Genomic DNA, 53895 nt, shown 5'->3' with positions numbered 1-53895 from the left:
GAGGTGTTGTGCGGGCAGCCGGAGCAGTAGAACGCGGGGCGGAACGGCGTGTTCACGGCCTTTTTCAGGACCGCATCCTTGGCGTCGAGGAAACTCAGGCGTGCCTTGATCAGGTCGCAGGTGACAGGGTCGGAAATCAGGCGCGCAATGCGGCTGGCGATGACACGTGCCACTTGCGAGACGGAAAAATCCGCCTTGGAAGTCAGCAGCCATTCGCCGCGCGGCGCCACCCATTCGCCTTTTTCGTCGAACTTGCCGATGACACGCGGACGCACGTCGTCGCGCCAGTTGTACAGCTGTTCCTTGAGCTGGTATTCGACGATTTGCCGCTTCTCTTCGACCACGAGGATTTCATCGAGACCTTGCGCAAACTCACGCACGCTGTCCGGTTCCAGCGGCCACGGCATGGCCACCTTGAACAGGCGCATGCCGACGTCGGCCGCCATCTGCTCGTCGATGCCCAGCTCTTCCAGCGCCTCCAATACATCCAGGTAGGACTTGCCGGAAGCGATGATGCCCAGCTTGGCGTTCGGGCTGTCGATGGTGGTGTGGTTGAGCTTGTTTTCGCGCGCGTAGGCCAGGGCCGCATAGATCTTGTAGTCCTGCATCAGCGCTTCCTGGTTGCGCGCCTGCTGGCCCAGCGGAATGCTCGACAGGCGCGCGTTCAGGCCGCCTTCGGGCATGACGAAATCCTGCGGAATCTTGACTTCCACGCGGAATGGGTCGGCATCGATGGAGGCCGACGATTCGACCGTGTCGGCCAGGGCCTTGAAGGCCACCGTGCAGCCGGAAAAGCGCGACATGGCCCAGCCGTGGATGCCCAGATCCAGGTATTCCTGCACATTGCATGGATACAAGACGGGGATCATCGAGGCCGAGAACAGATGGTCGGACTGGTGCGGCAGGGTTGAGGAATACGCGCCATGGTCGTCGCCGGCCACCAGCAGCACGCCGCCCAGTTTCGCCGTGCCAGCATGGTTCATGTGCTTGAAGACATCGCCGCAGCGGTCCACGCCCGGCCCCTTGCCGTACCACATGGCGAACACGCCGTCGTACTTGGCCGGGCCGATCAGGTCCACCTGCTGCGAACCCCAGACGGCCGTGGCGGCCAAGTCTTCGTTGACGCCGGGCACGAATTGCACGTGGTGCGCTTCCAGCTGCTTCTTGGCTTTCCACAGGTTTTCGTCCAGGCCGCCCAGGGGCGAACCGCGGTAGCCGGAAATGAAGCCGGCCGTATTCAATCCGGCAGCCTGGTCGCGCAGGCGCTGCATCATGGGCAGGCGCACGAGGGCCTGGATGCCGGACAGGAAGATGGCGCCGGAAGTGGCCGTGTATTTGTCGTCGAGGCTGACGGTGGTCAAACGGGAAGTGTCGGGGGGTGTAGATGGCGCGGCACCGGCGTTTCTAGCGAACGCTGCGGGGCCGTTTTCCGTGGTCACGGACATGGCTGTCTCCAAAAGGGTGTTTCAGATAGCGGCTGTACAAGGGGCGTGCCCGGTAAGGCGCGCACTGTGCAGACGGGATGGCCGCGTGTGGGCGGCACCTAACTATTTTAAATTTAAAATAGTTAATGTGGTCAGTGTAGAACGAGTCAGTAGCGTGGGCAAATACGCTTTGACGATGGGGGTATAAGAAATACTTATGCCATGGGCGAGAGCACGTGCGCCCCCACCCAGCGTCCGCTGCCGCACAGCTCGGCGGCCACTTGCAGCACGAGGTTTTTGACGGCGTTGCCTGCATTTGTCAGGGGAATGTTCTTCGACGCGCACAGGGCCACCGTGCGCGACAGCACGGGGCTGTGGATGGCGTAGCTGCGCATGGCGCCGCTGTCCAGTTCGGCCAGCAGGGGCGCGGCCGGCAGAATGGTGGCGCCCATGCCGGCCAGGATGGCCGATTTCAGGATGGCGATCGAGTTGATCTCGATCACGTTTGCCGTCTCAAGGCCCAGTTCGCGGGCGCGGCTGTCGATGCGCGGACGCACGCCATGCTGCAGGCCCGGCAGGATCAGGGTGGCGCTCAATGCCTGCGGGAACGACAGCGCCAGGCCTGGCGGGGCGAATGGCGAATCGCTGCGGCAGATAAAACGCATCTCTTCTTCCACCAGCGGGCTGCAGGCAAACGGCGTGAGCTGGCCATCGTCGAACAGCACGGCCAGGTTGATGCGGCCCGATTTCAATTGTTCGTTCAGGTTCCCCGTGATTTCTTCCGTCAGCTGCAGGGTGATTTCGGGGTAGCGTTCGCGCGCGGCCAGCAGCAAGGGCAGGGCTAGCGCGCCGGAGATGCTGTGCGGCAAGCCGAGGGTGACATTGCCGGATGGCCGCGCGGCGCTTTGCGTGACGGCCGAGCGGGCGTCGGCCACCTGTTTCAGGATCGCCTGCGCGTGTTCGTAAAATACCTTGCCAGCGTCCGTGCTGAGCACGCCCTGGGCCGAGCGGTGTAGCAGCTGCACCCCCAATTCCTCTTCCAGCTGGCGCAGCTGCTGCGTCAGGGCCGGCTGCGCCACATGCAGGATCAGGGCTGCGCGCGACAGGGAACCGTGGTCGACGATGGCAACAAAGTAGCGTAATTGGCGCAGTTCCATGGGTCCCAGACGCGGTGCGGTGATCGGAAAATACAGGGTGTTGCGCCGCAGCGCCGAACGCGGCCAGCAGAATAACAATTTTGTTATACTCATTCTAGCGCCTTCGGTGCTCCAGACGTGTATTTGTGGGATGACAGCATGCTCAAGAAAGTTGATTCGTCTCAATTAAAAGTGGGCATGTACATCCACGACCTCAGCTGCGACTGGATGACGCATCCATTCGTGCGCAACCGTTTCCTGTTGCGCAGCGACGATGAAATCCGCAAGATCGTGCAAGCCGGCATCCACGACGTGGTGATCGACAGCGGCAAGGGCCTCGACGTGCAGGATGCGCCCACCGTGGCCCAGGCGCGGGCCGAGACGGAACGCGAACTGGTGCAGATAGCCACCCCGCCGCAGGTCGTCACGCGCGTGTCGCTGGGCATGGAACTGGCGCGCGCCACGCAAGTGCGGCGGCAGGCGGCTAGCCTGGTGCGCACGGTGATGGCCGATGTGCGCCTGGGCAAGGCCGTCGAGATCGACCGCGTGCAGCACACGGTGCAAGATATTACCGAATCGATCCTGCGCAATCCCGGCGCCCTCGTCGGCTTGTTGCGCATCAAGAGCAAGGACGATTACACCTTCTTGCATTCCGTCAGCGTGTGTGCGCTGCTGGTGGCGTTCTGCCGCTCGCGGGGCATTGATGGGGCCACCACGCACCAGGCCGGCCTGGGCGGCTTGCTGCATGACACGGGCAAGGCGATGGTGCCCGACAGCGTGCTGAACAAACCCGGCCCCCTGACGCCGGAAGAATTTGCCCTGATCAAGCGCCATCCTCGCGATGGCTACGACATCCTGTGCCGTTCGCCCGAGCTGGGCGCCATTCCCCTCGACATCGCCTTGCATCACCATGAGCGGCGCGACGGCAGCGGCTATCCGGACCAGCTGGCCGGTGACGCCATCAGCGAGCTGGCGCAGATGGCTGCCATCGTCGACGTGTATGACGCGCTGACGTCCGACCGCAGCTATCACAAGGGCATCGCCGCCGCCGAAGCCTTGCGCAAGATCTATGAATGGAGCAAATTCCACTTCAACCCCGTGTTTGCGCAGGATTTCATGCGCTGCGTGGGCATCTATCCGGTTGGCACCATGGTGATGCTGGAATCGGGCCGCCTGGCCGTCGTCATCGAGGCGCACGAGAGCAACCTGCTGGCGCCGAAGGTGAATGTGTTTTTCAGTACGAAGAGCAATGCCTACATCAAGCCCGAGACAGTCGACCTGTCGCGCGGTTTAGGCTTCGGCGGCGGCGACAAGATCGTCGGCCATGAGTCGGCTGCCAAGTGGCAAGTCGATCCCATGCGCTTTCTTTCCCTGGCGGATGCCTAGAAAAACTCCGCCGTATCGTTCGAGGCAATGGTAGTGAGCAAACCCTTGGCGACCAGCTCGTCATAGTGGCAAGCCAGGTTGCGGCCATGGCTTTTCGCGTAGTACAGGGCCTGGTCGGCGCGGCCGAGGATGATGACGGGCGCCTCGTAGGCGTTGATGCTGACGAAACCCACGCTGACGGTGACTCTGCCCACTTGCGGGAAGTCGTGTGCTTCGACATTGGTGCGGAAGCGGTCGATGATTCTCTGCGCATTCTCCAGGGTGATCGAGCGCAGCAGCACGACGAATTCCTCGCCGCCGAAGCGGAAGATGCGGTCTTGCGAGCGGAACGACGATTGCAGCTGGTTGGCGATCAGGATCAGCACTTCATCGCCATACAGGTGGCCGAACTTATCGTTGACCAGTTTGAAATGATCGACGTCGATCACGGCCAGCCATTGCCGTTCCGTGTCCGTATGGTGGCGCCGTTCTTCATCGACGGGACGCGGCTTCTCCGCTTCCGGTTCGCCGCGGCTTTGCAGGATTTTCGCCAGCTGGTCGTCGAAGGTCTTGCGATTTAACAAGCCGGTGAGCGAATCGCGTTCGCTGTAGTCGAGCAGGTTCTGGAAATTGCGGTACACGCTGACGATGCCGCCAATCACCTGGATGGTGGCGCCCGTATAGGGCGTGGGGTTGGTGATTTCCAGGCAGGTGGTGACCTGGTCGCCGATCCAGATGGGCAGCCACAGCAGGTGCCGGCCATCGGCGCACAGGGTATCTGCGCTCGCTTCATGGCGCGCGATGCAGGCGGCCAGCGCCGGATAGTCCGACAGCGGTTCGCCCGGCAGCGACGGGTCGGGATTGTCTTCCATGCGGGCCACGCTGCCGGCCACGATGATGGCCCGCGACCGCACGAACACCTGGCCACGCACGGTGGTCAGTGCCAGCACACGGGTCTGCGACGCGGAAGCGAGTTCCTGAACCGCCGAGATCACGGAGATGTCGAGCATCGTGTGGTCGCGGTGCCCGGTCATGTCCACCATGTGTTTCAGTAGGGAATCCATTGTCGTTCTCTGGAAAGTAGTCACACAAGTGTCGTCATACCAGCATTGCATCAAGCAAGAGCATGTTCGCGTCCGTCTACAAGAAGCCAAGAATTATTTGGTGGCATGACGCTCTTTACCGCAGGGCGAGAGGCCTTTCCAAAGAAGAACTAAGCAGGATAAAGTCTTTTTGCCTAATAGGCAATTAACGTATGCAATATTTCATGTAAATACATGAGATTCACGCACTACGTTGCAAAAAATTTGCCTTGATGAAGGCTTTCAATCCTGATCGCAACATTTGTTTGCGCCAGCCATCATTTCAACAAGGTTTGATAATTTCCATATGGAAACTTGTGGCGCGTCAATTTGCCAAATCGTGGACGCTTTATAGTCAATGCAATGGCGCAGAAATTTACGGCAGGAAACATATTAGCAGGAATGGGCAATGTTTCACACCCGCTTGCGCCAGGGACTTGTGATTCACTTTTGGGAGCTAGTCATGCATACCTTCCTGTCGGCAGTACAGCAGTTTATCAAGGATGAGGATGGCATTACGGCAATCGAATACGGCTTGATTGCGGCCGTGATGGCTACCGCCATCACGGCCGGTTTCTTGCTGATCAAGACCAACCTGCTGGCCGTCCTCACCGACATTTCGTCGAACCTGGTGTTGACGCCCTAAGCGGGTGCCCGCCGCTGGCCGGCCGGTGGCGGGTTTTTTTTCAGGAGGTGTGCCATGCCTGCAGCCGCCTTGTGCGACCTGCTGTTGTTGTGTTTTGTGACGGGGGCCGCCGTCAGTGATCTGATCCGCCGCAAGATACCCAATGGTTTGGTGCTATCGGGCATCCTCGCCGCGCTGGCCTTGCACCTGTGGCTGTGGCCGCAAAACGTGCCGTCGTTGTGGCTGGGCGGCATGGCGACGGGCTTCTTCCTGTTCCTGCCTTTATACGTGCATCGCGGCATGGCCGCCGGTGACGTCAAGCTGATCGCCATGGTGGGTGCTTTTGCCGGTCCGTGGCCCGTGCTGCTGATCTGTTTCGCCACCTTTGTGCTGGGCGGCCTGATGGCCGTGCTGATGATTACCTACCAGGGCAAGTGGCGCGTTTGCCTGGGCAATCTGCGCCAACTGCTGTGGCCGGTAATCGCGCGCATGGCCGGCATTCCCCTGGCGCCTGCAGCGCTGGATAGCGGCGCCAGCGTGGGCAACATGCCTTACGGACTGGCCATTGCCCTGGGCTGTCTGGTGGTGCAGGGGCGCCATTATTTCTGATTGTCATTCATTGCTCTGAATCAATGGGCGACGGTCCCCGCTGGCTAGAATGAATTCTGTTCAATGCAGTCTTAACCGGCTTGGAGGCACAGGATGACCGAGGTCGACTATTCCATGAGCGGCGAGCGTGCGCCGCGCCCCACCGACGCGAACCTGATGCCGCCCTTGCCGCCGCAGCCGAAGAGTTTGCGCGAAACGGGCCTGGAGCGGCCGCTGGTGGTTGAACTGATCGCCAAGCTGATGTTTGTGAGCGGCAAGACGCACCTGTCCGCAATGACGACGCGCTTGCGCCTGTCGATCAATGTCTTGCGGGAAGTGCTCGATTTCATGGTGGCCGAGCAGATGGCCGAAGTGGCCTGGCGCGGCGAATCCGAGATCGACGTGCAATACCAGTTGACGGGTGCCGGCAAGCAGCGCGCCAGCGCCTTCCTCGAGCGCTGCGCATATATCGGCGCCGCCCCCGTCACCCTGGAAGCGTACCGCGCCATGGTGGCGCGCCAGTCGTGGCTGGCGCAGGAACAGCGCGTCGGCAGCGATGACCTGGCGGCCGTGCTGGGCAGCGCCCATGCGGGGCCGGGCATGCTCGACGTGGTGGGTGCGGCCCTGCATTCGGGGCGCTCGCTGCTGCTGTACGGTCCGCCCGGCAGCGGCAAGTCGACCCTGGCGCTGCAGCTGGGACAATTGCTGCACGGGCTGGTGACCGTGCCGTACGCCATTGTTGTCGGCCAGGACATCATCGAGCTGTACGATCCGGCGCAGCACCTGCCGCCCGCGCCACAGCAGGCCAGCCATGCGCGCCAGGCGCTGGAGCGGCGCAGCACCGACATCCGCTGGGTGCTGTGCCAGCGTCCCGTGATCCACATGGGCGCCGAGCTCGACGCCTGCATGCTGGCGCTGCGCCATGACGCCAGCGGCGGCTGCTACCAGGCGCCGCCCCATGTGCGGGCCAACAACGGCATGCTGATCATCGACGACCTGGGCCGCCAGCGCCTGGGCGCGCAAGAGCTGCTGAGGTGGCTGATGCAGCCACTGGCACGGGGCAGCGATCAGCTGGGCCTGCCCGGCGGCGTGCAGATCAGCATGCCCTTCGACAACGCCCTGGTGCTGGCCACGAATGTGCCGCCGGGCGAGCTGTTTGACGCCGCCTTGCTGCGCCGCATCGGCTACAAGGTGCAGGTGGGGCCGCTGGCCGAGAGCGCCTATCGCGCCCTGTTCCGCCAGCGATGCCGCCTGGCCGGCATGGCCATCGACGAGCGGGCCCTGAACCACCTGCTGCAGCTGCATGGCGCGCAGGGACGGCCCTTGCTGGCCAGCTATCCTGGTGAATTGCTGGCGCGCATAGGCGACTTTGCCGGCTTTGCCGGCTGCGAAGCGCGCCTGACGGTGGCCGCCCTGGAACAGGCCTGGAGCAGCCTGTTTGCCAGCTGCGACATGCCGGCCGCCAGCCTGTGCGAGCGTATCGCATGAAAAACCGGCGCGCCCTCTTGATGATGGGTCTGGCTGTGGTGCTGGGCCTGCTGGCCGTGCTGCTGGCCTCGCACTGGCTGCTGCGCCAGACGCCGGCCGGCAAGGGCAAGATCGTCGTGGCCGCCAGCGATGTCAACCTGGGCCAGCGTCTGACGCCCGAGATGCTGCGCCTGGCCGAGTGGCCTGCGGAAAGTTTGCCGCAGGGCGCGTTGCAAGACCCGGCAAAACTGGCGGGACGGGTGCTGAAAACCAGCGTGTTGCGCGGCGAACCGCTGAGCGAAGTCAAGCTGGCACCCGTGGGCACCCTGGGCGGCCTGTCGGCGCTGATCACGGAAGGGCGGCGCGCCATCACCGTGCGCGTCAACGACGTGATCGGCGTGGCCGGCTTCGCCTTGCCGGGCAACTATGTCGACATCATCGTGAGCACACAGCAGGATGCCGGCGACCGGGCCTTTCCGCAAAGCCACAATATTTCCAAGATCGTCCTCGAACGCATCCTGGTGCTGGCCGTGGCGCAGGAAGTGGGGCGCGACGAGACCAAGCCGCGTGTGGTCAATGCGGTGACCCTGGAAGTGACGCCGGAACAGGCGGAAAACCTGGACCTGGCGCGCAGCGTGGGCAGCCTGTCGCTGGTGTTGCGCAATCAGGTCGACCCGCAGCCGGGCGTGACGGCGGGCGCCACCAAGCTGACTCTGCTGGGAGGAGCGTACGAAGCCGAGCCCGCGCCTGTCGCCGCCCCCTCGCTTGCCTTGGCGCCGCGCCCTGTGCGCGTGGCGAAGGCTCTGTTGCCGCCACCGCGCCAGTGCAGCGGCGTCATCGACGGGACGCGCCAGTCGCGCGAATGTTTTTAGCCAACCATGGACACGCTCATGAACCGCGCCCTGCTGACACTGTGCTGCCTGCTGTCGCCGCTTGCCGGTGCGGCGGCCGATCCTGGCCCGCGCTGCGGCGGGGAAGCGGCTACACCCGGCAACTTGCAGCTACAGGTGGGCAAGTCGAGCATGCTGCGCCTGCCCGAGGCAGTGCTGGCCCGCAGCGTCGGCAATCCGGCCGTGCTGCAAGCCATGCTGGTGGCGCCCGACACGTTGTATGTGGTGGGTGTCGACGTTGGCAGCACGAATATGATCATCCAGGGACGCAGCGGCGTGTGCAGCGTGGTGAACGTCAGCGTCAGCATGGACCCGTCCGGCTTGCAATCGACGCTGGCGGCACTCATGCCGGAAGAAAAAGCCATCCGCGTGACGGCCGTGGCCGACACCCTGGTGCTGTCGGGTACGGTGCAGGATGCGGGCGCCGTGCTGCGCGCCGTCGAGCTGGCGCACGCCTATGTGCGCCGCGCCACTGCTCCCTTGACGCTGCCCAAGCCCGCCGATGGCGCTGCCGTGCCTGTGGCGGCCACGGCGCCCGCTGGCGGCGCGAACAGCCGCGTCATCAATATGCTCGACGTCAGCGCTCCGCAGCAAGTGATGCTGGCCGTGCAGATCGCCGAAGTGTCGAAGTCGCTGCTGGAGCGCCTGGAAGTGGGCGCCACCTTGCGCTTCGCTTCCGGCAGCTGGGCCACCACTTTGCTGTCGAATTTCTTGAGCGGCACGGCCAACGGCTTGCTCGACGTGCGCAAATCGAATGGCCAGCAGCTGACCATCGAGGCGCAGAAACAGAATGGCCTGGTGCGCATCCTGGCCGAGCCGACGGTGATGGCGATCAGCGGGCAAGAGGGCAGTTTTCTGGCCGGCGGCAAGATTTTCATTCCCGTCGGCCAGGACAACAACAAGATTACCCTGGAAGAGCGCGAGTATGGCGTCGGCCTGCGTTTTACTCCCACCGTGCTGTCGGGCGGGCGCATCAATCTGAAGGTGGCGCCGGAAGTGTCGGAACTGTCGCGCGAAGGAGTGGGCATTTCCGCCGCCGGCGTCAGCGGGCGCTCGATCCTGCCCGTCATCACCACGCGGCGCGCCTCGACCACGGTGCAGCTGTACGACGGCCAGAGCTACGCCATCGGCGGCTTGATCAAGAACAACCAGGTGAGCAACATCACGGGCGTGCCCTGGCTCAGCGAAGTGCCTATCCTCGGTGCGCTGTTTCGCAGCACGGATTTCCAGCATGACCGCACGGAATTGCTGTTCGTCATTACCGCGCACCTGGTGAAACCCTTGCCGGCCGGTGCCGTGCTGCCGACGGCGCAACTGGCGCCCCCTTCGCGCACGGACTTGATGTTGGGCGGCAAGATGGAAGGGACGCTGGCGCCGCCGTCCTTGCCGCCGCCTTTGCCGGCACTGCGCGCAGCCAACGGTTTCGAGTTGAAATGAGATGGGGAGACATGCCATGCCGAACTCGCTTTTGATGTCGCTGCGGCGCCTGGCGTCGCTGCTGCTGGCACTGCAGCTGGTCGCCTGCGCGCACGGCAGCACGCCGCAGCTGGACCGGCGCTTCGGCGACGCCGTGCGCCTGGCCATGGCGCAGCAGGTGCGCGATCCCGCCAGCGCCGGCAATCGCACGCCGGCCGATGGCCTTGATGGCTCCAGCGCGCACGCCGTCATGCAGCGCTACCGCGCCTCGTTTGCCGAAGCGAACGGCCAGGCGCCGCAGCCGGTGCAATTCATGCTGGGAGGCGGCAATGGCAAATAGACGCCAGCGCCAGCGCGGGGCGATGCTGATCGCCTTTTCCATCCTGCTCATTGTGGTGCTGGGCTTTATCGGCCTGGCGCTCGATGTGGGGCAGGTCATCGGCCGCAAGACGGAACTGCAGAACCTGGCCGACAACGCGGCGATGGCGGCGGCGGCGGAACTGGTGGGCACGCCAGAGGGTCTGGCTGCGGCCGTGACGAAAGCCAAGCACAGTGCGGCTGACAGGAGCGTATGGCGGCGCCGCATGGAGGGCGCGATCCTGTCGGATGCCAGCATTCGTTTCGCCAGCGCGCCCGACGCGCCCGCCAGCGAGTGGCATGCGGCGGGCGCCTTGCCCGATCCTGCCACGGCGCTGTTCGTGCGCGTCGATACGCAGGCCAATGACCCGTCGCTGGGGCGGGTAGCGACGGCGTTCCTGGGCGCCTGGTCGCCGGCGCTGCGCACCTTGGAAACGGGCGCGCGCGCCGTGGCGGGGCGGACCAGCCTGCACCTGACGCCGCTGGCCATCTGCGCCCTGTCGGGCAGTGCCGCCAGCGCGCGCACGAATGCGGCCCTGCTGCCGGCCGTCGAGCTGCTGGAATATGGCTTTCGGCGTGGCGTGGCGTATAACCTGTTGAAGCTTAATCCGCATGGCCCGACGGCCGAACATTTCGTGCTCAATCCGCTGGGCCGGCCGGGCGTGGTGGGACCATCGTTGCAGGTCAGCGAATTGAGCGTGTTGCCGTTTGTCTGCGGCGGCAGCGTGCTGTATCCGCGCATCGGGAACGCCCGGGTACATGTGCACCGGCCCTTTCCCGCCGCGCTGTGGCCGGCCTTCAATGCGCGCTTCAACCAGCATGCGGGCAGCGGCTGCCATCCTGTCACGGCGCCGCCCGACACGAACATCCGCGCGTATCCGAATACGGCGGCGAACTGGTGGATGACGAATACGCCCGATGCGCCCAGCGCGCTGAGCATCGGCAACCCGCTGCTGTCGGTGGCCGATCCGGAATCGAACGCGACGCCGCCCGCCATCGGCAGTTACGGGCCGCTGTGGTCGTTTTCCAGGGCGGCCAGGTACAGCAACCCGAAGCCAGCCGGCGGCTATGTGCCGTTTGCCACCAGCGACTGGCCCAAGCTGTATCCCGCTGCCCCGGCCGCCCCGGCTGCCAAGTCCGGCTACCCCATCGACAGGTCACCCTACCTGACACTGGCTTACCAGACGGCGCCGGCCGGCAACACGGGTGTGGCGCAGCGGCGTTTGCTGCACATTGCGCTGCTGGCTTGCCCCTTGCCGGCCGGCAGTGACGTGCTGGCCCAGGTGCGCGGTATCGGCCGCTTCTTCATGACGGCGCCGGCCAGCAATGGCGTGCTGAGCGCCGAATTTGCCGGCCTGGCGAACGAGGGATCGCTGATCGGCCCGGCGGAGCTGCTGCAATGACGCCGCGCCGCCGCGCGCCACGTCGCCAAGGCGGTGTCGCCGCCATCGAGCTGGCGCTGATCCTGCTGTTTTTCATGGGACTGCTGCCCTTCGTGCTGCTGTTCGGCCGCGCGCTGCTGGTGTACACGGCCTTGCAAAAAAGCGTGCATGACGCGGCGCGCTACATGGCGACCATGCCGCTGCCGCAGATGGGCAGCATCGGCACGGCAACCCAGGGAGTCGCGTTTTCCCGTCAGATGGTGGTCGATGCGATGGCGGAAAGCTGGCCGCACATGGAGGCCGCCCGGGTCAGCGTGGACTGCGTGTATGTCGACGAGTCCTTTAGCTGCGGTAGCTACCCGACGGCGCCGCTGCAGGTACGCATCAAGGTGACCGTGGACATGCCGGTCGATTTCCTGCCTGAGCTGACGCGCAAGTGGCTGCCGCAGCTGGCGCCGATACCGTTGCGTGCCAATGCGACATTGCGTTATGTCAATTAAGCTGCGCTCCTGCCGACAGCGCCAGGGCGGCGTCTTCGCCGTCGAATTCGCCATGCTGGCGCTGCTCTTCTTCCTCTTCCTGTTTGCGATGCTGGAAGTGGCGCGCGCCGTGTACGTGTGGAACATGGTGCACGAGATCACCCGGCGCGCGGCGCGCGCTGCCGCCGTCACCGATTTCAGCAATGCCGGCGCGCTGCAGGCCGTGCGCACGCAAGCCGTGCTGCGCACCACGCCGGGCGCGCTGCCGCTGGGTGGCGGCATCAGCGATGCGTATGTGCACATCGATTATTTGTCGGAGAGCAGTGGCGGCGCCGCGCTGGCGGCAGTGCCGGTGACGGTGATGCCAGGCTGTCCGCAACGTAACCGCATCAATTGCCTGGACGATCCGCATGGCCCCAGCTGCATCCGCTTCGTGCGCGCGCGCCTGTGCGTGCCGGGCGATGGCGCGCGCTGCGAGAGGGTGCCGTACCGGCCCGTCCTGCCCCTGCTGGGGATGATGTTGCCCTCCGGCGCTGGGGCCGTGCGTTTGCCCAGCGGGACCACCATGGCGGTGGCCGGGGCCCTGGGCTATCCGGACAACCCGAATTTCTGTCCCTGAGCGCCGCCAGACGTTGGCAGCCGACTGTATTGATCTGAAAGAAGCGAGGAAGTGCGATGAAAGCCTTGATGATTAGCCGTGACGCCAGCTTGCACGATGAAATCGCCGCGCAAGGCGCGGCCCGCATGCCGGTGCTGCGTCTGCTGGAGCGGCGCAGCGGCCTGCGCGACGCCGTCGAGCGCATGCTGCCCGAAGCGCCCGAGCTGGTGATCGTCGACGCCAGCGGCATCGACGCCGAGGAAGCCGATCTGCTCGAGCGCCTGGCGCGCCAGTATCCGCTGGCCGTGCTGATGCTGCTCACGCGTGGCCAGCAGCAGGATGTGCTGATCCGCGCCATGCGCGCCGGCATGCGCGAGGTGCTGCAGCTGCCACTGGTGCACAAGGCCTTTCACGAGGCGATGGACAGGGTCGACATCCAGGCCGGCGTGACGCAGATGCGCGACGGCAAGGTGCTGGCCTTCATCTCGTGCAAGGGTGGCAGCGGCGCCACCTTTTTGTCGACGAATTTTTCCTACGCGCTGGCCAGCCTGGCCGGCTGCAAGGTGCTGCTGATCGATCTGCACGGCCAGTTCGGCGACGCCACTTTGTACGTGTCGGACCAGAAACCGGCCATGACGCTGTCCGATATCTGCGCCCAGATCGCGCGCATGGATGGCGCCTTTCTTGCCTCGTGCCTGGTGCACGTGACGCCGAACTTCGGCGTGCTGGCGGCGGCCGACGATCCCGCGCACAAAGTCGACATGCAGCCCGAGCACATGGACCGCATCCTGGCCGTGGCGCGCCAGCATTACGATTACATCGTGCTCGACGTGGGGCGCCAGATCGATGCGCTGTCGCTGCGCGCGCTCGACAACGCCGACGCCATTTATCCGGTGCTGCAACTGGCCTTGCCCGACATCCGCGACGGACGCCGACTGCTCGATATCTTCCGCTCGCTCGGCTATCCGGGCGAGCGCTTGCGCCTGATCGTCAACCGCTATGAAAAGGGCGGGCGCCTGCGCCTGGTGGACCTGGAGCAGGCGCTGGGCGCGGAAGTGGTGCATACGGTGCCCAACGATTACATCGCCGCCACGGATTCCGTCAACCAGGGCATCCCGCTGCTGCAACTGTCGCGCGCCAGCGCCGTCGCGCGCAGCCTGGCCGAGCTGGTAGAGCTGGTGACGGCGCGCCGCGTGACGGAAAGCCGCGGCCTGTTCGACCGTTTGTTCAGCCGCAGCGAGGCCTAGGACACGGAGATATGTCAAGGCTCCCGCCGGGGGCCATCATGGGAGCCGAGATGACTTTACGCGAACGCCTGGCGGCGAATGAAACGGTGCGCCCCGCCAGCAACGGGCAAGGGGCGCTGGCGTTGCACGCCTACCAGGAACTGAAGAAGAGCATGCACCAGACGATACTCGACCGTATCGACCTGGAACGGTTAAAGCGCCTGACGGCGGAGCAGTTCAAGCACGAGCTGGCGCTGCTGGTGCAGCGCGTGATCGAGGAAGAGCGCATCGTGCTGAATCAGCATGAGCGGCATAGCCTGGTGCTCGACATACAGCACGAGATGCTGGGCTTTGGCCCGCTCGAACCCTTGCTGGCCGACGCCAGCGTGTCCGACATACTGGTCAATACCTGCGACAAGGTGTATGTCGAGCGGGGCGGGCGACTGCAACTGACGGACGTGACCTTCCACGACAATGCGCACCTGATGAAGATCATCGAAAAGATCGTTTCGCGCGTGGGACGGCGCGTCGATGAATCGAGTCCGATGGTCGATGCGCGCCTGCCGGACGGCTCCCGGGTCAACGCCATCATTCCGCCGCTGGCCGTCGATGGCCCGATATTGTCGATCCGGCGCTTTGCCGTGCAGCCTTTGAGCATCGCCAACCTGCTCGACTACAAGAGCCTGACGCCGCCCATGGTGCAGGTGCTGCAGGCGCTGGGCCAGGCCAAGGTCAATATCCTGATCTCGGGCGGTACGGGCAGCGGCAAGACGACCCTGCTCAACGTGCTGTCCGGCTTCATTCCCGGCAGCGAGCGCATCGTCACCATCGAAGATGCGGCCGAACTGGCGCTGCGCCAGCCGCACGTGGTGCGCCTGGAAACGCGCCCGCCGAACATCGAGGGCAAGGGCGAAGTGAGCCAGCGCGCGCTGGTACGCAACGCGCTGCGCATGCGCCCCGACCGCATCATCCTGGGCGAGGTGCGCGGCGCGGAGGCGCTCGACATGCTGCAGGCGATGAACACGGGCCATGAGGGTTCGCTGGCGACCATCCACTCAAACACGGCGCGCGATGCGCTGGCGCGGCTGGAAAACATGGTCGGCATGGCCAACGTGAATCTGACGCCGCGCGCCACGCGCCAGCAGATCTGCTCGGCCGTGACGGTGGTGATGCAAGTGTCGCGCCTGACGGATGGCGCGCGCAAGCTGGTCAGCCTGCAGGAAGTGACGGGCATGGAAGGCGACATCATCGCCATGCATGAAATCTTCCGCTTCGAGCAGACGGGCGTGGACGTCGGTGGCAAGGTGCAGGGCCACTTCTGCGCCACCGGCGTGCGACCCCATTTCACGGAACGCCTGCGCATGTTTGGCGCACCGGTGCCCGATAGTGTCTTCGACCCGGATCGCATCTACGAATAAGGGAGGGCGCATCATGGACCTGGTGTTCTACGGCTTTGCCGTACTGCTGTTCGCCGCCTGCATCCTGATGGTGGAAGGCGCCTGGCTGTGGTGGGCGGGTACGCATGGCAGCGCGGCACGGCGCATCAACCGGCGCTTGCGGCTGATGGCCGCGCGCGGCGAGGCGGGCGAGGAGCGGGTCTCCATCCTCAAGCAGCGCCGCTATGCGCGTGCGCCCGGCCTGGAGCGTTTGCTGCGGCGCGCGCCGCAGGCGGCGCAGCTCGACCACCTGCTGCTGCAATCGGGCTTGTCCTGGTCGGTGGCGCAATTCATCGGCGTCACCGGCGCCCTGTTGCTGGCGGCCTTGCTGCTGCTGGCGGTCTGGTCCATGCCCTTGCCTGGCGCCTTGCTGCTGCTGTCTGGCGCCGTCAGCGGACCGTGGCTGTTCGTGCTGCGCGCGCGCGCGGCACGGCTGAAAAAGATCGAGGCACAATTGCCGGAAGCGGCCGATTTCCTGGCCCGCGCGCTGCGCGCCGGCCACTCGTTTTCGAATGTGCTGCAGATGGTGGGCGATGAATTGAGCGAGCCGATCAGCGGCGAATTCAAGATGGCGCACGAAGAAATCAATTACGGCGTGCCGATGAACGAGGCGCTGCAAAACCTGGCGGTGCGCATTCCGCTGACGGACTTGCGCTACCTCGTCATCGCCGTGCTGGTGCAGCGCGAATCGGGGGGGAACCTGGCTGAAGTGCTGATCAGCATCGCGCGCATCATCCGCGCCCGATTAAAACTGCTGGGGCAGGTGCGCGTGCTGTCCGCCGAGGGGCGCATGTCGGCCTGGGTGCTGGGACTGATGCCGGTGGTGATGATAGGCGTCATGGCCGTGGTCAACCCGCAATACATCCGCCTGCTGTGGACCGATCCCGCCGGCATCAAATTGCTGTGGTACGCGGCCGGCATGGTGGCGCTGGGCGTGGTCTGGATGCGCAATGTGATACGTATCAGGATATAACAACAGGGGGGTGGCATGAACGGTTCGCAACTGCTGTTTCTCGTGATTGTCTTCGTCGTGGTTGTGGCGCTGGCCCTGCTGGCGTGGCTGATCTTCTTTCCCGGCACCTTGCGCCAGCGCCTGTTTGGCGCCATGGTGCCGGCGGCCAGCGACGCGGTGGCCGACCATGGCTGGGTGGAGCGGGTGGCACGCGTGGCGCAGCCATTCAGCAAGCTGTCGCTGCCGGAAGAGGGCTGGGAGCGTTCGCCGTTGCGCACGCGCTTCATGAACGCGGGGTGGCGGCAAGCGAGCGCGCCAGCCCTGTACTTTGCGGCGAAAACCGTGCTGGCCCTGCTGTTTCCCACCGTGCTGGGCCTGTATGCGGCCAGCGCCATGGCGGCACAGTTGCGCAGCGTGCTGCTGTTGCTGCTATGCGTCAGCGCCACCATCGGCTATTACCTGCCGAATCTGGTGCTGGCCGACACGGCCAGGCGGCGTAAGCGCGACATCTTCGAAAACATCCCCGATGCGCTCGACTTGCTGACCGTGTGCGTGGAAGCGGGCCTGAGCCTTGAGCGCGCGCTGGTGAAGGTGTCGGGCGAAATCCACATCAAAAGCGTGGTGCTGGCGCAGGAATTGCAATTGGTGCTGATGGAAATGCGCGCCGGCTTTTCCAAGGAAAAGGCGCTGCGCAACCTGGCCCTGCGCAGCGGCGTGGACGATGTCGATACCCTCGTCGCCATGCTGATCCAATCGGAGCGCTTCGGCACCAGCATGGGCGATTCACTGCGCGTGCATTCGGAAAACCTGCGCAGCAAGCGCAGCCTGCTGGCTGAGGAGGCAGCAGCGAAGATCGCCCTGAAACTGCTGTTCCCGCTGATTTTTTGCGTCTTTCCCACCCTGATGCTGGTGCTCATGGGGCCGGCCGTGATCGAAGTCTATCGCGTGCTCGTGCCGGCCATGGCCAGCCGCTGAAAGGAGTTTCCATGCGCTTGATGCTCTCCCGCCTGGCAGCCGCCTGTGCATGCCTGGGCCTGGCCGCCTGTACCTCGCAACTGGCCCAGATACCGGTACCGCCCTGGCCTGACGCCGATGCCGCCTATGTGGCGGGGCGCCAGCATTTCGAGCGGGGCGACCTGCCCGCCGCGCAAGCGGCCTATGAAGAAGTCCTGCGCCATGCGCCGCGCCACGTGAATGCGCGCAACGGCCTGGCCGTGCTGCACGCGCAGCGTGGCGAATATGACGCGGCCATCGCCCAGTGGCAGGCGCTGATACAGGAAATGGGCATGGCGCGGCCGCAGCAGGCCTATCTGTTCAGTAATCTCGGCCATGCCTATTCTCTGAGCGGGCGCGATACGCAAGCCTTGACTGCGCTGGAACAGGCGTGTCTGCTCGATCCGCTCAATGCGCTGGCCTGGCGGCATCTGGCGCAGGTGCTCGAACGGCTGGGACAGCATGAGCGCGCCGCCCTCATGCGGCGCCAGGCGGCCAGTTTGCAGGAACACGACCTGCGGCGCGACATGGCCTTGTTGCGCGGCGCGGCGCCGCCGCAGCTGGTGCCCGCGACCGCGCCGGTGCACGATGTGCCCGCCATGGCGCGCGTGGAGATCACGCAGAGCGATGGCATGGCCCAGCTGCGGCGCGTGCGCGGCCTGCCCGCTAGCTCCCTGCTACCGCTGGTGCCGCTGCGGCCCATGCCGTCGGCCGGCGCGCCGCAGCCGCGCCTGGAAATTGTGAATGGCAACGGGGTGCCGGGCATGGCCGCCGCGCTGGCGCGCAGCCTGGCCGGCGGCCCCGTGCAGGTGGTGCGCCTGGCCAATGCCAACAGCTTTCAGGTGGCGCGCACGCGCATCGAATACCGGCCCGCGCAGGAGCAGGCGGCGCGCCAGCTGGCCCGCCAGCTGGGTGCCAAGGTGCAGACCCAGGCCGCGGATTGCCCTGCCAGCGAGCTGCGCCTGGTACTGGGGCGCGACCTGAGTGACCCCGCCATGTTGTACCGCTATTATCTGCAGCAATTGCAGCTGGCGCGCCAGGCACTGGCACGGCTCGGTTAAAACGCCTTTGCTGGCGTGTTTTGAGCATGCCGATTGCTATGTCGGCTGGCGCCGGCCAGCGACAGCGTGCAAGCGCTGGTGGTGATGCGGAAATTGTTCAACTCGTTGACGGCCAGGCCGTAGGCGCCGCAATGATAAGCAGGTGGCCAGCCGAATTGCTTGCGCAACCGCAAACGATGCGCGCCACTTCCCCGGCTTACGTCAATTTCCAGTTGGTAATCGTCGTGCGCTGCCAGTCGATGTCGCTTTTCTTGACAGGTTTTACCGTCAAGGTGCGCTGCCATACATCCGTGTATTCCATCAGCTCCTCGTCGTCGCCGATCTCGACGTGGCGGTGAATCAGGGCAATGCCAAAGCGGTCGCGTGCGCAATCGCGCTGCAGTACGTCGCGCAATGTCCGAAAGCGGGCCGGGGCTACGGCCTGCAGCGGGGCGATGGCGGAAATATCGGCAGGGGCTTGCCATTGCATGGCATGGATGGTCAGGCTGTGCATGAAAGGCGCCCGTGCCCCGTGACGAAAAGGCCCTGGCGGCCGGAGCGGCGCTTGCGCCATATCAAAGCTGCGGTACATCGCATCTCGTCCGATAATTGCCCGGTAAAATAGGCCATGGCAAACAAAACCCCCACCTTCCCCGGCGCACGCACGGGCCGCGGCCAGGTCCTGGCCGTGCTGCTGTCGAACCGCGACCAGTCCGGCACCGAACCCCTGCAAGGCCGCGTCTCCCTGGCCGCCATCGTCAAAGCGCTCAAACGCAAATACCACTGGCCGATTGAAACCCACAGCTTTCCCGCCAACACGCAGGATGGCCGCGCCAGCTGGGCGACCGTCTACAGCTTGCCAGAAAAGGTCATTGAGGCCGCGCTGGAGGCCGGCGGCCGGGAGTGGCTGGAGAGCCGGGGAGCGGCCGGGCGGCGGTGAATGCACCGCAGGGTGCTATTCGAGCCGGAAGCCGACCTTCAGCGTGACCTGGAAGTGCGCCACCTTGCCATCGACGATATGCCCGCGTGACTCTGTCACTTCATACCAGTCCATATGCTTGACCGTGAGCGCCGCCTTGGCGATGGCATCGCGTATCGCCTGATCGCTGCTCTCGGTCGATGTGCCGACCAGTTCGATCAGCTTGTAAGTGTGTGCGGACATGATGTTCCCCCAGGTAGGCAAGCCAGACATCGGAGTTAATTCTTCGCTAGCAAGTGCCCATAGTGCGCCTAAACGCGCTGGACGTCATTGCGCGGTGCAGCAAGGCGTCACGGGAGTGGTTTGCAGAAGGGAAAAAAGAAAAAAGGGCTACAAGCCGAAGCCTGTAACCCTTTGATTTCCTACTGAATTCTGGTGCGACTGCCGGTTTCGAACTGGCCACCTGATGATTACAAATCGCTGGGATTTTGATTCCCGATAGTTTCCCATCCATACTGAAGAGTACCTCTGTCATAGGAGAAACTGCTCTTTTTTGTCATATTGGCAGCGACCAGACTTGCCGATACTTTCCCCTAATTTGATAGAATCTGCCTACACAGTGCCTACATGGCGCCTACACAAGGGAGAGCAGACAGGTGGCGAAAGTTAATTTCACGGCTGACCGGGTGGCCGCATTTCAATGCGAGGTCGGCAAGCAGCAGAGCATCATGTGGGATGCGAAAACGCCAGGTTTGGGACTGCGCGTGACCGCCGCCGGCGCGCGTTCTTACATCTTCGAAACTCGTCTGGAGGGCAAAACCATCCGCATCACCATTGGCGACATCCGGACGTGGACGGTAGGGAAGGCGCAGGCGGAGGCCACGCGCCACAAGGCGCAGACCGACCAAGGCATCGACCCGCGCCTGGTGCGTGCTGAACAGCATGCAGCGCAGGTGGCAGTAAAGGTCGAGACAGCGGCCGCCGCGTTGCGGGATTCCGTTACCCTCGGCGCCGTGTGGCCTGTCTACGTCGCGGAGCGCACGCCACACTGGGGTGAGCATCAAATTTCTGCGCATCGAAAAATCATTCAGGCTGGAGGGGAGGGGCGCAAGCGTAGCCCAAAACCGACCAAAGCGGGCCCACTTTCCGACCTTGCCGCCGAGCGCCTTGTCGACTTGAGCGATGCGCGAATCGAGGCATGGGCGAAAGTTGAAGCTCAGACCCGCCCGTCCAGCGCGCGACTGGCCATGCGCTTGCTAAAAGCCTTCCTGAACTGGTGCGCTGCCCATCCGCACTACTCGGCCATCGTCACCAGAAACGCAGCCAAAAGTGCCAAGGCACGTGAGATACTTGGTAAACCGAAGGTGAAGCATGACCTGCTGCAGCGCGAGCAACTGGCAGCGTGGTTCAATGGGGTTCGCAAGATAGGAAATCCTGTCATCGCCGCCTACCTGCAGACGCTGCTGCTGATCGGAGCCCGTCGCGAAGAGGTGGCCGGGCTGCGCTGGGCCGACGTCGATTTCCAGTGGGGTAGTATGAAGCTGGGCGACAAGGTGGAGGACTTCCGCATGGTGCCGCTGACGCCTTACGTCGCCCACTTGCTGGGCGCGCTGCCGCGCCGGAATGAGTGGGTATTCAGTAGCACCAGCGCCGAGTCGGGCAAGCTGGCCGAGCCACGCATTGCCCATAACGAGGCGGTGGCTGCCGCCGGCCTGCCGCACCTGACCTTGCATGGCCTGCGCCGCAGCTTTGCAACGTTGAGCGAGTGGACCGAAACGCCGGCTGGAATCGCTGCGCAAATTCAAGGCCATGCGCCCCAGGGCGTCCGCGAACAGAACTACATCCGCCGCCCGCTGGACCTGCTGCGGAAATGGCACGTTAAAATAGAAGAATGGATGTTGGAACAAGCGGCAATCCAGTTCCAACCAGCGCCAGCAGAATTGAGAGTAGTATCGGCAGCCTGACCGTATTGGGCACGATTTACGCTGCAGCCTACCTTTAGCGGGGGAAAAGTCGGCTCCTTCACCGACCTGGTTGCAGCACCTATTTTATGAAGGCGGACACCTGAAGGGGTGCACATGCCAAAATTTGAAGCGAAAGACTATATCCGCGTCGACGGCCCTGGTCAGCAAACGATTACCAGCCTGGCGTATTGGCTTACACCCGATGGCATAAATCCGATTACCGCCGAACTGCTTCAAAAAGCCATCAACGAAGATGATGATGCAGAGTTTGCAGAGGCTTTTGATGGTGCGTCCAAAGATGATGCCCGTGCGTTCCTCGAAAAGTGGGAACTGAGCTACATGCCCTACTGGTCCGGGGAGGAGGTTGCGCGAGTTATCGCGATGTCTGGCAGCACCAGAAACGCAGCCACAGCATCGAGGGCAATTACCCTTGCCCAGCAAGCTGGCGAGTTAGCGCAGGCATTCACGCCGCGCCAAGGCGTGTTGTGGGCGATGGCGCGCGGTTATATGCTTGATGGTGACATATGCCAGCTTGTTGGCGTGCAGCCAGGCCAATATGGGCATCCACATAACTCTCTAAGCGAATCAGTGCAAGTTATTGAACCATCGACGGTTCAGTCTGACACCCAAGTAATCCCTCCACCTGAGCTGTCCCCCGGATCGAAAATATATAGGACAAAAACGCGAATACGCCTACTCGATTCAGAAATTGCGCATGCTTGTGAAAACGTCGGCAACAATGATTATCATGCTGTGTGGACTGCGTTAACAGAGATGGCCTGGGCGGCTACGCCACCCTTTACCGGCGAAGTTGATGCCTCGGAAGGAATTGCTTATAACAAGGAGGGGAAAGTAGCTTATCTCTCTAAGGATGCATTGCGTCAACGGCTCAAAAAGCTGGTCGATAACGGTCACTAACGGTCTGTATCGCTCGATAGCGGTCAATAGCGGTTCGTTCTATCGGAGAAAATCAACAAGCCGGAAATGATGCACTCATACCGTGAAAACGGGACCACAGGAGTGCATCAGATGCAAACATTTTCCCTTCCCCCAGCGCTGGCTGCCGTCGCTCAAGGCCGCGACCACATTACCACCGCCGAGTTTGCGCGCGCCATGTGCCGCGCCACCCAAACCGTACTGAAGAATCACTGCCTCACCGGTGAGTGCTACGGCGTGCGTCCCATCAAGCGCGGCAAAATGCTGATGTGGCCTTTGGTCGGCGTTGCCCGCGCGCTGAGCCCGGAGGCGTAATGGACCGCCCGCCACCGACGCCACAAATGAAAAAGTCAGGGGATGCTGGGGAGCGCCCTGACTCTGTCGAAAATGCTGTATCTACTGCGAATTCTACACCTGCCACAAAAATGTCCAGCCAGGAAATCGCTGCGCTGACTGGCAAAGAGCATTTCAACGTCATCATCGATATCAAAAAAATGCTCGGCGAGCTCGGGGAAGATGTCTTGAAATTTCAAGGCATCTACAAAGACAGCATGAATCGGAGGCAAACCGAGTATCTGCTCGACCGCGAACTAACCGACACGTTGCTGACCGGTTACAGTGCCGTGCTACGCCGCAAAGTGATCGCGCGCTGGCGCGAATTGGAAGCCAATGTAGCGCCAGCAGTACCGACAAGCCTTTCTAGTGCGTTGCGCATGGCCGCAGAGCAAGCAGAACTTATCGAGCGTCAGCAGATCGAGCTGGCCAGCGCCGCGCCGGCCGTCGAGTTCGTTGATCGCTACGTCGACAGCACTGGCTTGAAAGGATTCCGCCAAGTATGTAAGTTGATCGGCGCGAACGAGAACACGTTCCGCACCTTCCTTGATGACAAGGGGATCATGTACAAGCTTGGTAGTGAGTGGGTACCGTATGCACAGCACCTGACGGCGGGTCGATTCGTGGTCAAGGCTGGCACAGCCGATATCAGCGGCCATGCTTTCAACAGCGCAAAGTTCACGCCGCGCGGCGTACAGTGGGTGGCCGGCGAGTTCGCCAAATACCTGTTGGCAGAAAAACAGGCTGTTGAATGATAGTAGTGAACTGCCGGCGACATGCTGCAGGAATGTGCTCACTGCTGCCTTGTGTTGCGGCGCCGGGGTGCACATGACGCAATCAATGTTTTTGCGCATGAAGGGGCTCAAGGGCAAGGCCATCATCGTGACGGCGGCAAAGCACAATCTGCGCGAGATATTGGCAGAGCTGGACGGCGACCAGAGGGCAACCATCGACCCGAGCCGCACGCCTATGAATTGCATCGTGCGCGGCGCTGCAACTGCCGCCGGCGTGGCCAGCGAGGCGCGCGCGCTCATGGCCGCCGCTGGCATTACCACGCTGCGCAAGGATGCGTTGCGCGGCATCGAAATCATTTTCAGCCTGCCAGCCGGCACCACCATCGACCAGCGCGCATTCTTTGATGATGCGCTGTCATGGGCTGCGCAATGGTTTTCCGTGCCCATACTCAGTGCCATCGTTCATAACGACGAGGCGGCGCCGCACTGCCATGTAATCCTGCTGCCGCTGGTCGATGGTCGGATGCGCGGCAGCGAGCTGATGGGCAACCGCATGAAGATCATGGCGATGCAGGGCGACTTTCACGCGAAGGTAGGGCAGCGCTACGGACTAGTGCGCCAGGCAGCGCCAGCACGTCCCAGCGCCGCGCGTCGACAGCAGGCCATAGACGCAGCACTTGCTGTGCTTGAGGCGAATAGCGGATTGAAGGGTGGGTTGCTGCGCGTGCTGCTGGAACCGCACAAGGCCAACCCGGAACCGCTCTTGCTGGCGCTGGGCATCGCCATGCCAGCGGCGCAGCCGAAGACCAAGCGCGCCGACACTTTCGCCGGCATCATGACGCGGCCATGTAAGCCTGAGCGGAAGCCTATAGGGGTTGTCCGTTCAAAGCCTATAGGGTTCGTGTCGGACGACATGCCGAAAAGTGACCAACCCCTATCCTGTGTAGGGGTTGCCGAAGTCGCGGCTATCAAACCCACCTATTTCCAGCACCAAGTTGCCAGCGGCAGCACCGGCACCCAGCAGGCAATCGAGCCAGCCAGCGCCAGCTCCCGCCGCGACATGTCGGGCAGCGCACCAGCGGCATCAAGCGCTTACAGCACCATCGCCACCACTGGCCCCGTCGAGCAGGCCACCGCCGGCACCGCGGCCCCCGATTATTTCCAGACCGTCAGTTTGGCGCAGCACCAGGCCGAAGCAGAAGCGGGAAATTTTTCCGGCATCCCATCGGTGCCGAGCATTGAGCCCGCCGAAGTGGTGTTCTCGGTGCCCGAGTGTGACCTGGTGCCCAAAGGCCCGCCCCGCGCGGCACCTGTTCGACGCGCCAGCACCAGTCCGGCCGCCCACGCCGCGCCCGGCAACTACATCCGCCAGCGCGATGCCGACCAGCCCGCCGTGCATTGGGACAGCGAGCGTGGCGAGTTCATGCCGGCCACCGGCCCGCCCAGCGCGCGCACCCTGCGTATCGCCCTGGAATCCGTTACACCCTATCGCCCGACCACCGGGCAGAAAGTCGAAGCATGAGCATCAAGACCATTGAACCCGACGCCAACACGCCTGACGGCATGCTGCTGGCCGCTGCAGAGGCGCTGTACGGTTGTCCGGATGACCTGACACCGGAAGCCCAGCAGTTCGCTCGCAGCCTGATTGCCGGCGTACTGGCAGCGGCCGGCGCCCAGCGTTTCCCGCAGGTCGACATCCTGGCAACGCTGCTGGCCAGGTGCGAAATCACCGCGCGAACGGCACACATGGCACGCCGCGCATGCGATGCCGCAGGGACCGTGGCAATGCGTCGGCTATGCGAACGCATCGGCTTGGCATTCGGTTAAACGCATCTCGCCCGCTGACCAGGTGCCGGCCGGGCGCGCAGTAGCAGCAAAAACTAAAGCATTTATCAACGAAAGGCAACATCATGAAACTGAAATTGAACAAAGACGGCTCGGCCGTCGTCAAGGACGGCAAGCCTGTCTACGTGCATGCCAACGGCCGCGAAGAAGCATTCGACGCCCCTGCAGCGTGGAAGCTGGCGCTGGGCAAGCACTTTGAAACCTCGCCCACGATGGCCGGGCTGAAAATCCCGCACGACCTGGCCGCTGCAGCGTTCTCGGATGCATTCCGCATCGAGGGCGGCAAGTTGGTGGCGGTCGACCAGCACGGCATGCCGCTGTACTCGCCCACGCGCTACGGTGAGGTGGCGAACTTCGATGAGGCGTTCGGCAGGCTGGTTGATGGCTACCCGAATAAGGCGATGATTCAGCGGGAAGGCGGCGCGCCGGCCGGGCCTGGTCCTGATGCTGCCGGCGGTGCAGTTCAAGCTGGCCAGCCCGGCACCGGCGGCGCGGTCAGCCGCCAGCAGTTCGACGCCATGAACCCGCAAGAGCGCATGAACCACATCAAAGCGGGCGGTATCGTCGCAGATGGCGCCAGCAAGCCAGCGCCAGCTACGCCCGCGCACGGTGCCAAGGTGGTGACGCGCGCGCAGTTCGAGCAGATGCCGCACACCGACCGGGCAGCCTATTGCAAATCGGGCGGCACCATCGAAGGCTAAACAAAATCGGCCCGCTGAGCGGCTGGCGCTGCTTGGTAATGCCAACCCATCAGGCAAGGGCCGTTCGTGCCACCACGGCCCGATTCTGGCCCTTGCCGCAGAGACTGACGAGATGAACCACGACCGAGAATTGATACACGCCGCCCTGCAATGGCATGCTGCCCATACCCGACGTATGGCCATCGGCGCCGAGAAGCGCCAGCACGAGAAGGCGCTCAAGGCCATTGGCGACAACTACGACTGGAATACTCGCCTGCCGCATAGCGATGCTGCCGCCCGGCTGACCCCGGCTAGGCATAAGGAGCTGGCGGCGCTGCGCAAGCTGGCCAAGGCCTGTGCCGCCCAGCGAGGGCAGTTTGATGAGGCCGATATCATCGACTTGGACGGCGCTGTGACGCTCCTGGCGGGCGCAGACTGAGCGCCGCCTTGCTTGACCGGCCTTGACGGATTTAGAACGATGACAGCCCTCCCAACCGCCGTAATCATGCACATTGTCATAGAGCTGGCATGCTTCGACACGCCCGCCCAAGTGGCCAGCACCGTCAAGCAACGTTTTGGCCTGAGCCTGAGCCGTCAACGCATCGAGGCGTATCACCCTGAGCGGCAGGCCGGCGCCAGGCTGGGCGCCAAGTGGCGGACCGTGTTCTACGACACCAGGGCGCGGTTGCTGGCCGAGCTGGACGATATCCCTATTGCTTGCCGGGCATACCGCCTGCGGGTATTGGAGCGAGCCGCTGCGAAAGCTGAGAGCATGGGCAACCTGCCGCTGGCCGCGCGCATCATCGAGCAGGCCGCGCGCGAGGTGGGGAGTTAGCCTCGCCTACGGACGCGCCGCTCGGCGCTGGGCAAGGTCATATGGCAAGACGTACAAATATTCAATCAGTGCTTGAAGAAATTCTATGAGCTGAGAGGCGTCTGCATTGGATACTGTATCGATTGGGTCGAAGTGCGCACCGCTATTTCCAATAGCCCTTACCTCTTTTGCCCAGTCTGCCAGTGTCGGTTGGAGCAGGCCGCTTGCAGCCATATTCGCTAACTGCTTTGCAAGCGCGTCTTTGGATTTCCCTCCTCCTTTATCCGTTGCGATTGCTTCAAGTGTCCGTCGAGCCATTACTGCAGCAGCACGTGGACAATTTGCAGAAAGGCACAAGACTGCCTCGTTTAGGGCGCTAGCAATCTCTGATGGAACTGCGGAATGCGCCGAGGAGCCGGCAAGTGGCCACCAATGAAAGCCGTGCCAAGAAATTTCTCCTAAGGGGCGTTCCCCACTCTTTTGTACGCGCCCTCCAGTTAGCTCTTCTTCGAGCACCGAAATTCCTTGTTCGCAGTGTCGACAGACCAGAACAGTCGCTCGCTCGTGGAATACTCGTTCCCGGACGCCCCCAGGTCGCACCATATACCCCTCGCCAAAAGTGAGAGGAATGCTTCCCAGTATTTCGAAACTGGATTGCTTTCTGCACCGGGGGCAGAGCCCCGATGGGTTTGTCGAGTCTGGCGCGCCACTATGTTCAACAGGCATTGGCTCGCCTCGCTCCCCCTGAATTTTCTTGCGGAAATTAAATCCTAACATTGTTGCAACCCGTTTCATTGTTGTTTATTAGTAATCACAGTATCCATCGTAAACATCAAATCTTCAATCTGGAATTGCCAACATGCAGCATGTGCGGAAAAATTCGTGGATGTAATATGAAGTGTCAGGAACTTAGCGCGACGTTGGAAACTTCAAATGCGCGACGATGTATCATTCATTCACACATCACAATATCGGAATCCCCTTGAAAATACCTAAGCTGTTCTTCCTGTGTGCAATCCTGTCGACCAACTTGCAGGCTGCTGAGGACGGGAAGGACAACTATTGCATCAAAATTGCGGCAACATATGGAAATTCCCTCGTCGCGCGCGATGCTGGCCTTGAGCCTATTCAGGCGTTAGGAATGTCAGACTTCAAGGAAATACCGTTGCAAGTGCGCAAAGACATCGTAAACCAGGTTTATTTCAACCCCGCATTGTCCTCAATGCACGACAGCCGAGACCTTAGATTTGACTTGATCCAAAACTGCTTGTATGGGCCGAAAAAGCCACCGGAACGATTAAAGTAATAACTTTCCGATAAAACTTCGGCTAGGTACGTGGTTGTTAGGCCCCTATCGCAAGAAAAATAAGTGCGCAGTATTGCGACAAAAAATGTCCCGGAAAGCCTTGCGTGGCGTGCTTGCTCGCTCTGGGTAAGTTCGATTTCCTAAAGTTTTGGTACGCAGATAGGTGCGCAATTGCGCGCCGGTAGATACGCACCCGGCGTAGCCTTTGCTGGCGCTGGAATTTCCCGGCGATGGAGGTCATCATGGCAAAGAGTGGCGGTAGCGGTAGCGGCAGTGCCGGCAAGGCCGGTTCGGGTTCTGGTGGTGGCAAAGGCGGCAGTAGTGGAGGCAGAGGGTCGGGCCCAGGTAACGCCGGCGGCTGGCCAAGCACGACCGGTAAGCCGTCCGGCGGCGACAGGTCGAACGCGCCACCTGCACCAAGCAAATAACGCGCTCCTGCAGCAGCTCCCTCGTTCTGAGAGCGGTGACCGGCGTCAGCCACGCGTCAAGCACGCGTGCAGCACGCGTCAAGCACGCGTGCTGCACGCGTCAAACTCACTGATATCGCAAACCCTGCATCACCCCGAAGTAGGATAATCACACTTTGCCCCGCGTCGATATCCTGAGCTTTCAGGTGATGGGCTCAGATTTGAGCTGACCTCCAGCCATGTGGCACCCTAGCTTGAGCTGACCTCCAGCCATGTGGCACCCTAGCAGGAATTTACCGACGTCCATCCAAATTTGGTGAGACGGTGCCGGCCAGCCGTAACAGAAACCGCAATAGCACTTGTAACGGCTGTAACACGTGCAGGTGCGTTGCAGGAACCCTTTGGGTAACGCTTCGCAAACCCTTTCGATACCCATCAAAGCCGATTGCAAGCCCGTTCGATGGGCCTTGCATGCAAGGGGGGCGCCGCGTCGAACGTGGGCAAACTACGGAAACCCAGCCGGTTCCCACCAGGTTCCTATCTGGTACCCACTGGACTCAGGGGCTGCAGGTATCGTTCGGTGCGACCACATTGCGCCTTTGGTGCCTATTACTTGCATTTCCTGCCATCAATGAGCGATTGCCATCGCCATTGGATTCAATCCATCCACTGACGCTTCTGTGACAAGCTCCAACTCCTGAAGCATGCCCCGCATTAAGAACGCTTGTTTCAAGCCTTCTCGTATCGTTGCAGACATTCGTTGATAATTTGGCCCCTTTCTCGAAGCGCCAAACTCCATTAGTTGTTTGACACTAAATTTCACATCCCTTTTTTTCGATGATAATTCTCTCATAAGTAAAGCAAATAGAGACTTACCACGAAGTATATTAGAGTAATTCTCTCTGATCGTTTTTAGCAATTCATCAGGATAAGCCTCCCCTTCCGAAAGGGAAATTTCGGAGGAAAAATATTCTTCATCATCTAATATTTTCCCTGGATGCGTCCTAAAAGTTGAAATAACGCCACGCATATTCCTGTCCACAGCCAGTGCATACCAACGTGTGAATTTTTCAAGATCTTCGTGAAATTTTTTAAGTTCATCAACGTTCAAAAGACTCTCCAAATTTCCATCCATATAGAGATCATTTTCTATAGAATAACCGAAGGTTGTGATAACGTGATCATATTTTACGTCTGGCTTGGCATATCCATGTACCCAAAGATCGTTATCTACGACAAAAATGGTTGGAGAGGGGACGGGCTTTTCGGATATTTTTTTGCATAATTCTAATACTGCGCCCTTATTTCCTGCGGGCAGCATATCAACATTAAAGTCGCGTAGTTCTTGCTCAACCTTTCTATAAAAAATAATATCATCTTTTCCTTCAACCAACACAGTTGGCAAAGACGATCGTTTTAATAGTGCGTATAATTCGTCCGTTGTGGGGAGCGGCTTGTTTGCAGACATATCATTCCCCCTTGTCATTTCCGATAGCAACTTCTTTATCAGGATATTTGGCGTATATAAATGGGGAGTGTGTTGCAAATATAAATTGATTGCCAGAATCTTGAGATTCCAGAATTTGATACAGTTGACGCTGCCAATCTACGTGCAGGCTTAACTCCGGCTCATCAATGAAAATAACACTATTTTGATGGAATGCGTTATAGCAGATAAAACTCAACATCTGTTTTTCGCCTGCTGATAGGGAGTCACTTGCTATTGCTTCGGCAGCGTCACCGAAGCTCAACCTTTTCCCGAACGAAATTCCAGAATGTTGGAATAGTTTTTCAGCCAACACTCTTATAGCATCCAATGGTTTCATCGTTTCAAGTCTAAACTCTTCGATTTTTTCAATTTCTGCACGAGTTTTTGATAAAAGTGCATCCGCTTCAGATAACCCAGTTGGCGTAGTCTCATATTGACGAATTTTATCAATGACATTTCTTGAAACTGTTGCTTGATAATTGTTGATTTCTTCAGAAAATGCAGCATATCTACGTTGCAATAGACTAGTCACATCTTGAGTAGATATGGCAGAAATAAAAATATGTTCTTTATTGCTTAATTTTTTTGAAAATGATGCAAGTGTTTCGTCTATTTCTGACTCTCCACGACTTCCGGAGCGAATTCTGGCGGAGTTATTTGCAGACATAGAGAACCCACCTTCAATTCGGCGGAATGTTGGGAAAAATATTGAACTTCCCACGCCCATTATTACTGGATTTGCTTTATCCTCCGCAGATTCCATAAAAGGCTCGAATTCCGGATCTCCGGTGTCATCTTCAAAAACATGTCGTTCACCATTAACTTCTAATTCTATTTTGCAAGTTAGCGCGCCTGTACGGGTAACGGTGCAAGAATATATATCTGTCACTACTGTGCATACTTTAAAATTTATTTCTCGCAATGCCAATAAAACATTTCCACTTATAATAAACCAGGCCAATTTCATAATTGTGGTTTTTCCAGACCCATTGCGACCAGTTAAAATATTTAAATCAGGGTTGAAATTATATGTCACATTCTGGTTTTTCTCGAAAAGCCCAATTACATTGACCGATTTCAGTTTCACAAACAACTCCTTAGATAGACACCTTAGTGTCCAATAGATTAGATTTACTTTTTTTAAAAATTCTTTAGAGATAAAATAGGATATAGCATCCATAGTCACCACAATACTATTGCTTAGCTTGTCGTCTGCTCCTGCACTATAGTGGCAACAGAGCATAGCGGATTGCTTGATGGAAAAACTCACACATTGTCACAAGGCAACTGCGTGCAGGGTGGTGGTCGTGATTTGGCACTGCAATGACACATGTGCCTGCCTCGCCGTATGCAGTTCGAATGCAGGTGCAATGCGTTCGCAGAGCATCGGCTTCAGGTATTTCATGTCCACGTGCGGGTTTAGTTAAAGCTTGACGCCGAAGTATCCTCCGACTATCCTAAAAAGGCTCTAAGAAAAAGGGGCACGGGTTTGGCGACTCGGAAGCGTATGGCGGATGACCGCCGCCCTAGGCGGTATTTTTTTGTCCGTTGTATCATCACGTCCTCTATGAGCGGCGGTGGTGGGGATACCTTCGGGTATGCCGGTTTCCGTATGCACCGGTTCGCCAACCCCATCACTTGCTGCTCTCCCCGTTTGGCGACGGGGCGTGCAGTTTATCAACTGCATATCGGAGGCAACCATGCCAGGCACCACCACACCCAACCACATCTCAGCAGCAGCCCTGTCCGTCAACCAGCTCTATCAAACCGCGTTTTACACCGGCCGCACCCCGCGAAGCCAGGAATACAAGGCTGGCGCACGCATGGCGCTTGAGCACCGCATCGAGCGCAAGGACTTCGATATGCCGTACCAGGTGGGCACGGCCGCCGCTGATGCTTTCTTTGCAGGTATCGAGGAGGGCAAAACCATCTGGCGTGCTGCCGCAGCAAAGATGGGCGGTGCAGCATGAGCGCCGCCGTCAGTATGCTGACCAGCGCCAGCGGCCAAGTGCTGGACGGCGCCGTTATCCGCCAGCATGCGTCTGATATCAGCGCGCACGCGGCCCGGCTGGAAATCCTGCTGCTGGAAGTCTTCGACAAGCTGGATGGCATCAAACCCAAGGACGAGGCCACGCGCGGCGCGGTCGACGCTGTGGAGTGCTTTACCACCTGCGCCCTTCGCAACGGCGTGTTGATACGCGAGGCCGCCGACCAGATAGCCGCCCTAGTGGCTGAAGGCGGTGACGCATGAAGACGCCATCGAAAGACGAGGCCGCAGCCCTTGCGCTGGTGCCGCTCGCACTGACCGCCGACGAAAGCACGCTGCTGCAGCGTTACCGCGCCACGGCACCGCACTGGCGCGCCGACATCGTTGACTTCGCTAATACCGTGGCAAAGATGTTCCCGCAGGTGAAGCCGACCGCCGCGCCGGCCGTTATCCACTTGGTCAGCAGCGACAACCAGCGGGGGCGGAAATGAGCGCCCCGCGCGCGCCATTCGATGGCGGTACTGACGAGCCGCTGTACGATGTACTCACCGAGCGCGGCGAAGTGCTGGCGCTGGACCTTTCACTTGATACCGCCCATGAATTTGCGTGCAAGCATCAAGCCGCAGCGGATTACCCTGCGTACGGTGAGTTATCAATCCGCTCGGTGCGTATTCGCCACCAGAGCGAGCGGCTCGCCGCCAGCCGTTACTCGCTGCCCGAGCCTCCCGAAGTGGGCCCGCCGCCTGCGCTGGTTTATGGCGGTGGAACCCTTGGCCTTGAGGATGCCCACAAGGTGACGATTCAAGCACGCGCACCTCGCGGCCTGGTGAGCATGACGCTTGAGCAGGCGCTGCGCTGCATCGACCAATTCGCGGAACCCGGCCGCAGTCGCATCCTGCTTGTGCTGCCCTACCACTTCTACATGCCTGGCGGTCGCGTATGAGCACTCTAGCGGAACTGGCACGCATACGCGCCGAGTATGGGCTGGCGCCGGTGGGTGGCGTCCTGTGGCTGGGCGTCGGCATGTTGCCACCCAAACGCAACGCCATCGAAATCGACCCGGCCAACCTGCCCACCGCGCTGGAGTGCCGCGCGGTGGCCGGCCTGGACGTGGTGCTGATATTCCCCGGAAAGCTGACCAGGTACGGCGCGCTGCGCACGCTGTCCGACCGGCTGTATCAGGCCAGGCCGCGCCGGCTGCTGCTGGTCGACGGTGACCACAAACGCACGGCCTTTCTCAAACTGGCGGAATCATGATGACGGACAAACACACAGATGGCCAGATGGCCGGCTTCACGCTGGGCAGGGAGGATGACGCTGCGCGCGCCGCCCGCATCGAGCTGGACCGCCAGGGAGAAACGGCACGCCAGTTCGACCGGAGCATGCAGCGGGGCGAACGGGTAGTGAAAATCCGCTGTGGTGCCGACATCAAGCCGCTGCCCATCACTTGGCTGTGGCCTGGCTGGGTGCCGGCTGGAAAGCTGACCATCCTGGCCGGCGCCGCCGGTACCGGCAAGACCACCCTTGCGCTGGCGCTGGCCGGCGTCATCACGACGGGCGGCCGGTGGCCAGATGGTAGCGAGTGCAAGGGCGGTGGCAATGTCCTGATATGGTCAAGCGAGGACGTGGCCGATGATACGCTCGTACCGCGGCTGATTGCCTCCGGCGCCGACCTGGCACGCTGCCACTTTATTGAGGGTATCGCGCAGGATGGCGAAAGCGTGCCGTTCGACCCGTCGCAGGACATACCCGACCTGCGCCGCGCGGTTGATGCCATAGGCGGCGTGAGCCTGCTGCTGATAGACCCGATTGTGTCCGCCGTCGCCGGCGACATGCACCGGGCCAACGACGTGCGCCGCAGCCTGCAGGCGGTGGTGGACTTCGCAGACGCTCACGGCTGCGCGGTCATCGGCATCACCCACTTTGCCAAGGGCGGCGCCGGCAAGGCGCCACAGGACCGGGTTATCGGCTCACAGGCATTCGGCGCCCTGGCGCGTATGGTGCTGGTGACTGCGAAGGAAGAGGGCAGCAATCGGCGCGTTATGGCCAGGGCGAAATCGAACATTGCGCCGGATGATGGCGGTGTCGCCTACTCGCTGGAGCTGGCCACCATCGCCGGCGGCATTGAGGCGACGCATGCGGTATGGGCCGGTGCCATCGAGGGGACGGCGCGGGAAATCCTTGGCGACGTGGAGCACGACGACAGCGAGGGTGGCGGCGAGCGCCTGGACGCGGAGCAGTTCCTGCGCGACCTGCTGGCCGACGGGCCGCTGCCTACCCGCCAAATCAAGGCCGATGCGGACGGCGCCGGCTATTCTTGGGCTACCGTGCGGCGAGCGCAAAAGTCCTTGGGGATCCTGGCAATCAAGGGCGGCATGAAAGCGGGCTGGACCTGGAGGCTATGAACCCGTGATTCGCGAAGGTGCTCAAAAATCGGCGAAGATGCTCATAAAATTTTGTGAGCGCCTTCGGGGAAAGTGAGCTCCTTCGTGTCGTTATTCGGAACTATGCCGGCGGCACGTACCTGGGGCTATGAACGCAACTTAAGTCTCTTCGGAATCATCGTTGGACTTCATTTCAGAGATGAGTGCGTTGAGCGCTTTCAAGCGCTGCGGAACTCCGAGTGCTTGGCGATTCGCCGATTTATAGAGCTGATTCATGGTTGAGTAATCAGAGTCAGATTGATCTACAGACCATGAGTCTATGACTGTACTGTCCTTGTCATACAAGCCAAATGCAACAAAGGGCTCGTCTGAGTATTCGTCGTTTCCTGCCCATAGAGAGAACTTAGATTTGTCAATGGCCAAGGCCAGAGAAAATTTATCCTTCTTCCACGCTATGTCACCTTCATTTGTTTTCGTTGTAAGAGATTTAACGATTTCACGGTAATCAGTTGGTATCGGCATTTGTTGCTCCATTAGCCCCGGCTTGGGCAGCAAGGTTGGTAAAAAGGGTATGTAGTCTTCCGACTTCATGTAACAGCGCTTCCCTGTCGTCCTTGCTAGTGCGGTTTACCAATGATAAGGACTCCAGCCTCTTGTGTACATCAGCTACCTCCGATACGGTCTTAGTCCAGAGTTCCAAACTCACGATAAGCTTACTTTGATCGTTGTGTTGATATCTGGCAACGGTATCTCTCAGCTCAAACGCAGCGGCAGCAGCAGGCGCAAGACTTTTGCTTCGTAGTAAACGATGAAGTTCGCGCGACCTGCTTGAGATGTCATGCATCTTAGTTGCTGCTTCCAGACGCTTCACCGCCGAAAAGGCACTATGTGCGGACTCACGAGCCGCTTGAGCCGCTGTATGAGTGCGGCGAAGTTGCCAAAGTGTTATTGCCAAGGCAGTGAGCGCAACTAGTCTATCAATGGTTGTTATGTCCATAATGCAATTGTAGCTTTAGCGGCTAGTTATACCAAGCATGATATGGGACTACAGTTCCCCTCGGGTGTTGGAAAACGACCGTTTTCCAACATCTATCAAAATCAACGATTATCACTGTTGGAAATATAGGGATTGCAATTTCTAACGGGTAAGGATATTCTAACAGTGTTTTCTAACACCACTTATCGGGAAATCATCATGGCAACCTTCGCATACGGCCGCGTCAGCACCAAAGAACAGACCGCTGACAATCAGCGCCTCGAAATAGAGGGTGCAGGCCACCAAGTCGATTACTGGTTCTCCGACACCATCAGTGGCAAGACCAGCGCCACCCAGCGCCCGCAGTTCGCTGCGCTGTTAGCCCAGATTCGCAATGGGGAAACGCTGGTGGTGTCAAAGCTGGACCGACTGGGCCGCGACGCGCAGGACGTCGGTGCCACCGTCAAGCTGCTGGCCGCCCGGAAAATCTCCGTCATCGTTCTGCAGCTCGGCAAACTGGACTTGGCGTCCGCTGCCGGCAAGATGATGCTGACCATGCTGGCGGCGGTGGCCGAGATGGAGCGTGATTTGCTGGTGGAGCGCACACAGTCGGGTCTAGCCCGGGCAAAGAGCGAAGGCAAGACGCTGGGGCGGCCATCGAAGACGACAGCTGAGCAGCGCGCCGAGATTGTCGCCAAGTACGAGCAGGGTGAGAGCGTTAGCGCATTGGCACGGATGTACGAGATATCGCGCGCTAATATCTTGGGGGTGGTAAAACCAGCTTGAATTAGCTTAGTTTTTCATGCACGACGAGAAATTAAATCTGAAACCTTCTTTTGCAAGAAAACGTTGAAGAGTGGGTGCGTAAGAATCTTGTCATAAACTTCAGTGCGTCCGGCCATTCGATGACGCACATTGGTAAAGAAGAGTGCAGCGGAAGTATCCTTCTTATTACAAGCCGAGATAATTGCGTTAACGCTATGTTTTATGTTCTCTTGAATTGCAATGGCATCAGTGTCTTGAATGATTTCATCGAATATTTCCCTCCAAGGACGTTCATCCGCAATCTGGTCAGGAACGTTTTCTTCACCAAAATACAGCCAATGGTGCGTCCCCTTGAAATCCATACTGTAGCAAGCGGAGCTCTCCTCAACTCGTACCGAGCCAGCGAATTTCTCACCCTGTGCGAAAGGCCTAACTAAGGTGCCTTGCGAACTTATTGAGGTAGCCACGAGGCCTTCGTCGTTTGTGCGAGCGTAGACATAGCCAGGAGGAAGAGCATTGTTCAGTGCGATAGTTGCGGCAGCCATCGATGTGCCGCATAGGTCGAGGGTCATCCTGATAACGCTCGTCGGGTCTTTTTGAGTAAGAATTTGGTCGCGAAGCCAATCTCGCGGCATTAATAGTTCTGCAGCGAATCGATTTGCCTCAGCCTCCATCTCCCAATAAGCGTTATCGGCATCTTCTGTGTGCTTCACCGAGTCACTATAGGAGAAAATTGTACCGGAATGCCAAGGGATCAGGACGTGACCGAACTCGTGGGCTAAAGTAAATTTAGCTCTAGTGGCAGCGATTTGTGAATTTACAATTATCGATGGTCGCCGCAATTTTGCCTTCAGGTGAAGCGATACTCCGTCGACTTGCTGAACAGGAATTGGCAAGAAGTCGACATCTGCATAGACTGAAACCAAATCAAGTAAGCTTTCGCCTGGCGTAAATCCATGCCGCTCTGCAATTAGCCGGGCAATCGCAACTTCAGGCCAGCGGTCAATCAAGCTTGCCCAACTTTCTTAGCCAATCGGTTACTTTCTTAGCGTCGTCTGTACTCCCAGCACGAGCAGCCAGGGGCATGGAAAAGTAATCTTCAGTGAAGTCCTCTATAGGACGCTTAGTTCGTTTGGCCGCAACAATTCCATATATTGCGTTTGCATCCCGCATCCACACTGCATACTCGTGTTTATTCATCCCGAGCAACTCGCGGAGTTCCAAATCTTGGCCAATCTGACCTTCGTGCCACTGCTCTACGTAGTCATCAATCTGGTCTGGCAACGCGGTACCACGAACGCAGCGGTCAATGAATGACATGTTAGACATTTATCTTCCTCCCTTTAACTGCTTCTTTTGTTTGTTCGCCAGATTGAGCATGGAATGCGCCCAGATGGCGGCCGCGTTTATCGAAACCTTCGATTTCTCCGTGGAGAGAGTCCCAGGTGTAGTAGTTGTTTCTGTCTCTGCTAGCCCATACTTGTTGGGCCCCTTGAACTTTGATCTTGTCGCAACTGTCGAGAAATGATGGTACTGGTTTAGGGATTTGTACCATTCAAACGCGCTCAAGGGCGCCCAGTTATAAGCTGAAATATATTCTATCGCGATTAACTTGCAAGGTAAACAAGTCAATCCGACATCCGCGTACCGTAACGACGGGGAATGCCTACATGGCGCCTACACAATCCATCGTATGCCAAAGAAAAATGACAAAGGGCTACAAGCAGAAGCATGTAACCCTTTGATTTTCCTACTAAATTCTGGTGCCGACTGCCGGTTTCGAACTGGCCACCTGATGATTACAAATCAACTGCTCTACCAAATGAGCTAAGTCGGCAAAAACTGTGCGTTGCGAATTATACGCTATTTAATGCGTGTCAGGGTCGGGCGGCCGCCTTTTTTTGGTGGCTCGTCGTCGCCGGGCGTGGCGTTGTCGCGTTGTTCGGAGGAACTGGTCGGCACGGACGACAAGGTCGGGGCGCTGGAAACCGGCGCGATCGCTGGCGGCGGCACGTCGCTGGATGCGGGGCTGTCCGTCGGTTGCGCATCGGGATCATCGTTGCCCAGCACGGGCTCGAAGGCCATGCCCTGGCCGTTTTCGTTGGCGTAGATGGCCATCACGTTGTCGACTGGCACATAGATTTCGCGCGAGACACCACCAAAGCGGGCGTGGAAGCGGACGGCGTCGTTGTCCATCTTCAGGCCACTGGTGGCGCCGAAGCTGATGTTGAGCACGATTTCGCCCTTTTTCACGTATTCCATCGGTACCGTGGTGCGCGAATCGACTTTGACCGCGAGATAAGGCGTGTAGCCGCTGTCGGTGCACCATTCGTAGATGGCGCGCAGCATATAAGGTTTGGTTGAGATTTCAGACATGATAGGCACTGTGAGGCGGGAGCGCCCCCCGTCAAGCATGAGGCGGGCGCACCGGTAGTTCAATGAAACGATGGGACAACTAATTCAATAAAAGAACAAAGAATGACAGTTGGCCCAAGATGCCCCGGCAAGCGTGGCTTGCCGGGAATATCTTAACGGCGCATGACCTTTTCGGAAGGCGTCAGCGCTTCGATGTACGCAGGGCGCGAGAAGATGCGTTCGGCGTATTTCATCAGCGGTGCAGCCGTCTTCGACAGTTCGATGCCGTAGTGGTCCAGGCGCCACAGCAGCGGCGCGACAGCCACGTCGAGCATCGAGAATTCGTCACCCAGCATGTACTTGTTTTTCAGGAACAGCGGCGCCAGGGTCGTCAGGCGGTCGCGGATTTCCGCGCGTGCCTTGTCGTGGGCCTTGTCGTTGCTTTTGGCGCGTTCGCTTTCCAGCACGTGCACGTGCACGAACAGTTCTTTTTCGAAATTGAACAGCATCAGGCGCGCGCGGGCACGCATCAGCGGATCGGCCGGCATCAGTTGCGGATGCGGGAAGCGCTCATCGATGTACTCGTTGATGATGTTCGATTCATACAGGATCAGTTCGCGCTCGACCAGGATAGGCACCTGGCCATACGGGTTCATGGTCGAAATATCTTCCGGTTTGTTGAACAGGTCGACGTCGCGCACTTCGAAGTCCATGCCTTTTTCAAACAGGACCAGGCGGCAGCGTTGCGAAAATGGGCAGGTTGTACCCGAATAGAGAACCATCATTTTTTATAGTTCCTTAGAAACAAAGGGGGTGAAGCCGCGAACGGCTCACCCCAGGTCGCTTGTCCACTCATGCGGACAACGCAGAAACAGGCATAAACCGGCCTATGGCCGGCGCCTCACTTATTTGACTTCCTTCCAGAACGACGCGTTAAGGCGCCATGCCAGCAGAGCAAATACCGACAGGAACAGCAGCACCCAGACGCCCAGGCGCTTGCGTGTTTGCTGTGCCGGTTCGGCCATCCACTCCATGTAACCGACCAGGTCGGCTACCGCATTGTCATACTCGATCTTGTTCAACGTGCCTGGCTTGACCTGCTCGAAGCCGGCAAATTTGTGGATCTTCTTGCCAGCTTCGTGCGGATCATTTTCTTCCACGAACTTGGCAGTCTGGACACCTTGCAATTCCCATAATACATGCGGCATGGCAACATTCGGCAAGACCATGTTGTTCCAGCCGGTCGGCCGAGTGTCGTCTTTATAGAACGTACGCAGGTAAGTATACAGGTAGTCGCCGCCTGTGCCAGCGGAAGATGATTTCGCGCGCGAAATTACCGACAAATCCGGCGGTACGACGCCAAAGAAGGCCTTGGCGTCCTGTGGTGCCAGGCTTGTTGTCATCAGGTCGCCTACTTTATCACCTGAGAACAACAGATTCTGCTTGATCTGGTCTTCCGTCAAGCCCAGGTCGCGCAGGCGGTTGTAACGCATCGACACGGCAGCGTGGCAATTCAGGCAATAATTGACGAACAATTTGGCGCCATGTTGCAGCGCTGCCATGTTCGTCTGGCGGTCAGGTGCCTTGTCCAGCGGAAAGCCGCCTTCGCTGGCGAGAGCCATGGCGGGCACGAAGGCCAGGATGGCGAGCAGTTTTTTTGCAATCTTCATATGATGTATGTCCTTTGAGCGTGGCGTGAGAGCGGCTTAGTGCGGGTGAAACGTCACACGCGACGGCACGGTCTTGAACTTGCCCATTGCACTCCACCATGGCATCAGCAGGAAAAAGCTGAAGTAAATCAGTGTGCACACTTGCGACACGATGGTTTTCGTATCCGTTGGCGCCTGGGTGCCGAGGTAGCCCAGGATCAGGAACGACAGGCCGAAGATGGCGTACACATATTTGTGCCAGTTCGGACGGTAGCGGATCGATTTCACAGGCGAATGGTCGAGCCATGGCAGGAAGGCCAGGATCACGACGGAACCGCCAAAGAACACCACGCCCCAGAATTTCGCGTCCAGCACCTGTGGCAGCATGCCGATGATGGCGACGATGGCGATGCCGGCGATGGCCGACTTGACGGTCGTCGACAGGCGCGACTTGAGCCAGATGAACACCACGTAAGCGGCCACGACACCCATCAGCACGTACATGAAGTCGGCCGTGGTGGCACGCAGCACCGAGTAGAACGGCGTGAAGTACCAGGTTGGCGCGATGTGCAGCGGGGTTTTCAGCGAATCGCCGGGCAGGAAGTTGTTGTATTCCAGGAAATATCCACCCATTTCCGGCGCGAAGAACACGACGGCGCTGAAAATGACGAGGAAGATCGACACGCCGAACAGATCATGCACGGTGTAGTACGGATGCGACGGGATGGAATCGACCGGGTGGCCATCGGCGCCCAGGTTTTCCTTCACTTCGATGCCGTCCGGGTTGCTCGAGCCCACTTCATGCAGGGCGATCAAGTGCGCTGCAACCAAGCCCAGCAGTACCAGCGGGATGGCGATCACGTGGAAGGCGAAGAAGCGGTTCAGGGTCGCGTCGGAAACAACGTAGTCGCCGCGTATCCACAACGACAGGTCAGGGCCGATGAACGGGATGGCGCCAAACAGGTTGACGATCACTTGTGCGCCCCAGTACGACATCTGGCCCCATGGCAGCAGGTAGCCGAAGAACGCTTCGGCCATCAGGCACAGGAAGATGGCGAAACCGAACAGCCAGATCAGTTCACGTGGCTTGCGGTACGAGCCGTACAGCAGGGCGCGCGTCATGTGCAGGTAGACGATGATGAAGAAGGCCGAGGCGCCCGTCGAGTGCATGTAGCGCACCAGCCAGCCCCACGGGACCTCGCGCATGATGTACTCGACGGAATTGAAGGCCAGGGCCGCATCCGGTTTGTAGTGCATGGTCAGGAAGATGCCGGTGACGATCTGCAAGACCAGCACCAGCATGGCCAGCGAGCCGAAGATGTACCAGAAATTGAAGTTTTTCGGGGCGTAGTACTTGCCCCATTGGTCATTCCACAGCTTGGTCAGGGGAAAGCGGTCATCTACCCAGCCCAGCGCTTTTTCGGCGACGGGAGCGTCTGCCGGGAATTTCGTTTCTTTAAAAGCAGCCATGATCAAGCCTCGCCTTTCTCGTCTTTACCTATCAGCAATTTGGTGTCGCTCAGGTACATATGGCGCGGCACTTGCAGGTTGTCCGGTGCTGGCTTGTTCTTGAACACGCGGCCTGCCATGTCGAAGGTGGAGCCGTGGCAAGGGCACAGGAAGCCGCCTTCCCAGTCATCGGGCAGCGACGGTTGCGGGCCGGGGGCAAATTTCGAGGAAGGGGAGCAGCCAAGATGGGTGCAGATGCCGACGGCGACGAGAATTTCAGGCTTGATCGAGCGCGCTTCGTTCATGCAGTATTCAGGCGTGAATTCGGCGGGATTGCGTTGCGAATTGGCATCGGCGACTTTGCCATCGGTCTTTTTCAGGGACGCGATCATTTCCGGCGTGCGTTTCAGAATCCAGACCGGCTTGCCACGCCATTCGACGGTGCGCATTTCGCCGGGTTGCAAGGTGGTGATGTCTACTTCGACCGGCGCGCCAGCCGCTTTTGCGCGCTCCGACGGCTGGAAGGTGCTTACCAAGGCTCCCGCGGTTGCCAATCCAACTACACTGCCCGCCGCGCACGTGGCGACGAGCAAGCCGCGACGGCCTGAATCGACCTGCTTTTCGTTACTCATGCAAACCCCAATCAGTCAAAATGCGAATCTTTATTATGAGTGGCAGCCGCGAAAAACCCGTCGCCGAAGCTCTATCCCACTGATTGCCGCAACCCGCATCTTTGTACGGTAAAGTGGCAACATCCCTGCGGAACTTCGGCCAATGGCGCAGCCCGTGCCAGTTTCTTGTTGATTATCCGGAAGTGAAAAAGCCACTACTGGCAACCGCAAATTATAAGTGAAGCAAACAACGAATAGAACAAAAACGTTGCTTGTACCATAATTTATATACTTTTGCAGGAGGTGGCTAGTTCTTTCGAACTAGATGCGCCCGGCTGTGCCCGAATTGGTCCTGCCGACAACCATAAGTTGGTGGCACCGGGAATCAATAGTATGATCGACATGTTTTTTATACATATCCGAAGGAGAAATTCATGGCAATGATGAAGGAATTTAAAGAATTTGCAATGAAAGGCAACGTTGTCGATCTGGCGGTCGGTGTCATCATCGGCGGCGCCTTCGGCAAGATTGTCGATTCCCTGGTGCAAGACGTGATCATGCCGCCCATCGGCCGCATTTTCGGTGGCCTCGATTTCGCCAATTATTACCTGCCCCTGAACGGCCAAGCCACGACGATGACCCTGGTGGAAGCGAAAAAGGCGGGCGCCGTGCTGGCCTACGGTAATTTCCTCACTATTTTGCTCAACTTTGTCATTCTTGCCTTCATCATCTTCCAGATGGTGCGCCTGATGAACAAGGCCCGCCGCAGCGAACCTGTCGCGCCGGCGCCAGCGCCGGCCACGCCGGAAGACATCGTGCTGCTGCGTGAGATCCGCGACTCCCTGCAGAAGAACGGACAGAATAGCAACGATCTGGCAAAATAAGTCGTTCCGGCAATGGCCGGCTGACCTGGGCAGAGAACTCTATGCGACGATTCTGGTTATTGTTTGCGCAAACCGTGACCATCGCGTTGGCGCTGTACTTTGTGTACGGCGCGCTGCGTCCGGCCAGCCGGGTACAGCAGCTGGGCTCTGCCGCCAAGCCGGTCCCCGTGGTGGAAACGGCGTCCAGCAGCCTGGCGCCCGGTTCCTACCGCGACGCGGCGGCGCGCGCCATGCCCGCCGTCGTCAACATCCTCACCCTGCAAGTGCCCAAACGCGGCGCCCATCCGCTGGCGCGCGATCCCTTCTTCAAACGTTTCTTCGGCGAACGCGACCCGGACGGCGAGGATGACGAGGACTTGAAAAACAGCCTGGGCTCGGGCGTCATCGTCAGCCATGAAGGTTACGTGCTGACCAACAACCACGTGGTCGAAGGCGCCGATGAAATCGAAGTGGTGCTCACCGACGGGCGCAAGGCGCCGGCCAAGGTAGTGGGCCTGGATCCCGAAACGGACCTGGCCGTGATCAAGATCGACCTCGACAAGCTGCCCGTCATCGTGCTGGGCCAGTCGGAACTGGCGCGCGTGGGCGACGTGGTGCTGGCCATCGGCAATCCGTTCGGCGTGGGCCAGACGGTGACCATGGGCATCATCTCCGCCCTGGGCCGCAACAACTTGCACATCAACAGCTTTGAAAACTTCATCCAGACGGATGCGGCCATCAACTTCGGCAATTCGGGCGGCGCCCTGGTCGATACGCGCGGCAACTTGATCGGCATCAATACGGCGATTTATTCGCAAAGCGGCGGTTCCGTCGGCATCGGCTTCGCCATTCCTGTCTCGACGGCCAAGACGGTGATGGAAGCCATCATCAAGGATGGCCACGTGGTGCGCGGCTGGATCGGCGTGGAAACGCAGGACATCACGCCAGAGTTGGCGCAAAGCTTCAACTTGCAGCGCTCAAGCGGCGCCATCATTGCCGGCGTGGTGCGCAACGGGCCGGCCGACAAGGCTGGCATCGTGCCCGGCGACATCCTGCTGACGGTGGAAGGCAAGCCCGTGGCCGACACGACGGAAATGCTCAATCTGATCGCCCAACTGCCGCCCGGCGGAAAAGCTAAAATGACGGTGCTGCGCAAGAATCGCGAAGCGGCACTCGACGTGATGGTGGGCAAGCGCCCCCTCCCGAAAGAGCTTTCCAAATAGTTGCTGATCGGAATTTGACACATGCATGTGCGTGATTTGACCCAATTTTTACGTGAACTGAGCGATAACAACAATCGTCCCTGGTTTGTCATGAACAAGCCCCGTTACGACATTTTGCGCGAGGAATTCCTGGCGCTGGTCACTAGCCTGATCGGTGAGCTGGGCAAATTTGACCCGGCCGTGAAGTACTGCAATCCGAAGAAGGCCTTGTTCCGCATCAACCGCGACGTGCGTTTCGCGCACGACAAGAGCCCGTATAAAACGCGCTTTTCGGCCGCCATCGCGCCAAACGACATGCGCCGTCCCAGCAAGGCGGGCGGCCCCACGTATTATCTGCAGATCGATGGCCAGGGCAACTTGCTGTTCGGCGCCGGCGAATACATGCCGCCCCCTGGCCGCCTGAAGGCGCTGCGCGAACACATGGTCAACGACGCGCCAGGTTTTTCCAAAGTGCTGAAAAATAAGCGTTTAAAAGCCCGCTTCGGCACCATCCAGAATGAGGGCAAGTTGCAGCGCCCGCCCAAGGGCTTCGAGGCGGATGCCGAACATATCGAATTCATCAAGCTGAAAAGCTTTTTTGTCTGGACCGAAATACCGCTGCCCGTGAACGAACCGGAAAAACTGCTGCCGACCCTGGCGGAAGGCTTGAAGGATGCGTGGCCGCTGGTCGAGTGGATGCGCGGCGCGAAAGAGCCGGAGGAAGTCACCGAGTAATTGCTGAAGGAGCACATAATGGCACTGGAGCACGCAAGTTCAGGACAGGTGATTGAGGTGTTGCGCAGGAATGGCGACGACCTGTCGCAGTTTTCCGCCATCGCGCTGGCCAGGACGGACGAACTGGAATTGATCCGCATGTGCATGCCCAAGGGCAAGACCATGCCCGAGCATCATGTGCTCGGTGAAATCACTCTGCTGTGCCTGCAAGGACAGGTGGCGGTGACGGCGCATGGCGGGGAGCAATTGCTGGGGCCGGGGCAGATGCTGTATCTGCACGGCGGCCAGGCGCATGCGCTGGCCGCGCGCGAAGACAGTCTGGTGCTGCTGACGATATTGATGGCCAAGGCGGGACGCTAAGTTTCCCCTGCCGCGTCAGGCCGCCTCGGCGCGCGGATCGCGTGACAGCAGCTGCTGCACCATCACGTGCGGCAAATCCCCATCGAACAGTACGCCGGCCACCGCGTTGGTGATCGGCATGTCGACGCCCATGCGGCGCGCCAGTTCGCGCACGGCTTTGGCGCAGGGTACGCCTTCGGCCACATGACCGAGTTCGGCCACGATGGTGGCCAAGGCCTTGCCTTGCGCCAGGCCCAGGCCGACCCGGCGGTTGCGCGACAAGTCGCCCGTGCAGGTCAAAATCAAGTCTCCCATGCCCGTCAAGCCCATGAACGTTTCCGTCTGGCCACCCAGGGCCGTGCCCAGGCGCGTGATTTCCGCCAGACCGCGCGTGATCAGCGCGGCGCGCGCATTCAAGCCCAGGCCCAGGCCGTCGGCCACGCCCGTGGCAATGGCCAGCACGTTCTTCACGGCGCCGCCCACTTCCACGCCCACCAGGTCTTCGCTCGCATACACGCGGATAGTGCCGCCATGCAAGGCCGAGACGACGGCGCCGCGCAAGGCGGCACTGTGCGAGGCGATGGTCAGCGCGCACGGCAGGCCGCGTGCCACTTCCTGTGCGAACGAGGGGCCGGACAGGGCGCCGCCGGCGACTGTGTCGCCCAGCACTTCCCGCACGATCTGGTGCGGCAGCAGGCCCGTGCCTCCTTCAAACCCCTTGCACAGCCACACCAGATTCGGGATGGCCTTGTCTTTCAGTTGCAGCAGCAGAGGCCGCAAGCCCGCCACGGGGCAGGCGGCGATCAAGAGGCCCCGTTCGCCGCTGGCATGCGCGACGGCGGCGTCGAAATCGGCGCTGATGTGCAGTTGCGGCGGTAATGGGAAGCCGGGCAGATAGCTGTTTTCGCCACTGGCAGTCATGGCGGCCATGGCGTCGCCATTGCGGCCCCACAGCAGCACGTCGTGGCGGCCGGCCAGGGCCATGGCCACGGCCGTGCCCCAGGCGCCGGCACCCAGCACGGTGATCTTGCACGGGACGGCCTTGGCGCTGGTATCGGGAGTGTTTTCAGGGGAAACTTGCATGCAACCTCAGTCTGGCAGGGGGAAGGGCACGGCGCGGCTGGCCGCTGCCCCGATGAATCTGGCGGTGCTTACAAGCCCCACACTTCGCTGGTCTTGACGTAGCCGCTCTGGCCATCCTTATGCCGCACCTTGACCCAGCCGGAGCTGGGCTGCTCGCTCATTTCCAGCAGCACGCCCTTGTCGACGAGGATGATGGGGGAGGCGGTGTCATCGGGGCTGGCGCGTACCTTCAGGTTCGCGGCGCGCGCCACGACGTTGCGCTTGGCCGACAGGCCCTTGGCTTCCGTCCAGGCCATTTCGCCGCTGGCGTCGCGTACCTTGACCCATTCGCCGTAGCTGAGCACGACTTCCAGCGGCATGCCGCGTGGCGCCACGTACAGCTTGCCGCCCTTGGCGGACGGCGCGTCGTACAGGATCACGGGGGCCGCGCCCACCGTTTTGAAATCGACGGCGTGGCTGGCGGCGGTGGCCAGCAGCAGCACGGCGCCGGCCATCCAGCGGAACTTGCTCAAGAGCGCACTATTCAACATGATATTTTTTGAACCTTAACGAAACACGGCGGCCAGGCCGCCGTGTCAGGCCAGCCTTGACGGCCGGCGGGGTCTTGCAAAGCTTAGTGCGTTTCGCTGGCTGCTGGTGCTGCGGCAGCGGCGTCAGCAATAGCTTGCAGACGTTGTTGGTAGAACACTTCGAAGTTGATCTCGGCCAGGTGCACTGGCGGGAAGCCGGCACGGGTGATCACGTCGGCGATGTTGGCGCGCAGGTAAGGGTAGATGATGTTCGGGCAGCCGATTCCCAGCAGCGGATCGAGTTGATCGGCAGGAATGTTGCGTGCTTCGAAGATACCGGCTTGCTTGCCTTCTACCAGGAAAGCGACTTTGTCGCCGACTTTGGCGGTCACGGTGATGGTCACGGTTGCTTCGAAGATGCCGTCGGCCAGAGGCGCAGCGCCCACGTCCAGAGCGACTTCGATGGCTGGTGCTTCTTGTTCCAGGAAAATAGCTGGGGAATTTGGTTGTTCCAGCGACATGTCTTTCAGGTAGACGCGTTGGATTTGGAAGACTGGTTGCAGATTTTCGTCAGACATGGAACGCTTTCGTTGTAATGGACAAGAACGGCACACCGTTCAAATATGGTGCTTGCGGTATTCAAACCGCGCCGGATAGGCGCGGCCAGATCAGGTGCGAGGCAATTGTATCAAAACAATACGACAAAAAACCAAGCAATTTCTCGAACCCGCTTTATATCAGGCTGCCGTGCCGTTTAACAAGGGGTCGAGCTTGCCAGCTTGATCGAGCGCATACAAATCGTCGAATCCGCCCACGTGGGTGTCGCCCACATAGATTTGCGGCACCGTGCGGCGACCCGTGCGTTCCATCATCTTGATGCGCTCTTCCGGGTCGAGGTCGACGCGGATCTTTTGCACGGTCACGCCCTTGGCTTCCAAGAGGCGCTCGGCGCGCACGCAATACGGGCACACGGCGGTGCTATACACAATTACAGGGACGGTCATGATGATTCCTTCAGTTAAAAACACCGAACCAAACCTGCTGCGCGTCGTGATTTGCGGTCTGCGATGCTCACTGTGCCTTCGCACAGTTGCGCTTCTCAACCACAACTCCCATCCGCTCGCTACGGTTTTGTTGGGTGTTGTAATACGGACTTATTTGGCCAGCGACAAGGTTTTCAATGGCAAACCTTGCTTTTTCCATTCGTCGAGGCCGCCTTCCAGGCTCGTTGCCTCAGCGAAACCGGCTTTACCCAGCAGGCCGACGGCCGTTGCCGAACGCGAACCTTTCTGGCAAACCACTACAATGGGGCGCGTTTTGAATTTTTCCAGCTCGCCCAGGCGTTTTGCCAGTTCCGGCAGCGGCATGTTTTTCGCGTCAGGCAAGTGGCCCGTGGCGAATTCTTCCGCGCTGCGCACGTCGACGATGATGGTCTTGCCACGGTTGATCAGTTGCGTGACTTCCAGCACGGTCGCGCGCTTGCCGCGCATCGACAGCAGTGGCCAGAGGAGGGCGCCGCCGGAAATAATGACGATGGCAAACAGAAAAATGTGGTCGATAATGAATTTCACGTAGGGTCCAATGGTTTAAGTCAATCCGCGCATTATAAAATAGAAGCTGGACGAGGTCTTTTTACGTTTTGCTTTTTTGATTTGAACCCCTTGAGAAGATAGAACTATGTACAAAATCGTTTTCATGCGTCACGGCGAGTCCACCTGGAACCTCGATAACCGCTTCACCGGCTGGACCGACGTCGATCTGACGGAAAAGGGCGTCAACGAAGCCAAGGCCGCCGGCCAGATCCTCAAGCAGGAAGGTTTTACGTTCGACGTGGCCTACACTTCGGTCTTGAAGCGCGCCATTCGCACCCTGTGGCTGGCGCTCGACGAGATGGACATGATGTATTTGCCAATCAAGAACGACTGGCGCTTGAACGAACGCCACTACGGCGCCCTGCAAGGCCTGGACAAGGGCGAGACGGCCGCCAAGTATGGCGACGAGCAAGTACTGGTATGGCGCCGCAGCTATGACACGCCGCCGCCGCCGCTGGAAGCTGACGATGACCGCGCCTCGTTCAATGATCCGCGCTATGCCGGCTTGCCGAAAGCGTCGATTCCGCTGACCGAATGCCTGAAAGACACCGTGGCGCGCGTGATGCCGTCCTGGGACGAAGAGATCGCCCCGGCCATCCGCGCCGGCAAGAAGATCATCATTTCGGCCCACGGCAACAGCCTGCGCGCGCTGATCAAGATGCTCGATGGCATCAGCGACAGCGACATCGTGGGCCTGAACATTCCGAACGGCCAGCCGCTCGTGTATGAACTGGACGCCGACCTGAAACCGATTCGTCATTACTACCTGGGCGACCCGGCAGCGATTGCGGCAGCGCAAGCGGCCGTGGCGAACCAAGGGAAGGCCAAGTAACTTGTTGTCTTTCTTCCGCGGCACAGCGATCGCCCCCTCTGCTGAACGACCCCTGCCGGCGTGGCGCGCCGGCGCCATGCTGTGCGCAGCGCTGCTGTTGTCGAGCGGCGCCGTACAGGGTGCCAAGCCCACCGAACGCAGCAAGCAGAAAGCGGCCGCGGAAGCACAACGTGCTGGATTGCAACAAAAGCTGACGGCGCTCAAGCGCGACATCAGCCGCACGGAAAGCGCCAAGGATGACGCGGCCGATACTCTGGCCGAGTCGGAAGAGGCCATTTCCAACGCCAACCGCGCCTTGCGCGACCTGGCACAGGAGCAAAGCGCGACGGGCGTGAAACTCAATGCGCTGGGGCAGGAGCACCAGCAACTGACGGCCACCGTCGAGAAACAGAAGACGCAGCTGTCAAAGTTGCTGCGTGAACAATATGTCGCCGGCAACGAAGACCGCATCAAGCTGCTCTTGTCGGGTGACAACCCGAACCGCATCAACCGCGACTTGCAACTGATGGCGTATGTGTCGCAGGCGCAGGCGCGCCTGCTGGAAGCCTTGCGCGCCAACTTGCTGGCGGTCGAGAAAAACCAGGCGGACGTGCAGAACGCCAAGGATGAACTGGAAGAAATCGCGCAGGAAGAGCGCGACCAGAAGGCCCTGCTGGTGCAGGAAAAGGCGCGCCGCGCCGCCTTGCTGACGAGCTTGTCGCAGCGCCTGGTGGCGCAGCGCAAGGAAGTGGGCAATGTCGAGCGCGACGAACAGCGCATGGGCAACCTGGTCGACAAGCTGGCGAAACTGATCGAAGAGCAGGCCGCCGCCGCCGCGGCCGAAAAGAAACGCCAGCAATTGCTGGCCGAGCAACGCGCCGCCGCAAAAGCGGCCGCCGACGCCAAGATCGCCGCGGAAAAGCGCGAACGCCTGCTGGCCGCGCGCGCCAAGGCCGCCCAGGCGCAGGCTGAACGCGAACGCATTGCAAAAGAGCAACAAAATAAATCGGGCAAGATCAAGCCGCAGACGCCGCCACCGCCCGTCAAGCTTGAACCGATCGATGACGACGAGCCGCCGCAAGTGGCCAAGGTCATGCCGAAACCCGAGCCGAAACCGGAACCGGAGCCGGAACGCCCGAGCCTGGGCCCGGCTGCACCGGCCGGCGCTTTTGCCAGCATGAAAGGGCAGTTGCGCGCGCCCGTGGCGGGCAAGATTGCCGCCCGCTTTGGCAGCAAGCGCGGTGACGGACCCAGCTGGAAGGGCGTGTTCATCCGCACGGGCGAAGGCAGCGAGATTCACGCCATCGCTGGTGGCCGCGTGGTGTTTTCCGACTGGCTGCGCGGTTTCGGCAATTTGATCATCGTCGACCATGGCGGCCAGTACATGAGTATTTATGGCAATAACCAATCCTTGCTGAAACGGGTGGGCGATGCCGTCAAGGGCGGCGAAGCCATTGCCAGCGCGGGCAACAGCGGCGGCAACGAGGAATCAGGGCTATACTTTGAATTGCGTCATCAGGGCCGCGCCTTCGACCCCGCCACCTGGGTGAAGTTTTAAGTTCCCACCATTGCTGCGGCAGCGAATTTGTAGATTGCGAAGAATAAATGGGTATCAAAGTCAAAAGTATCGGCCTGATCGGTCTGGGCGTACTGGCCGGTATCGGCATGTCGCTGCAGTTCCCGGCCGTGGCGCAGAAAATCACGAATGCCCCGCTGCCGCTCGACGAGCTGCGCCAGTTGTCCGATGTCTTCGGCCTGATCAAGTCCGATTATGTCGAGAAGGTGGAAGACAAGAAACTCCTGACGGAAGCCATTTCCGGCATGGTGTCGTCGCTGGACCCGCATTCCGTCTACCTGGATAAAAATGCTTTCAAGGAAATGCGCGAAAGCGTGCAAGGCAAGTTTGTCGGCATCGGCATCGAAGTGAGCATGGAAGACGGCTACGTGAAAGTCGTCTCGCCCATCGAGGACAGCCCGGCCGCCAAGGCGGGCATCCTGGCCGGTGACCTGATCACCCGTCTCGACAATATCCCGCTGAAAGGCTTGCAGCTGGAGGAAGTCATCAAGAAGATGCGCGGCCAGCCCGGCAGCAAGCTGGTGCTGACCATGTCGCGCAAGGGCGAAAGCAAGCCGCTGGTGTTCCCCATCGTGCGCGAGGAAATCCGCGTGCAAAGCGTGAAGGCGAAGATGGTCGCGCCCGGCTACGCCTGGCTGCGTATCGCCCAGTTCCAGGAACCGACCGTCGATGACATGGTCAAAAAGATTAACGCGCTGTATGCGCAAGACCCCAAGCTGAAGGGCCTGGTGCTGGACTTGCGCAACGATCCCGGTGGCGTCGTGCCTGGCGCCATCGGCGTGGCGACAGCATTCCTTCCGGGTAATTCCGTGATCGTTTCCACCAAGGGCCAGTTGCCGGAGTCGAAGCAAGTGTTTTATGGCCGCCGCGAATTTTATGCGCCGCCGGGCGCCAAGGCCGACCCGCTGGCCAAGCTGCCGGCCGCGCTGAAGACCGTGCCGCTAGTGGTATTGGTCAATGCCGGCTCCGCTTCAGCCTCGGAAATCGTCGCCGGCGCCTTGCAGGATTACCAGCGCGCGACCGTCATCGGCACGCAAACGTTCGGCAAGGGTTCCGTGCAAACCTTGCGCCAGATCACGGCCGACACGGCCGTCAAGCTGACGACGGCCCGCTACTACACGCCTAAAGGCCGGGCCATCCAGGCGCGCGGCATCGTGCCCGACTTGCTGGTCGATGAAACGGCCGAGGGCGATGGCTGGAACAGCCTGCGCGTGCGCGAGGCGGACCTGGAAAAACACCTGAGCAGCAACGATGGCAAGCCGGAAGCGGCCAAGCCAACGATGGAAGGCATGCAGGATCAATTGGAAGAAGAGCAGCGCCTGATCGCCACGGCGAAAAAGCGCAAGCCGCTCGAATACGGCGCCAAGGATGATTTCCAGCTACAGCAAGCCTTGAACCACTTCCAGGGCTTGCCGGTGCAACTGGCCAAGGTCGACGCCAAGGGCGAGAAGATCGGCGCCAAGCCGGAAATTGCTTCCGACATCAAGGCGGACGACAAGAAAATTCCTGTGCAAAAACCGTAGTCGTCGCCATGAACGACCATCAGCTGCTGCGCTATTCGCGCCATATCCTGTTAGACGAGATCGGCATTGAAGGCCAGCAAGCCTTGCTCGACGCGCATGTGCTGGTGATCGGCGCGGGCGGGCTGGGCTCGCCGGCCGCCATGTACCTGGCCGCCAGCGGTGTCGGCAAGCTGACCCTGGTCGATGACGACACGGTCGACCTGACCAATCTGCAGCGCCAGATCGCCCATACGACGGCGCGCGTGGGCCAGCCGAAAGTGCTGTCGGCGCGCGAAACATTGACTGGCATCAATCCCGAGATCGAATTAATCGCTTTGCAGGAGCGCCTCGACGGTGCGCGCCTGGCCGAACTGGTCTGCTCCGCCACGGTGGTGCTCGACTGCACGGATAACTTCGCCACGCGCCACGCCGTCAACCGCGCCTGCGTGGCGGCCAGGGTGCCGCTGGTGTCGGGCGCCGTGATCCGCTTCGACGGGCAAGTGAGCGTCTTCGACCCGCGCACGGGTACCCAGCCGTGTTATTCCTGCCTGTTTCCGCAGGAGCAGCAGTTCACGGACGAGGCGTGCTCGACCATGGGCGTGTTTGCGCCGCTGGTGGGCGTGGTGGGCGCCATGCAGGCGGCCGAGGCGCTGAAACTCATCATGGGCGTTGGGGAATCACTGGCGGGACGGCTGCTGCTGCTTGATGGCTTGCACATGGAATGGAGCAGCATGCGGGTGGCGCGCGACCCCGGCTGCGCCGTTTGCGGTGTAGTGGTCTTGCCGCTCTGAGTAGCCCCGCACAAATTTTTCCCCATATGACAGGCTTTGTCATATTTCCGCTTTATACTCTGCACTCATTACTTACCTTCTTCTCTCTTTCTTATGCAAAACGCTGCAAACCATCCGATACGCCAGCGCCGCGCGCGCGGCTTCACTTTGATCGAAATCATGGTCGTGGTGGTGATCATGGGCATCCTCGCCTCGCTGGTGGTACCCAAGCTGATCGCCCGCACGGGCGAGTCGAAAGTGGCGGCGGCGAAAGTCGACATCGCTACCGTGATGCAAGCCTTGAAACTGTACCGCCTGGATAACCAGCGCTACCCGACCACCGAGCAGGGCTTGCAGGCGCTGATCGAAAAACCGACCACGGGACCGGCCGCGAATGGCTGGAAGGCGGGCGGTTACCTGGAAAAGATGCCGAAGGATCCATGGGGTAACCCGTACCAGTTCCTGTCGCCGGGCGTGAAGGGCGAAGTCGACATCATTTCGCTGGGCGCCGACGGCCAACCTGGCGGTAGCGGCGATGACGCCGATATCGGCTCCTGGGAACTGTAAGTTTTCCATTGCATGCCTGCCATGACCACCGGTCGCGCACTGCCCCGGCCACGCGCCAGCGGCTTCACGCTGATCGAATTGCTGGTGGTGATGGTCATCATCGGGGTGACCCTGGGCCTGGTGTCGCTGAACGCCATGCCGAATGGCCAGCAAGCGTTGCAGAAGGAAGCCGAGCGCATCGCCCTGCTGCTGCAGCTGGCGCGCGATGAAGCCATCGTGCGCAGCCGGCAGGTGGCATTCGAGGCTGACGAAAATCAATACCGTTTCCTGGTCCTCAATGAAAAACT

Annotated in this window: 64 protein-coding genes and 1 tRNA gene (2 of these 65 only partly in view); 43 read left to right on the top strand and 22 right to left on the bottom strand. The window is 60.3% G+C overall.

Annotated elements, in window-relative coordinates; all coding sequences use genetic code 11:
* Positions 1 to 1445: the 5' end (the start) of an indolepyruvate ferredoxin oxidoreductase family protein gene (locus C8C89_RS03480; RefSeq protein WP_133988891.1), read on the bottom strand. It extends 2152 nt beyond the left edge of the window; only the first 1445 of its 3597 coding nucleotides appear in the window; the start codon lies at positions 1443 to 1445; its stop codon lies beyond the left edge, outside the window.
* A 194-nt stretch (positions 1446 to 1639) separates the two neighbouring features.
* Entirely contained in the window at positions 1640 to 2581 is a 942-nt protein-coding gene (locus tag C8C89_RS03475; protein WP_101484808.1) for a LysR substrate-binding domain-containing protein, read from the bottom strand.
* A gap of 138 nt (positions 2582 to 2719) precedes the next feature.
* Between C8C89_RS03475 and C8C89_RS03470 the strand changes: the two genes are divergently transcribed.
* Positions 2720 to 3946, top strand: coding sequence for an HD-GYP domain-containing protein (locus C8C89_RS03470; protein ID WP_101483481.1), 1227 nt, complete (start codon positions 2720 to 2722; stop codon positions 3944 to 3946).
* Here C8C89_RS03470 and C8C89_RS03465 read toward each other — a convergent pair.
* Positions 3943 to 4989 carry a GGDEF domain-containing protein gene (locus tag C8C89_RS03465; protein ID WP_101483482.1) on the bottom strand — a complete coding sequence of 349 codons (1047 nt, stop codon included), beginning with the start codon at positions 4987 to 4989 and terminating at the stop codon, positions 3943 to 3945. The genes C8C89_RS03470 and C8C89_RS03465 overlap by 4 nt on opposite strands.
* A gap of 481 nt (positions 4990 to 5470) precedes the next feature.
* Here C8C89_RS03465 and C8C89_RS03460 point away from each other — a divergent pair, with 481 nt between their 5' ends.
* The 14 genes from C8C89_RS03460 to C8C89_RS03400 all read left to right on the top strand — a co-directional run bounded on the left by C8C89_RS03460 (position 5471) and on the right by C8C89_RS03400 (position 18477).
* Positions 5471 to 5653 (top strand): Flp family type IVb pilin, encoded by a 183-nt coding sequence (locus C8C89_RS03460; protein WP_101484809.1) that lies wholly within the window; start codon positions 5471 to 5473, stop codon positions 5651 to 5653.
* A gap of 54 nt (positions 5654 to 5707) precedes the next feature.
* Complete coding sequence (locus C8C89_RS03455; protein WP_101483483.1) at positions 5708 to 6241, top strand: A24 family peptidase; 534 nt, start codon at positions 5708 to 5710, stop codon at positions 6239 to 6241.
* A gap of 93 nt (positions 6242 to 6334) precedes the next feature.
* On the top strand, positions 6335 to 7708 hold the full coding sequence (locus tag C8C89_RS03450) for an ATP-binding protein (protein ID WP_133988890.1): 1374 nt from the start codon (positions 6335 to 6337) through the stop codon (positions 7706 to 7708).
* The gene (gene cpaB / locus C8C89_RS03445) at positions 7705 to 8559 is read left to right on the top strand and encodes a Flp pilus assembly protein CpaB (RefSeq protein WP_133988889.1); all 855 of its coding nucleotides are present in this window, start codon (positions 7705 to 7707) and stop codon (positions 8557 to 8559) included. The genes C8C89_RS03450 and cpaB overlap by 4 nt, the downstream gene beginning before the upstream one ends.
* Before the next feature lie 18 nt (positions 8560 to 8577).
* Positions 8578 to 10014: a type II and III secretion system protein family protein gene (locus C8C89_RS03440; protein WP_133988888.1), complete on the top strand. Its 1437-nt coding sequence runs from the start codon at positions 8578 to 8580 to the stop codon at positions 10012 to 10014.
* Between the two features lie 16 nt (positions 10015 to 10030).
* Positions 10031 to 10333 (top strand): hypothetical protein, encoded by a 303-nt coding sequence (locus C8C89_RS26890; RefSeq protein WP_166674668.1) that lies wholly within the window; start codon positions 10031 to 10033, stop codon positions 10331 to 10333.
* Positions 10323 to 11753 (top strand): pilus assembly protein TadG-related protein, encoded by a 1431-nt coding sequence (locus C8C89_RS03435; protein WP_166674667.1) that lies wholly within the window; start codon positions 10323 to 10325, stop codon positions 11751 to 11753. The genes C8C89_RS26890 and C8C89_RS03435 overlap by 11 nt, the downstream gene beginning before the upstream one ends.
* Positions 11750 to 12232, top strand: a complete 483-nt coding sequence (locus tag C8C89_RS03430; RefSeq protein ID WP_133988886.1) for a TadE/TadG family type IV pilus assembly protein — start codon at positions 11750 to 11752, stop codon at positions 12230 to 12232. Before C8C89_RS03435 ends, C8C89_RS03430 begins: the two co-directional genes overlap by 4 nt.
* Complete coding sequence (locus tag C8C89_RS03425; protein WP_166674666.1) at positions 12222 to 12830, top strand: TadE/TadG family type IV pilus assembly protein; 609 nt, start codon at positions 12222 to 12224, stop codon at positions 12828 to 12830. Before C8C89_RS03430 ends, C8C89_RS03425 begins: the two co-directional genes overlap by 11 nt.
* Before the next feature lie 56 nt (positions 12831 to 12886).
* Entirely contained in the window at positions 12887 to 14056 is a 1170-nt protein-coding gene (locus C8C89_RS03420) for an AAA family ATPase (protein ID WP_101483490.1), read from the top strand.
* Between the two features lie 50 nt (positions 14057 to 14106).
* Entirely contained in the window at positions 14107 to 15453 is a 1347-nt protein-coding gene (locus C8C89_RS03415; protein ID WP_101484810.1) for a CpaF family protein, read from the top strand.
* 13 nt (positions 15454 to 15466) lie between these two features.
* Complete coding sequence (locus C8C89_RS03410; RefSeq protein ID WP_101483491.1) at positions 15467 to 16444, top strand: type II secretion system F family protein; 978 nt, start codon at positions 15467 to 15469, stop codon at positions 16442 to 16444.
* Between the two features lie 15 nt (positions 16445 to 16459).
* Complete coding sequence (locus C8C89_RS03405) at positions 16460 to 17398, top strand: type II secretion system F family protein (RefSeq protein ID WP_101483492.1); 939 nt, start codon at positions 16460 to 16462, stop codon at positions 17396 to 17398.
* Between the two features lie 11 nt (positions 17399 to 17409).
* Complete coding sequence (locus C8C89_RS03400; protein ID WP_133988884.1) at positions 17410 to 18477, top strand: LytR C-terminal domain-containing protein; 1068 nt, start codon at positions 17410 to 17412, stop codon at positions 18475 to 18477.
* Positions 18478 to 18673: 196 nt separating this feature from the next.
* Here the strand turns inward: C8C89_RS03400 and C8C89_RS03395 are convergent, their stop codons facing one another.
* Positions 18674 to 18970, bottom strand: a complete 297-nt coding sequence (locus C8C89_RS03395; RefSeq protein WP_133988883.1) for a hypothetical protein — start codon at positions 18968 to 18970, stop codon at positions 18674 to 18676.
* Positions 18971 to 19084: 114 nt separating this feature from the next.
* On the opposite strand from C8C89_RS03395, the gene C8C89_RS03390 reads away from it, so the two are divergent.
* Entirely contained in the window at positions 19085 to 19396 is a 312-nt protein-coding gene (locus tag C8C89_RS03390; RefSeq protein ID WP_101483495.1) for a hypothetical protein, read from the top strand.
* Positions 19397 to 19411: 15 nt separating this feature from the next.
* On the opposite strand, the gene C8C89_RS03385 is transcribed toward C8C89_RS03390, so the two are convergent.
* On the bottom strand, positions 19412 to 19618 hold the full coding sequence (locus C8C89_RS03385; RefSeq protein ID WP_034753599.1) for a dodecin: 207 nt from the start codon (positions 19616 to 19618) through the stop codon (positions 19412 to 19414).
* Between the two features lie 413 nt (positions 19619 to 20031).
* Here C8C89_RS03385 and C8C89_RS03380 point away from each other — a divergent pair, with 413 nt between their 5' ends.
* The 9 genes from C8C89_RS03380 to C8C89_RS03340 all read left to right on the top strand — a co-directional run bounded on the left by C8C89_RS03380 (position 20032) and on the right by C8C89_RS03340 (position 26702).
* Positions 20032 to 21339 carry an integrase family protein gene (locus tag C8C89_RS03380; RefSeq protein ID WP_133988882.1) on the top strand — a complete coding sequence of 436 codons (1308 nt, stop codon included), beginning with the start codon at positions 20032 to 20034 and terminating at the stop codon, positions 21337 to 21339.
* A 114-nt stretch (positions 21340 to 21453) separates the two neighbouring features.
* Positions 21454 to 22257, top strand: a complete 804-nt coding sequence (locus C8C89_RS03375) for a hypothetical protein (RefSeq protein ID WP_133988881.1) — start codon at positions 21454 to 21456, stop codon at positions 22255 to 22257.
* A gap of 111 nt (positions 22258 to 22368) precedes the next feature.
* The gene (locus tag C8C89_RS03370) at positions 22369 to 22590 is read left to right on the top strand and encodes a hypothetical protein (protein ID WP_133988880.1); all 222 of its coding nucleotides are present in this window, start codon (positions 22369 to 22371) and stop codon (positions 22588 to 22590) included.
* The gene (locus tag C8C89_RS03365; RefSeq protein WP_243857885.1) at positions 22590 to 23363 is read left to right on the top strand and encodes a phage antirepressor KilAC domain-containing protein; all 774 of its coding nucleotides are present in this window, start codon (positions 22590 to 22592) and stop codon (positions 23361 to 23363) included. Before C8C89_RS03370 ends, C8C89_RS03365 begins: the two co-directional genes overlap by 1 nt.
* An 85-nt stretch (positions 23364 to 23448) precedes the next feature.
* On the top strand, positions 23449 to 24864 hold the full coding sequence (locus C8C89_RS03360; protein WP_166674665.1) for a plasmid recombination protein: 1416 nt from the start codon (positions 23449 to 23451) through the stop codon (positions 24862 to 24864).
* Entirely contained in the window at positions 24861 to 25169 is a 309-nt protein-coding gene (locus tag C8C89_RS03355; RefSeq protein WP_133988878.1) for a hypothetical protein, read from the top strand. Before C8C89_RS03360 ends, C8C89_RS03355 begins: the two co-directional genes overlap by 4 nt.
* Before the next feature lie 83 nt (positions 25170 to 25252).
* Entirely contained in the window at positions 25253 to 25888 is a 636-nt protein-coding gene (locus C8C89_RS03350) for a DUF6651 domain-containing protein (RefSeq protein ID WP_208327668.1), read from the top strand.
* Between the two features lie 112 nt (positions 25889 to 26000).
* On the top strand, positions 26001 to 26306 hold the full coding sequence (locus C8C89_RS03345) for a hypothetical protein (RefSeq protein WP_133988877.1): 306 nt from the start codon (positions 26001 to 26003) through the stop codon (positions 26304 to 26306).
* 39 nt (positions 26307 to 26345) lie between these two features.
* Entirely contained in the window at positions 26346 to 26702 is a 357-nt protein-coding gene (locus C8C89_RS03340; protein ID WP_133988876.1) for a DUF2280 domain-containing protein, read from the top strand.
* 6 nt (positions 26703 to 26708) lie between these two features.
* On the opposite strand, the gene C8C89_RS26885 is transcribed toward C8C89_RS03340, so the two are convergent.
* Positions 26709 to 27197 (bottom strand): DUF4145 domain-containing protein, encoded by a 489-nt coding sequence (locus C8C89_RS26885; RefSeq protein WP_166674663.1) that lies wholly within the window; start codon positions 27195 to 27197, stop codon positions 26709 to 26711.
* A 466-nt stretch (positions 27198 to 27663) separates the two neighbouring features.
* Here C8C89_RS26885 and C8C89_RS03330 point away from each other — a divergent pair, with 466 nt between their 5' ends.
* Positions 27664 to 27987, top strand: coding sequence for a hypothetical protein (locus C8C89_RS03330; protein WP_133988874.1), 324 nt, complete (start codon positions 27664 to 27666; stop codon positions 27985 to 27987).
* Between the two features lie 1035 nt (positions 27988 to 29022).
* On the opposite strand, the gene C8C89_RS03325 is transcribed toward C8C89_RS03330, so the two are convergent.
* Together C8C89_RS03325 and C8C89_RS03320 are read right to left on the bottom strand one after the other, a co-directional pair.
* Entirely contained in the window at positions 29023 to 29862 is an 840-nt protein-coding gene (locus C8C89_RS03325; RefSeq protein ID WP_133988873.1) for a DUF4435 domain-containing protein, read from the bottom strand.
* Between the two features lies 1 nt (position 29863).
* Positions 29864 to 30970, bottom strand: a complete 1107-nt coding sequence (locus tag C8C89_RS03320) for an ATP-binding protein (RefSeq protein ID WP_208327667.1) — start codon at positions 30968 to 30970, stop codon at positions 29864 to 29866.
* A gap of 613 nt (positions 30971 to 31583) precedes the next feature.
* Here C8C89_RS03320 and C8C89_RS03315 point away from each other — a divergent pair.
* Genes C8C89_RS03315 through C8C89_RS03290 form a run of 6 tightly spaced genes read left to right on the top strand, consistent with a single transcriptional unit; the run spans position 31584 to position 34275 of the window.
* Positions 31584 to 31853: a hypothetical protein gene (locus C8C89_RS03315; RefSeq protein WP_133988872.1), complete on the top strand. Its 270-nt coding sequence runs from the start codon at positions 31584 to 31586 to the stop codon at positions 31851 to 31853.
* The gene (locus C8C89_RS03310; RefSeq protein ID WP_133988871.1) at positions 31850 to 32134 is read left to right on the top strand and encodes a hypothetical protein; all 285 of its coding nucleotides are present in this window, start codon (positions 31850 to 31852) and stop codon (positions 32132 to 32134) included. Before C8C89_RS03315 ends, C8C89_RS03310 begins: the two co-directional genes overlap by 4 nt.
* Complete coding sequence (locus C8C89_RS03305) at positions 32131 to 32361, top strand: hypothetical protein (RefSeq protein ID WP_133988870.1); 231 nt, start codon at positions 32131 to 32133, stop codon at positions 32359 to 32361. The genes C8C89_RS03310 and C8C89_RS03305 overlap by 4 nt, the downstream gene beginning before the upstream one ends.
* Complete coding sequence (locus C8C89_RS03300) at positions 32358 to 32813, top strand: hypothetical protein (protein ID WP_133988869.1); 456 nt, start codon at positions 32358 to 32360, stop codon at positions 32811 to 32813. Before C8C89_RS03305 ends, C8C89_RS03300 begins: the two co-directional genes overlap by 4 nt.
* Positions 32810 to 33127: a hypothetical protein gene (locus C8C89_RS03295; protein WP_010394144.1), complete on the top strand. Its 318-nt coding sequence runs from the start codon at positions 32810 to 32812 to the stop codon at positions 33125 to 33127. The genes C8C89_RS03300 and C8C89_RS03295 overlap by 4 nt, the downstream gene beginning before the upstream one ends.
* Complete coding sequence (locus C8C89_RS03290) at positions 33124 to 34275, top strand: AAA family ATPase (protein WP_243857884.1); 1152 nt, start codon at positions 33124 to 33126, stop codon at positions 34273 to 34275. Before C8C89_RS03295 ends, C8C89_RS03290 begins: the two co-directional genes overlap by 4 nt.
* 138 nt (positions 34276 to 34413) lie before the next feature.
* Here C8C89_RS03290 and C8C89_RS03285 read toward each other — a convergent pair whose 3' ends face one another.
* The gene (locus tag C8C89_RS03285) at positions 34414 to 34845 is read right to left on the bottom strand and encodes a hypothetical protein (RefSeq protein ID WP_133988868.1); all 432 of its coding nucleotides are present in this window, start codon (positions 34843 to 34845) and stop codon (positions 34414 to 34416) included.
* Between the two features lie 604 nt (positions 34846 to 35449).
* Here C8C89_RS03285 and C8C89_RS03280 point away from each other — a divergent pair.
* Positions 35450 to 36016, top strand: coding sequence for a recombinase family protein (locus C8C89_RS03280; protein ID WP_133988867.1), 567 nt, complete (start codon positions 35450 to 35452; stop codon positions 36014 to 36016).
* Between the two features lie 14 nt (positions 36017 to 36030).
* Here C8C89_RS03280 and C8C89_RS03275 read toward each other — a convergent pair whose 3' ends face one another.
* From C8C89_RS03275 to petA, 8 genes are all read right to left on the bottom strand, one after another.
* Positions 36031 to 37005: an ImmA/IrrE family metallo-endopeptidase gene (locus C8C89_RS03275; RefSeq protein ID WP_133988866.1), complete on the bottom strand. Its 975-nt coding sequence runs from the start codon at positions 37003 to 37005 to the stop codon at positions 36031 to 36033.
* Entirely contained in the window at positions 36998 to 37324 is a 327-nt protein-coding gene (locus C8C89_RS03270; protein WP_133988865.1) for a hypothetical protein, read from the bottom strand. The genes C8C89_RS03275 and C8C89_RS03270 overlap by 8 nt, the downstream gene beginning before the upstream one ends.
* Positions 37325 to 37756: 432 nt before the next feature.
* Positions 37757 to 37832, bottom strand: a tRNA-Thr gene (locus tag C8C89_RS03260).
* 26 nt (positions 37833 to 37858) lie between these two features.
* Complete coding sequence (locus C8C89_RS03255; RefSeq protein ID WP_101483496.1) at positions 37859 to 38371, bottom strand: ClpXP protease specificity-enhancing factor; 513 nt, start codon at positions 38369 to 38371, stop codon at positions 37859 to 37861.
* A gap of 152 nt (positions 38372 to 38523) precedes the next feature.
* Positions 38524 to 39135 carry a glutathione S-transferase N-terminal domain-containing protein gene (locus C8C89_RS03250; RefSeq protein WP_010394154.1) on the bottom strand — a complete coding sequence of 204 codons (612 nt, stop codon included), beginning with the start codon at positions 39133 to 39135 and terminating at the stop codon, positions 38524 to 38526.
* Between the two features lie 120 nt (positions 39136 to 39255).
* On the bottom strand, positions 39256 to 40020 hold the full coding sequence (locus C8C89_RS03245) for a cytochrome c1 (RefSeq protein ID WP_101483497.1): 765 nt from the start codon (positions 40018 to 40020) through the stop codon (positions 39256 to 39258).
* A 36-nt stretch (positions 40021 to 40056) separates the two neighbouring features.
* The gene (locus C8C89_RS03240; RefSeq protein WP_101483498.1) at positions 40057 to 41469 is read right to left on the bottom strand and encodes a cytochrome bc complex cytochrome b subunit; all 1413 of its coding nucleotides are present in this window, start codon (positions 41467 to 41469) and stop codon (positions 40057 to 40059) included.
* Between the two features lie 2 nt (positions 41470 to 41471).
* Positions 41472 to 42080 (bottom strand): ubiquinol-cytochrome c reductase iron-sulfur subunit, encoded by a 609-nt coding sequence (gene petA / locus C8C89_RS03235; protein WP_034753009.1) that lies wholly within the window; start codon positions 42078 to 42080, stop codon positions 41472 to 41474.
* Positions 42081 to 42493: 413 nt separating this feature from the next.
* Between petA and mscL the strand changes: the two genes are divergently transcribed.
* From mscL to C8C89_RS03215, 4 genes are read left to right on the top strand one after another with little or no spacing between them, the layout of a single operon-like run.
* Positions 42494 to 42943, top strand: a complete 450-nt coding sequence (gene mscL, locus C8C89_RS03230; protein ID WP_092609314.1) for a large conductance mechanosensitive channel protein MscL — start codon at positions 42494 to 42496, stop codon at positions 42941 to 42943.
* Positions 42944 to 42984: 41 nt separating this feature from the next.
* Entirely contained in the window at positions 42985 to 44145 is a 1161-nt protein-coding gene (locus C8C89_RS03225) for a Do family serine endopeptidase (RefSeq protein WP_101483499.1), read from the top strand.
* Positions 44146 to 44166: 21 nt separating this feature from the next.
* Positions 44167 to 44859 carry a DUF2461 domain-containing protein gene (locus tag C8C89_RS03220; RefSeq protein ID WP_133988863.1) on the top strand — a complete coding sequence of 231 codons (693 nt, stop codon included), beginning with the start codon at positions 44167 to 44169 and terminating at the stop codon, positions 44857 to 44859.
* 18 nt (positions 44860 to 44877) lie between these two features.
* Positions 44878 to 45219, top strand: a complete 342-nt coding sequence (locus C8C89_RS03215) for a cupin domain-containing protein (protein WP_101483501.1) — start codon at positions 44878 to 44880, stop codon at positions 45217 to 45219.
* 15 nt (positions 45220 to 45234) lie between these two features.
* On the opposite strand, the gene C8C89_RS03210 is transcribed toward C8C89_RS03215, so the two are convergent.
* The 5 genes from C8C89_RS03210 to C8C89_RS03190 form a co-directional block, all read right to left on the bottom strand.
* Positions 45235 to 46281, bottom strand: coding sequence for an NAD(P)H-dependent glycerol-3-phosphate dehydrogenase (locus C8C89_RS03210; protein WP_133988862.1), 1047 nt, complete (start codon positions 46279 to 46281; stop codon positions 45235 to 45237).
* A 68-nt stretch (positions 46282 to 46349) separates the two neighbouring features.
* A complete protein-coding gene (locus C8C89_RS03205; RefSeq protein WP_101483503.1) occupies positions 46350 to 46811 on the bottom strand; it encodes an SH3 domain-containing protein in 462 nt (153 codons plus the stop codon).
* Between the two features lie 83 nt (positions 46812 to 46894).
* A complete protein-coding gene (gene secB / locus C8C89_RS03200) occupies positions 46895 to 47368 on the bottom strand; it encodes a protein-export chaperone SecB (RefSeq protein ID WP_010394167.1) in 474 nt (157 codons plus the stop codon).
* A 159-nt stretch (positions 47369 to 47527) separates the two neighbouring features.
* Positions 47528 to 47794 carry a glutaredoxin 3 gene (grxC, locus tag C8C89_RS03195; RefSeq protein ID WP_034783579.1) on the bottom strand — a complete coding sequence of 89 codons (267 nt, stop codon included), beginning with the start codon at positions 47792 to 47794 and terminating at the stop codon, positions 47528 to 47530.
* A gap of 150 nt (positions 47795 to 47944) precedes the next feature.
* Positions 47945 to 48361: a rhodanese-like domain-containing protein gene (locus C8C89_RS03190; RefSeq protein ID WP_101483504.1), complete on the bottom strand. Its 417-nt coding sequence runs from the start codon at positions 48359 to 48361 to the stop codon at positions 47945 to 47947.
* Positions 48362 to 48467: 106 nt separating this feature from the next.
* Here C8C89_RS03190 and gpmA point away from each other — a divergent pair, with 106 nt between their 5' ends.
* The 6 genes from gpmA to C8C89_RS03160 all read left to right on the top strand — a co-directional run.
* Complete coding sequence (gpmA, locus tag C8C89_RS03185) at positions 48468 to 49214, top strand: 2,3-diphosphoglycerate-dependent phosphoglycerate mutase (RefSeq protein WP_101483505.1); 747 nt, start codon at positions 48468 to 48470, stop codon at positions 49212 to 49214.
* Positions 49215 to 49290: 76 nt separating this feature from the next.
* Positions 49291 to 50751, top strand: coding sequence for a peptidoglycan DD-metalloendopeptidase family protein (locus C8C89_RS03180; RefSeq protein WP_133993108.1), 1461 nt, complete (start codon positions 49291 to 49293; stop codon positions 50749 to 50751).
* A 47-nt stretch (positions 50752 to 50798) separates the two neighbouring features.
* Positions 50799 to 52292, top strand: a complete 1494-nt coding sequence (locus C8C89_RS03175; protein ID WP_133988861.1) for a S41 family peptidase — start codon at positions 50799 to 50801, stop codon at positions 52290 to 52292.
* 8 nt (positions 52293 to 52300) lie between these two features.
* The gene (moeB, locus tag C8C89_RS03170) at positions 52301 to 53062 is read left to right on the top strand and encodes a molybdopterin-synthase adenylyltransferase MoeB (RefSeq protein ID WP_133988860.1); all 762 of its coding nucleotides are present in this window, start codon (positions 52301 to 52303) and stop codon (positions 53060 to 53062) included.
* Between the two features lie 93 nt (positions 53063 to 53155).
* Positions 53156 to 53608: a type II secretion system major pseudopilin GspG gene (gspG, locus tag C8C89_RS03165; RefSeq protein WP_035823835.1), complete on the top strand. Its 453-nt coding sequence runs from the start codon at positions 53156 to 53158 to the stop codon at positions 53606 to 53608.
* Between the two features lie 12 nt (positions 53609 to 53620).
* Positions 53621 to 53895, top strand: partial view of a GspH/FimT family pseudopilin gene (locus C8C89_RS03160; protein WP_101483508.1) — the 5' portion only. It continues 220 nt past the right edge of the window; the window shows 275 of its 495 coding nt (coding positions 1-275); its start codon is at positions 53621 to 53623; its stop codon lies off the right edge, out of view.

Origin of the sequence: Janthinobacterium sp. 75, assembly GCF_004365495.1 — a bacterium.
In the GTDB taxonomy this organism is placed as follows: domain Bacteria; phylum Pseudomonadota; class Gammaproteobacteria; order Burkholderiales; family Burkholderiaceae_D; genus Janthinobacterium.
Note: the sequence above shows the minus strand (reverse complement) of the source record. Positions and strands in the feature narration are given on the sequence as shown.

Excerpts from the sequence above, each read along its gene's own strand:
- C8C89_RS03295 (WP_010394144.1), top strand. The coding sequence starts at position 32,810 with ATGAGCACTCTAGCGGAACTGGCACGCATACGCGCCGAGTATGGGCTG.
- C8C89_RS03255 (WP_101483496.1), bottom strand. The coding sequence starts at position 38,371 with ATGTCTGAAATCTCAACCAAACCTTATATGCTGCGCGCCATCTACGAA.
- C8C89_RS03310 (WP_133988871.1), top strand. The coding sequence starts at position 31,850 with ATGAGCGCCGCCGTCAGTATGCTGACCAGCGCCAGCGGCCAAGTGCTG.
- C8C89_RS03350 (WP_208327668.1), top strand. The coding sequence starts at position 25,253 with ATGAAACTGAAATTGAACAAAGACGGCTCGGCCGTCGTCAAGGACGGC.
- C8C89_RS03345 (WP_133988877.1), top strand. The coding sequence starts at position 26,001 with ATGAACCACGACCGAGAATTGATACACGCCGCCCTGCAATGGCATGCT.
- C8C89_RS03375 (WP_133988881.1), top strand. The coding sequence starts at position 21,454 with ATGCCAAAATTTGAAGCGAAAGACTATATCCGCGTCGACGGCCCTGGT.
- petA (WP_034753009.1), bottom strand. The coding sequence starts at position 42,080 with ATGAGTAACGAAAAGCAGGTCGATTCAGGCCGTCGCGGCTTGCTCGTC.
- C8C89_RS03400 (WP_133988884.1), top strand. The coding sequence starts at position 17,410 with ATGCGCTTGATGCTCTCCCGCCTGGCAGCCGCCTGTGCATGCCTGGGC.
- C8C89_RS03435 (WP_166674667.1), top strand. The coding sequence starts at position 10,323 with ATGGCAAATAGACGCCAGCGCCAGCGCGGGGCGATGCTGATCGCCTTT.
- C8C89_RS03325 (WP_133988873.1), bottom strand. The coding sequence starts at position 29,862 with ATGTCTGCAAACAAGCCGCTCCCCACAACGGACGAATTATACGCACTA.
- C8C89_RS03315 (WP_133988872.1), top strand. The coding sequence starts at position 31,584 with ATGCCAGGCACCACCACACCCAACCACATCTCAGCAGCAGCCCTGTCC.
- C8C89_RS03285 (WP_133988868.1), bottom strand. The coding sequence starts at position 34,845 with ATGAAGTCGGAAGACTACATACCCTTTTTACCAACCTTGCTGCCCAAG.
- C8C89_RS03355 (WP_133988878.1), top strand. The coding sequence starts at position 24,861 with ATGAGCATCAAGACCATTGAACCCGACGCCAACACGCCTGACGGCATG.
- C8C89_RS03205 (WP_101483503.1), bottom strand. The coding sequence starts at position 46,811 with ATGTTGAATAGTGCGCTCTTGAGCAAGTTCCGCTGGATGGCCGGCGCC.
- C8C89_RS03220 (WP_133988863.1), top strand. The coding sequence starts at position 44,167 with ATGCATGTGCGTGATTTGACCCAATTTTTACGTGAACTGAGCGATAAC.
- cpaB (WP_133988889.1), top strand. The coding sequence starts at position 7,705 with ATGAAAAACCGGCGCGCCCTCTTGATGATGGGTCTGGCTGTGGTGCTG.
- C8C89_RS03180 (WP_133993108.1), top strand. The coding sequence starts at position 49,291 with ATGCTGTGCGCAGCGCTGCTGTTGTCGAGCGGCGCCGTACAGGGTGCC.
- C8C89_RS03415 (WP_101484810.1), top strand. The coding sequence starts at position 14,107 with ATGACTTTACGCGAACGCCTGGCGGCGAATGAAACGGTGCGCCCCGCC.
- C8C89_RS03270 (WP_133988865.1), bottom strand. The coding sequence starts at position 37,324 with ATGTCTAACATGTCATTCATTGACCGCTGCGTTCGTGGTACCGCGTTG.
- C8C89_RS03280 (WP_133988867.1), top strand. The coding sequence starts at position 35,450 with ATGGCAACCTTCGCATACGGCCGCGTCAGCACCAAAGAACAGACCGCT.
- C8C89_RS03225 (WP_101483499.1), top strand. The coding sequence starts at position 42,985 with ATGCGACGATTCTGGTTATTGTTTGCGCAAACCGTGACCATCGCGTTG.
- C8C89_RS03450 (WP_133988890.1), top strand. The coding sequence starts at position 6,335 with ATGACCGAGGTCGACTATTCCATGAGCGGCGAGCGTGCGCCGCGCCCC.
- C8C89_RS03425 (WP_166674666.1), top strand. The coding sequence starts at position 12,222 with ATGTCAATTAAGCTGCGCTCCTGCCGACAGCGCCAGGGCGGCGTCTTC.
- C8C89_RS03475 (WP_101484808.1), bottom strand. The coding sequence starts at position 2,581 with ATGGAACTGCGCCAATTACGCTACTTTGTTGCCATCGTCGACCACGGT.
- C8C89_RS03210 (WP_133988862.1), bottom strand. The coding sequence starts at position 46,281 with ATGCAAGTTTCCCCTGAAAACACTCCCGATACCAGCGCCAAGGCCGTC.
- C8C89_RS03420 (WP_101483490.1), top strand. The coding sequence starts at position 12,887 with ATGAAAGCCTTGATGATTAGCCGTGACGCCAGCTTGCACGATGAAATC.
- C8C89_RS03440 (WP_133988888.1), top strand. The coding sequence starts at position 8,578 with ATGAACCGCGCCCTGCTGACACTGTGCTGCCTGCTGTCGCCGCTTGCC.
- C8C89_RS03175 (WP_133988861.1), top strand. The coding sequence starts at position 50,799 with ATGGGTATCAAAGTCAAAAGTATCGGCCTGATCGGTCTGGGCGTACTG.
- C8C89_RS03245 (WP_101483497.1), bottom strand. The coding sequence starts at position 40,020 with ATGAAGATTGCAAAAAAACTGCTCGCCATCCTGGCCTTCGTGCCCGCC.
- C8C89_RS03390 (WP_101483495.1), top strand. The coding sequence starts at position 19,085 with ATGGCAAACAAAACCCCCACCTTCCCCGGCGCACGCACGGGCCGCGGC.
- gspG (WP_035823835.1), top strand. The coding sequence starts at position 53,156 with ATGCAAAACGCTGCAAACCATCCGATACGCCAGCGCCGCGCGCGCGGC.
- C8C89_RS03215 (WP_101483501.1), top strand. The coding sequence starts at position 44,878 with ATGGCACTGGAGCACGCAAGTTCAGGACAGGTGATTGAGGTGTTGCGC.
- C8C89_RS03430 (WP_133988886.1), top strand. The coding sequence starts at position 11,750 with ATGACGCCGCGCCGCCGCGCGCCACGTCGCCAAGGCGGTGTCGCCGCC.
- C8C89_RS03340 (WP_133988876.1), top strand. The coding sequence starts at position 26,346 with ATGACAGCCCTCCCAACCGCCGTAATCATGCACATTGTCATAGAGCTG.
- C8C89_RS03460 (WP_101484809.1), top strand. The coding sequence starts at position 5,471 with ATGCATACCTTCCTGTCGGCAGTACAGCAGTTTATCAAGGATGAGGAT.
- C8C89_RS03300 (WP_133988869.1), top strand. The coding sequence starts at position 32,358 with ATGAGCGCCCCGCGCGCGCCATTCGATGGCGGTACTGACGAGCCGCTG.
- C8C89_RS03305 (WP_133988870.1), top strand. The coding sequence starts at position 32,131 with ATGAAGACGCCATCGAAAGACGAGGCCGCAGCCCTTGCGCTGGTGCCG.
- grxC (WP_034783579.1), bottom strand. The coding sequence starts at position 47,794 with ATGACCGTCCCTGTAATTGTGTATAGCACCGCCGTGTGCCCGTATTGC.
- gpmA (WP_101483505.1), top strand. The coding sequence starts at position 48,468 with ATGTACAAAATCGTTTTCATGCGTCACGGCGAGTCCACCTGGAACCTC.
- C8C89_RS03240 (WP_101483498.1), bottom strand. The coding sequence starts at position 41,469 with ATGGCTGCTTTTAAAGAAACGAAATTCCCGGCAGACGCTCCCGTCGCC.
- C8C89_RS03370 (WP_133988880.1), top strand. The coding sequence starts at position 22,369 with ATGCAAACATTTTCCCTTCCCCCAGCGCTGGCTGCCGTCGCTCAAGGC.
- moeB (WP_133988860.1), top strand. The coding sequence starts at position 52,301 with ATGAACGACCATCAGCTGCTGCGCTATTCGCGCCATATCCTGTTAGAC.
- C8C89_RS26890 (WP_166674668.1), top strand. The coding sequence starts at position 10,031 with ATGCCGAACTCGCTTTTGATGTCGCTGCGGCGCCTGGCGTCGCTGCTG.
- C8C89_RS03395 (WP_133988883.1), bottom strand. The coding sequence starts at position 18,970 with ATGCACAGCCTGACCATCCATGCCATGCAATGGCAAGCCCCTGCCGAT.
- secB (WP_010394167.1), bottom strand. The coding sequence starts at position 47,368 with ATGTCTGACGAAAATCTGCAACCAGTCTTCCAAATCCAACGCGTCTAC.
- C8C89_RS03405 (WP_101483492.1), top strand. The coding sequence starts at position 16,460 with ATGAACGGTTCGCAACTGCTGTTTCTCGTGATTGTCTTCGTCGTGGTT.
- C8C89_RS03360 (WP_166674665.1), top strand. The coding sequence starts at position 23,449 with ATGTTTTTGCGCATGAAGGGGCTCAAGGGCAAGGCCATCATCGTGACG.
- C8C89_RS03290 (WP_243857884.1), top strand. The coding sequence starts at position 33,124 with ATGATGACGGACAAACACACAGATGGCCAGATGGCCGGCTTCACGCTG.
- mscL (WP_092609314.1), top strand. The coding sequence starts at position 42,494 with ATGGCAATGATGAAGGAATTTAAAGAATTTGCAATGAAAGGCAACGTT.
- C8C89_RS03365 (WP_243857885.1), top strand. The coding sequence starts at position 22,590 with ATGGACCGCCCGCCACCGACGCCACAAATGAAAAAGTCAGGGGATGCT.
- C8C89_RS03470 (WP_101483481.1), top strand. The coding sequence starts at position 2,720 with ATGCTCAAGAAAGTTGATTCGTCTCAATTAAAAGTGGGCATGTACATC.
- C8C89_RS03465 (WP_101483482.1), bottom strand. The coding sequence starts at position 4,989 with ATGGATTCCCTACTGAAACACATGGTGGACATGACCGGGCACCGCGAC.
- C8C89_RS03385 (WP_034753599.1), bottom strand. The coding sequence starts at position 19,618 with ATGTCCGCACACACTTACAAGCTGATCGAACTGGTCGGCACATCGACC.
- C8C89_RS03410 (WP_101483491.1), top strand. The coding sequence starts at position 15,467 with ATGGACCTGGTGTTCTACGGCTTTGCCGTACTGCTGTTCGCCGCCTGC.
- C8C89_RS03250 (WP_010394154.1), bottom strand. The coding sequence starts at position 39,135 with ATGATGGTTCTCTATTCGGGTACAACCTGCCCATTTTCGCAACGCTGC.
- C8C89_RS03455 (WP_101483483.1), top strand. The coding sequence starts at position 5,708 with ATGCCTGCAGCCGCCTTGTGCGACCTGCTGTTGTTGTGTTTTGTGACG.